Raw genomic sequence first — 57,671 nt, forward strand, 5'->3', positions numbered from 1 at the left:
TTGCCGACGCAACGGGCGAGTGAGATCGACCAACTGCTGCCGCATCAGTGGGTATCTGTCTGACTTACGCAACGTGAGTTGGGCAGACGCTTACGAGCAAGAGGCTGTGAAGGCAGCAAGGAAGAAGTACAGATATGTGGAAGTGGTATCGGTCAAATCGATGTAGACGACACAGTCGAGTAGCGCTCGGTATACGTCGCGTATGGCCCGAAAGAGTAATGTACCCAATGCGGCCCATTAACCCTCATTTTTAGGCTTAATGGCCCTTTTAGGGCTCATTAAGCAGTGCGAGTAATCCGACCAATATTGACGATGGCCATGCTGCGTCCAGGTAATAGATGATGCTGAAGCAAGCCTCTGGGCTTACCAATCGAGAGGAGGACGCCGCATTCCTCAGCAGCTGCGAGATCTGCACGCCATTCGTGCTCAAGTAGCATCTCACTGAACCAAACGACACCTGGCCGAAGCATTACTGCAAGGTGCGCGGTTAGATAGCTCGCATCCAATCTAGAGTGCTTCGGAAAACTGGGTACTCTTGATCAATTATCTCCGGTTGCCAGCTCCGGATATTGTCTTCCTGAGCGATGATGGCTGCCTCTCCCTTTTCTTCAATTTTCAAGGCATCCTCAATGCACCCCATCGGCCAGACCCAGGTTGCGAAACCTTTCATTGCTTCATGGGCTGCATAAGCGAGTGCTTGACCGTCAGTAGTTCTCGCAAAGGCTGCCCAACAGTCAGCTGCTGAACCGCCTGCGGATTTCTGAGGCAATCCATTTTCCCCAATCTGGAACCCTTCAGTTTGGCCGACCACCTGGAGCACAGATCTGACCTTATCCATTTCTTCGCATTCCTTCGGTAGCCATGGCCCCCTGGCATAAGTGAAAGCGAAATCTAAGTCAGCAATCACACCGCACTTGATTCCCATAGCTGTCAGGACAGCAAAGCCTTTAGGAATGGAAGAACAACTACCGAGAGCAACAAAGCAAATCCGTTCGAGCTCAGGTCTGACGCCGTAGAGCTTTTCGTAGATGAGTGGTAGCAGCCTCTGATCGGTTTTGCCCTCGCAGAGGATTACCTTCTCTGCGAAATAGATTTCAGCAATATTTCCGAGCTCGAAAAGGGTTCGAGATTGGGCTTGCGCCTCTGCCATTGCTTGCGCAACCGCCGCGCCCATCGGAATGCGAACCTCGGAGCCATTCTCCCGAGATCTGCGCACTATCACCGTTTCAGGCGCATTATCCCTGCTCACCATCAAGGGCGAATGGGTTGTGAACACGACTTGGTAGCCGGATTTAGAAAGCACATATAGTGCTTCCCTAAGACCTCTTACGCCTTGAGGGTGGAGGAAAATCTCGGGCTCGTCGATCAGCAGGAGACGACGGGCAAGGTCTTGATCGCGGGTTTTGCGGATGTCGGCCAGAAGCCGGATCAAGGCCATTTGTATCGCACGCTGCGCACCGCTACCCAAAGTGTCGAAACGTCTGGTTTGACCGGATATCTCATCGGTGACGTTTAGATCACCGCTCTTGAAAAACTCCTTAATGTCGATTGATGGTACGTCCAGGTTTAACAGCAAACCTGGGAAGAAGCTTGAGAGAGCATTGGTGGCATTGGTGTCGAACTCAGCTAGGAAAGGGGATCGATTCTCACCATCGGCTCCTAGGATATTCCTGACCGCTGTGAGCGCATCCTGAACCTCTCTGTGGGCAGTGAGGATGGGCGCCATGATTTCATCCAGCAGCCCACGAATTGTGCTGCCAGCTTTGCCTTTACCTAAGTCCTCCTGGACATCATCCATGGCGCGGATGTGCAACGCTTCGGGTAACAATGCCGAAATGGCCTGAGGCAGCCCCGTCGGATAAGAGCGCCAGGAAGTAGGGAGACCTTGCTCATCTAAATCAGCATTTCCCCAGACCTCCGTGGTCGGTTTGGTCGAGCCTGAAGCAGAAATCCTTATCCAAAGGTCACCGTTGATGCAGTAGGGAGTAATCGCGGCTTGATGTTTGGCTTCAGGGATTTGTGCAATCAGATCGTCCGTAATCCCTGATACGCAGGCACTGATGATGATTGGTTGATCGGGGTCGTTCGCATCTGTTTTCGCAAATGACTTTGGTGCTAGCACCAACCTGATCGCGTCGAGGACGGTGGATTTTCCCGCGTTGTTTTGACCGACCAGTGGTGTGAAATCACCCAGAGGCAAGAACACTTGCTTGCAGGAGCGGAAGTTCTTGATGTGTATTTTGCTCAATGAGTGCATGGCCGGAATTCCCTGTCTACAGTGGGCATGGATCCTCAGCGTAGCTGGAAAGTGGTGCTGCGCACTGTCCTCCACGAGCATCATGGTTTTTGCCGACATGCACTCCTTGTTTTGTAGCGGGTGGATACCTCAGAGGAAGCTTTGAATGGCCAGCGTTTGCGCCGGCCATCACCAGGTCAGTCTCAGAATTCGTGCTCAACATCGTCGAAAAAGTTCGGGCCTAACTCGTACTCAAGAGAGCCGAATCGCGCAAGCAGATCTGCTCTCAGTTCGCCTTCAGCCTCCGGCTCGAGATTGATCCAGTAGCTGTATACGAGTCCGTCATCCGATTCGTTGGTCGTGATCTCTGCTCCTGACAAAAGCTCGGCGTCGTCGACAGATATCCCGAGTTCAATCGCAAGGGCTTGAGCCATGGACATCCGGTTACTACTCCGGGCTTCTTCCACCGTTGCCCAATACTCCTGCTCAGATCTACGGTCGCGGTCAGCATCAGATTCACCGCTGGAGATCGACACCCCTTCATCAGCAAGCAGCCACTTACCATCGCGTCGCAATAGCTCGACCGTAGCTGTGAGAAAGAACGCAGTGCCGGAGTACATCCGTTCAGGGTCTTGCTCTCCTTGGAAGGTTAGCTTGACCACTAAAGTCAGCACCCCGGTTATGCCGTTGTATTCAGCAGTTCCCACGTACAAATCATTTGTCGTGAATCCGCTAGCGTTGGTGTCCGCGATTGCACCGGATAGCTGCTCCCCCAGCTCTAGATCCAAAGCGGTATAGATATCGTTTTCATAGATAGCTTCGCTGAAGTCTCTGACCCCAAAAACAGCCATCATCAAGCGCGGATCTTCGGGATTCCGCTGAGCGACCACAGCAAGCTCATGGTAATCAGCAAAGCCAGCTTTCCGTGCGAGGGTCTCTTGAGCGACAGAAAGCTTCACGTCCTGATCACGAACGAGCTGCTTAGCTTGGGATTTGAAAATGTTAAGCGGGGAAAAATTGGACATAGCAATGTCTCCAAAACCATTCGACGCTCTGGTGACCGATTGCCTGTTCACCGGGCAGCGTCTGGTTAGGGACATGCCGATGTAAAACGAGGGGGTGTATCTACGATGGGCTATTGCTTCGCGAAACAGGCGCCGGGCGACCATCACCGCCTGACCATGATCATAGGTCGACGAGTCTGGCTGCACAACCCTTGGACGGCTCTGCTTCTCCACCTCCATACCAGCGACTTCTAAAGCTGAACCGTCGAAATTTGACGCTTTTGGCAGTCAAAAAAACGACTAATTAGGAAAAAAATTTTTGCAACAAATATCAGTTGTGGCTGGTTCGATTACTCTGCTAGAAACTGTATCTGCTGGGTGCTACCACCCAGGTGCTCTTTAAACATGACTCAAGATTCGGGCTTGCGGTTGTTGATCAGGAAACTGATCGGCCTTGGGGTTCTCCTTGGCTTTCTTCGCCGCGCAGGTTGGTGCTGCCCATGCTCCTCAGTGCTTAGCGCCTAGGGCAATCCCAAAGGTGATCCAAGGGTTTGTCTCTGATCGTTTGATGCGTTGAGGCGAAATGTGATGTGGCGGTAATGCGGCGGACGGCTTATCAAGGGACTTGATAAGCAGAACTGTGGTTTGTAGTGGCATCTTCAGCGTTCCTTTCGGCCCGGAATGCTTGGCGGCGGGGCAATTTCGCCTGTCGTTGGGAACATCAGTCATGATTAGTTTAAAGAACCTGGCGCGCCGCAAGGCTCGTCAGTCTATGCACAGCAGTGAAGATGCTCGTGTCACCGAGGCAACTACATCTCAAAGCTCTAAATCGGGACGGATTGCGTGGATAAAGGCGAAGGCAGTAATGCTGCTCAAGTGGATCGCACGCGTTCGTCTATGCATCTGGTTATGGGAGAAGGCTGTTGAGGGTTGGGATTTTGTCGAGACTGTGGTAATTCCATTTATTGAGAACCTCCCATGACACAACAAACCACATCATTCGAATTCAGAGGTGCCGGTTCTTCGGAGCCGGCACATCGTCGGAAGCTTGGACATGGATGCCCCGTTCTATCCGCACAGCTCCATCCACAGTATCAAAGCCTTGGCACGTGCTCTGGGAGAGCCTGCTGAAAGACTTCTTGCGCTAGCCCAGCGTAGCTCCCGCCTTTATCGCTACGTGCCCCAAACAAAAAAAGACGGTATAACGCCCCGGCACACTTATGATGCCCATGAGCCGCTGAAGACCATTCAGCGTAAGATCGTGGATCGGGTGCTCAGCAAGGTCACTTACCCTGAATACCTGCACGGTGGCATCAGAGATCCCAAACTCCCTCGCAGCATCTACTCAAACGCTCGGGTTCATACCGGCGCCAAAACAGTTATCCTCCAAGATATCGCTGATTTCTTCCCATCGATCACCACTGAGCACATCCAGCGCTTATTCGTGGGCCTGTTTCGCTTTTCCGCAGACGTAGCCTCCCTGCTTGCGAGCCTGGTTACTCGGAAGGGGCAGGTTCCGCAGGGTGCGAGCACAAGTAGCTACCTGGCAAACCTGATTTTCTGGGACATTGAGCCGGCGCTGGTCACTCGTTTTAAAGCTCAGGGAATGGCGTATTCGCGCTTCGCAGATGACATCACGGTGTCGAGCAAAACTCTTATAGCTTCAGCCGCTACGACCCAAGTTATTGCCTCGGTCACATGGATGCTCGGACAAAAAGGCTGCCTGCAGAAGCGGAGCAAGCTGCATGTTCGTAAGCGTGGGCAAGCATTGATTACCGGAGAGAAAGCCGAGGCCGTCACTGTGACCGGATTGGTGGTGAGCGGGCCGATACCGGCGCTTCCCAAAAAAGTCCGGCTGGCTATCCGTGCTGCCGTAAAACAGCTGGAGGATCGCGTCAGAGGTAATTCAGGTCAGCTATCCGCTGAGGATGATAAGGAAGTGCGTCGAGTGATGGGGCGCATAGGCAGGTTGATTGCTTGCGGGCATCCAGAAGGGCAGCGTCTGAAAGCTCGTGTGCGAGTGCTGCTGGCGCGTACACCACTGTTTAAACGCTATGCGGCTGGTGTCGAGATTCAGCCTCTAGTGGTTGCGGATACCCCCTTAGGGTTGAATGCGGTGGCTAACACCTTGCCACGTGGGCAGCGAGAATTGTCATGGTATACAGAATAAGTAACCAACGACCTTCGGGAGGCGGAAGAAACTGCCCTTCCAAAAGTAAATTAGAACTCACATGGTTCCACCTTTGATTAGAGTAAAGCTACCTACGCTGCCAGGTGGAGTGCGCTCAAAACTTTCTAAGGCATATCTCTAAAGTCATGTGCTTGTCGAATTAGGATCTGTAGTTCATGGTTCAGATTGTCAGTATATCTACTGTCCAAATTCGAAACTCTGGACTCTCGAAAAGAGCAGAAATTGATGTCCTGCAACCAAGTGTAGCGTGCCCACCTCCGTTGATAGAGCAGAGTTGTTAGTCGCTCCATTGTTGCCACCAGCCCGTCTTGACGGTATGCGATGCGCGCGTCATGGGAGCGGTCGGGATGGTTATGTCCCCATTCTCCGAATGAAAATCCGCGAGATCCTCTACAGATATTTTGATAAGCAGATTGCGAAAGGATGCCTTGGCCAAGGAGACGCTGGTGATCCCAGAGAGAGTCGAGAATAATGCCCAAATTCTCGGCAAATTTTCGCCTCACCCTTCTTTCCGTATTGGGATCAAAAAAAGGCACATTTATAGGCTTATTTCGACGCATTCTAGCCATCTCTTCTGCATCGAACTTCCATTCCTGTAGTACCTCTACTGTATACATCTTCCAGTTTTGAGGATGGTCGATCAGCCTGTGGCAAGAGCGACACAAGGGGATACAGTTAGATATGTGGTCGTAATCAAAATCGAGTATGAATTTGTATCTTGGCCCTTTAGAGGCCCCCGAGATTATGTGAGCGGCTTCAAACACGTCGACCTGGTACGGCCCATCATCACCGGGGCCAAGCAGGTAGCAAGAGCAGCGAGGATTAGCACATATACCACCGGTTCTTGCCGCCGCGATGAGACGGACGTCAGCTTTGAAAGGCATGGGTACTCCCTAAGTAAGCGATCAATTCTTAAGCCAGCCCACGCTCAATCATTCTATCCAAAAGTGCTTGAGGATGAATGCGGTAAGAGCCTACACCGACCCGCTGTGTGAAATGGTCATAGGTTGGGCTGCTAACGCCAGTGGTCATCTCCGAATTGGATAGGAAGACGCCTGTATAGGTTTCAGCGACATCGCTGAAAAGCTGGATCACAGCTTGTCTCGTGACAACAAGACCTTTGCCTAGGTGACCGTCGATTACAGCATCCAGCACATTGGTGCGCAGACTCATGTTGTGTTCCTTTTGTCAGGGGAAACTGGCCGGGGGGGGCGCTAGCTATCTTTGCTGGCTAATGGCTATTCTCTCATCATTTCTACAGCAAGGAACGCGCATGAAGCTCAATCCGCTACACCTCAAGATCGCTGGTTTGCTTGAAGGCAGGCTTTTTCGAATTCCAGAATACCAACGCGCCTACTCATGGACATCTCGCCAGCGTAAAGACTTATTCGGCGACATCGAGGAAGCATTTCGATCTGGCCGGGAGCATTTCATGGCTACTTTGGTCGCCCTGGCAAAGGAGAAAGAAACCCGCCTTCTCGGTGTCGACGAGTTCAAGACTGTCGAACTGGTGGATGGCCAACAACGTGTAACGACTCTCATCATCCTTATGAAGGCGATTGAAAAGGCTCTAAACAAGGATGATGTAACGCAAGCCAAGGTGCGGCGGGAGTTGGGTGAGCTGCTTGTAAAAGGAGACGACCATTCTCTGATTCTGCTCCAGACAAATCATGATGCGAGTCAGGTTTTCACCAACTACATCCGTAAGGGGGTGGTGGAGGAAGGCTCCGCAAAAACTGCTGCAGATCAGAACTTGGTTGAAGCCGCCCGTGACTGCGAGCTCTTTGTGAGCAAATGGTTGGCTCGTGGAGACACGATCTTTGAGCTGTTGGTGACCATCAGGAATAAGCTGACGATTATTTACCATGAGATTTCGGACGAGGCTACGGTATACCGAGTCTTCGAGGTTCTTAACAGCCGAGGGCTGGATGTGAAATGGATCGACAAGCTCAAAAGCCAATTAATGGCGCTGATTTTCGAGCATGTTGAGGGTGGTACTCGCGATGAGGCAGTGGCCGAAATGCAAGACGTCTGGCGGGGCATCTATCGCTCGCTGGAAAACAGCACAAGAATTGGAGACGAAGCTCTTCGCTTCGCAGGCGCATGGGCCTCTGACGCGAGACCTAATCGAATTCCCAGTGAAGCAGATTCGACCGCACTGCTAACCGTAAAGGCGGGCACCCAGTTAAGAACAATTGCAGAGGTTGGGCATGAACTCGAAGCGGTAGTGCAAGCGAACCTGCGCCTGTTCCGAGATCCGCGCCTCCGGGCTGTTACGCGCATTGTGCACGCTCGATTTGTTGCCGCAGCGATCCTCCTGCGGAAATTCGACAAGAAGACAGAGCAAGAACTACTCGGCAAATGGGAGCGCGCTACTTTCAGAATCTACGAGCTGGCAAGCCGGGATAGCCGACACAAGGTTGGGGAGTACATTCGTCTTGGCTATGAAATTTACCGGAATAATCTAAGCAAGGATCAAATCCTCAGTGGGTTGGAAAAAATCTCCAAGGGTTATTCGATTGATGAAGTTTTGAACAACATTGAGTGGGTGAGCAGCTACGATGGCTGGCAAAATCAGCTGCGCTATGTGCTGAACCGTTATGACGAACACTTGGCCAAGCTCGCAGGGCAGAAGCTAAATGAGAGCCAATGGGGAAAGATCTGGGAGCAGGATGCCGCTAGCTCAATAGAACATATTGCACCGCAGAGCAGTGGCGTTGAGTGGATGCACCACCTCGGGAATCTGACGATGCTGCCACCTGGAACAAACTCTTCGCTAAAAGCTAGGCCTCCGGTTGAAAAGCTAGACGTTTATCGAAGCTGCGGACTGATTGCCACGATCCATGTCGGCCAACAGATTCATGACGCTGAATCTTGGACTGAAAATATGGTTCTAGCTCGAGCAAAAAGCATCGAAGATTTCATCAGGCTTGAATGGGCCGACTGATTCACAGTTTAAGTAACAGGCCATGATCGCAAGCGGAGCGCGCCGGCCCACGATGGGCCAAAGGCCTGAGGATGGACGCCCGGAGGGCCAAACCCTGGCGAAGCCAAGGTTTGGTTCACGACAGCCGTTCCCGACAGGGGGCTGGCCCAAAGTGGGGATGCTTCAGATCGCCGTCGACCCATAGGGCAGGGAAACCGCTAATGGCCTCGCGAATGAAGCTCTCTACCATTTCCGAGTATGGGCCTACTGAACAGTGCTACTGATTGTAGGTAGTCCGACTGCGTATGCCAATTAGGTGTTGGCTGAGTGGTGCCCCATCTTCTCGCTCATTTGGCGCATCAAGTCCGCATAACCATCTGTGGTCTTGCGCACACTATGAGGTGTGACCAGGGACGCATCAATATCCGCTTTCCGAGCCCACGAGACGCAGATTTTTCTCAGCGCTTCAGACGATAGTGGACGCTCAGGGCCATTAATCGCACGGAACAGATACTCTCCGTCCGACAACTTCGAGGTCTTGATGTACTGCTCGAACACCGACCTGTGCCTATCGGGAATTGCATCGAGTACCTTCTTGGTATCAAGGCTCTTCACGCCATACACCGCACCACCGTGCCGCATTCTTGCCGATAGAAACTCGCCTGCCCGCAGCGCACCCAGCATGCATGCGAACAGCGCCCGATCTCTCAAGCTGCCGGATTCGGACAAGATATTCTCCAGCGTCTGAATGTGTTCTTTGGACAGTCCTGACTGAGCCCGGCTAACCCGTTCAGGTGACGGTCTATGACCAGCACTTGGAGAAACCTGCGCACGTTTGAAGGCTACGAGTTTTTTCAGGGACAGATCGTTTACAAGTCGTTCCAGCTTCTGTTGATCCAGAGGGAGCAATGTTTCCGGCTGCAGGGTAGTCCCGATGGCTGAACGAATTGCCTGCCTGACATCGGCTTCTGGCGGTACAGGTTTACCGGGTTGGCAGACTTTTGAGGCCTCGCTGAGATCGTGAATGCTTTGATAACCCAGTCCCCGTGCGAGCGCTTTCTGAGCATCTGCAAGCGAGATCGGGGTTGAGCCATACCATCGCTCTTGCAACTGTTTGGACAGGCTTTTGAAGCCACGATTACGGATCAGATCGTCTGGATAGACTGGGACGCGCATAGCAATTCTCCGGTAGCGTCAGGGTGTCGGCTGCCCGCTGACTATCGTCGAAATGCGTGCGATTAAGAGGGTGTTGCAACCTGTGGCACTAGAGCCTTCACGAGCCGACCGTTTGATCCAGGAAGATCAGAGGCGGCAAAGCTAGCATGCGAATCTGCAGCGCGTCTACGATAGGCATTAGCCGGGTGAATCGCGGAACCGCGTACTGGACAACTTGAGCCGTATTGGTTGTCAGATTAGCAACGTGATCCTGGAATAGGTTTATGCCTTCAGCGAGCTGAAAAATGAGGACAGGTGTGGCGAATTTCAAATCGACAGAGATGCGATTTCTTGATTCCATCTTCAACATGGGCGGCGGATACGTCCTCGATTTCTCCAACCGCACCATGGACGAGTTCTTCATGGAGGAGCTTGAGATCGACATCTCCCACGAGATGTTCTCCAAGGATGGCACTTCCAAAGCCAGGCGCGTCAGATGCCTCCTCCAGAACGCCGATCACTCCACGGTAACTCGAGTGCTCGAAGCCCTCTGGAAACACCGGCAAACCATTCGGGCGGAGAGCAAAGCCACGGAAGACGTGGTAAACGCCGAAGGCCGCTTTCTATCCCTGCTCGAATCTATCAGATCGCCAGGGCAGCACGCCCAGGTGGTAAAAAATCCTTTCGCTGCGGCAGCGGTGATTGATCAGGGCGCGATCCTTGATGCCCTGAAGCAGCGTTTATATGATCTGCGCGACCTAGCTCCGCAGAAGCGTGGCTACGAATTCGAAGGATTCCTAAAAGAGCTTTTTGACTCCTCTAAGCTTCAGGCGCGTTCGCCGTTCAGCCTGGTTGGCGAGCAAATAGACGGAAGCTTCCAGCTAGGAAACGAAACGTATTTGATCGAGGCCAAATGGGTCAGAGATCCGATTGGAGCAGCTGAGCTTCATACGTTTCAAGGCAAGCTCGATCAGAAGGCTGCTTGGGCGCGTGGCGTTTTCATCAGCTATGGGGGGTTTACACAGGAAGGCCTTCACGCGTTTGGCAGAGGCCGAAAGGTGATCTGCATGTCCGGCGAGGATATCTACAAAGCACTGGGACGGCGGATACCCATTGCGGAGGTGATTGACCGGAAGGTTAGAGCTGCCGCAGAAACTGGCGCTGCGTTCGTGCCGTTGGATGAGTTGTTCAAGCCGTGACCTGACTTAGGCGCAGGATCGGCAGTCTGGTGTCACCTACTACTCATTCGGTGGGCTGCTTTCTGAAAGGACACAGGATAATGGATCTACGGAGGGCGCGGCGATGATCTACTTCTTCATTGAAGACAGTAATGAGCAAGTGAAAATAGGCCGGGCCAAGGACATCGAGAAACGCAAAAAAGGTCTCCAAACCGGGAATCCAAGGAAACTTTTACTTCTGGGGTGGATTCGTACCGATGATGACGTGCGGCTGGAAAAGGAGATTCATCGACATTTCTCGCATCTGCGTGGTTCTGGTGAATGGTTCACCTTGGATCCGGCGGACATTTTGCCGATCCTTAAGCACTTCGACATCGATGGGTTCGTCGGTACTACTGATGACTCGTTTGAGGTCATCGGACATGATCGGGATGGTGTGCCTGAATACCTGGGGGTTTGGAACTGGGGTGATCTGGAATGGGATGAATGCTGCCCTTTCTGCGGAAGCTTTTGCGGCATGCACTTTCAAGACGCATCGAGTATGTACCACTGCCTAAACTGCGACACTCTGACAACCTTTGATTTCCTGAGCCACCAGGAAGAAGAGTGACAGGGTCAGCAGTACGTTGCCGTTTGAGCTTCAGGCGGGATGTATCCAGTGGGATCTCTGAACTAGGCCAGGGTCAAAATCAGAGCGCTCGGCTTGATTCTGACCCTTGCTAAATGGGCCGTGCTAGCTCGCTCTCGAGGAGAACTCGGCTAGCCATTTTTGCAACGCTGTTACGTCTGCCTCAAAGACATCCAGCTCGAGCGCGCTGCTGGGCAACTCGTCCGACTGGGCATGTTCAAACACTGAGTATCGAGTCATCAGGTCATCAATGAATACGCAGTCTTCATTTGTCACCTTGGCAACCTTGTGTAGTTTGCCCTGGGTGTTGATCGCACGCCTGAAACGTCCTACGACATCTGCCAGTAAGATGTACTCCACCGTCTTTTCCACGATGATTCTGAAGTCACTGCAAGCGCTCTTGCCAAGCGACTCATACGCCTCGACCTCAGCCTTCCCCAGATGCTTTTTGAGGCGTGTAATAGTGTTATCTATCAATCCGCGTACCGCGCTTTCCGGCTTTAGGTCTCGAGCGCTTGCAGTCGCGACAATGCCGGCAGTTTTCGCTAACCGTTGAAGTGACGTCAGCGTTGGCTTGATGGTGGGCATACCAGGGGTCTGCTCCCACTTCTTGGTAACCGCTTCTACCTGAGCTACTAGAGAAAGTCGGTGAGTGAAAATGATGACCTGCCTCGTCTGAGATAGGGCCACGAGACGCTCGACTACTTTTTCTTCGAAGTCCTGATCCAGCGAAGAAATCGGGTCATCAAAAATGAACGGGGCCAGTTGGTTTGAGCCTGTGGTGTCCGCAAGGAACGCTGCCAGCGCAGCGATCCTGGTCTCTCCTTCGCTCAAGATGTAGTCCAGGCCATGGGTGCCATTCGCACCCACCAGGTTCAAGCCGAAGGTGATCTTGCCTTTGCCCCCGGATTTACTTTGCGGCGCGATTGGAAGGCGGTGTCCGCCGAGGCGCTTCAACTCATCTAGGAATCGAGATTGATAGCCAGCATCAAGCTCGGTCTTCGCCAGCTCGTTTTTCTTCGTAGTCAGGGCATTGGTGGCGGCTGAGCGCGAAGCTTTATCAATCGCTGCAACGGCGATCAACCTAGCCCTTTCTGCAACAATTGACGCTTTGTTTTGAGAGAGCCACTGCTTGGCTTGGAGTTGCTGAACTCGACTCTGCACGGCTTGGCGATGTTCATCTTTCAACAAGGCTGACAGGCTCAGCTCCTCTTCGATGAGTTTTGCAGACTTGGTCTTTACCGCCTCGTTTATGCCCGACCAGTCGAAAGGTTGCAGGGTGCCTACAGGGCTGCCCAGTGCAATTTGATCAAACCGTGCTTTCAACAGGCCAAGCCAACTGACCCCATCGGCCTCTTCAAAACCTAGAGTGGACATGTGGACAATCCAGTCAGCTTGTCCGGGAAGAATTGGCAGCCGCTTTTTGCGATCAGCAAAACCATTTTCAGCCGTCTTGGCGGTTGTTTCCAGGCCGTCGGTCACGAACTTCTCAAACCCTGTCAGTCGGGCTTTGGCGTCCTCGCTGAGGCTTTGGTGACAAAGTACGCAACGTGAGTCAGCTAAGACGTTAGGGAACGCTATATCGACGTAGGCTGTGCCCGTGGAATAGGCACGTGCTTGCTCCCACATTTTCTGCCAGGTCGCTGAGCCAACACCCTCAAGCTCTGCTTTCCCGAAAATAGCTGCCGCTGCCTCTTCGCAGGTGCTCCTCGCTTTGACGGCGGTATTCTTCAGGTTTTCCAGTTCTCCCGCCGTCGCGTCGTTCAAGCCCAACTGAAGTGTCGACATCGCTGTCTCGATACTTTTCAGGGCAGTTTTTTCTTTGTTGATAGCCAAAAGACGACCGGCGATGTCCTTCTCTGCAAGCAAGGCTTCGCTTTCTATACGCTCCCGATCAAGTTGGTCGGTATACAGACATTCCTTATCAATGCTCGCAGGCGCAGTCGTGCTCTTCAAGGCGGAAAGCCATTTCGCTTCGACTGTTTGACTAAGGCTCTGAGCCATAGCGGGTAGCGCTTTGCTAAGCAACGCCTTTTCTCTTGCCAGCTCCGCGCTCACGGCATCTGCGGTGGCGATCAGCTCGGATACAAACTTCATCCGGCTTGGCTCATAGCAAGCCTCAGTCCTGGTCATGTACTGCTGGGCAGCCTTGGTATCGAACACCTGTGCATGTCGTAGCGCTTTGTGAGGCCCACTGGGAATGTCCCAGTGAACATCAGCCGATTTACCGTCAATCGATACCTTGAACTGTGCACGGCACGGAGTCGGTGCTGGATCGAAGACATTTCCGTGAATGTCGTCCTTGGAACGTGATCCGCAGATCTGCTTGAGCAACCTTGCAAACCCGCTTTTGCCGGTTCCATTCTGTCCGTAGATAACAGACAGGTTACTCTTGCCGAAGGGGAGGTTGGCGCCAGGCTTGATTGCGTTCAACCCATGCACATCCAAGATCTCTTCAATCCGAAGCATGGGTCTATTGGCGACCTGCGATAACGCGCCGGGCGTAACGCTCAGAAATCCTGTATCAGCCTCAACCTTGGCTTCGACCTTGCAAAGCCTGGACAGCTCTTTGATTTCGTCCTGGTTCAGCTGCCGCTTCGAGTCGATAAGCATTCGAGCTGCGGTCTGCAACCATTTGGGGCGCCCATTCAGCCACGTCTCAAAATCATCAGCTACAACTGGCCCTGCCTCAATCTTCGTCATGGTGCGCTCATCTCACAGAGTAATTCCTGAGCGTAGGCAGGGAATGGCTATTTGCCATGTTTTTTGCCTCCAAATTGGTTGCAAGATGTGGAAGGGAACGCCTCGCGAAAGCGTTGGAGAGGATCAAGTTACGTTCACGGATCGCGCATTTTCGGCCCTCCTGAACCGGGTATCGGTAATTGATTTGGCAAAATTGACTTAGAGGTGCTAGGATTTCTCCGCGTTCATTGATTTCCTTGATTTCAATGAAATCTACCACTAAGGGAGTCAGTCCATGGCACGAACTCCAGCGAAGCTGGCTGCTGACGGAAACGCACTTATGGCCACAATCGACGGTTTAGGCATCGACGTGACCCGAGATAAGTTCAAGGTTACCGGGGCAGCTGGTGTGATCGTCGCGCACGTTGCCAAGGCATCTGGTCAGGTGGTTTCTGCACGGATTCGGGGACGCTCGTTCAAGCAGATGACCCAATTCGACCCGAACGAGATTTCCGTTTCGGAGCGTCGTCAGCTTGAGAAGCAGATGTATGACGATGGTCTGACTCAGTCAGAGATAGCTGACTTGCTGGGGGTGTCGCAATCTTTGGTGGCTAAAGATTTGAGCCTGCTTCGGCAAGGCAAATAGGCGTCAATAAACGGCTGAGTCAGAAAAGCAGTGATGAAGGAGCAAGGGAAGTGGCGCAAACGCGGGTAGCCGGACAGGTCAGGATTGGTCACATCTACGAATGTGAATTTGGGCTCTTCAAGAAGGGAGCTGAGGGTGCGGATACCACGGTCGCGCGCGATGAGGCTGATGACACTGCCTACAATTATCGGATTCCCAACGAGCTCATCAAGCGCAGGGCGGTAGTGGTGATCGGGAAACACCGGGGTCTATACTTGGTTGTGCCTGTCAGCAGCACGTTTGAAAATGGCCCGAAACCACACAAGGTGCCAGAAAATTCTGGAATGCATGTCCAGATGGGTGGCGACTTTCCGGTGACAGCTCGCTACGCTGCCGGTAAACCTCGTTGGGCGAAAAGCAATCTTGTGCAAGCCGTTGACGGTGGTCGATTGACTGATGTTTTTGATCCGGAGACTCGAAAAAATATCCCTGCCCACCAGGTGTCCGAGAACACATTGCTAAAAATCCGCTATGGAGTGATGATCTCTATGGGTATGGGAAAAATGGTGCCTGTCGAAGAGCCTGCCCCTGTTGAGGCTGCAGCGGCCAACGTCGAAGAGGTCTTGGCCCAGCCCGCTTGAATGTCAAAGGTATTGACATAGCCTCAGCGTTTTCCGTATTCTTTGTCTGTAGCCGCAAGGCAAGATTCGTTTTTCGCCGCAAGGCAAGATCAAAAAAGCCACCTTAGGGTGGCTTTTTTGTTTTCTAGATTAATTTCAATCATCTGTGACTGCTTGCTGCAGATGATAGAGATCTCCCTCACGGTTCCCCGCACAGTGGGAATGGTCGTTTTTGTTCAGGGTTCATCTGAGCTTCAGTTGGCTTGGATCGCAGTTCTAGTGTCGCCTGCACGCCAACCGCCGTCGAAAGATGAGGGTTCTTTGCTGTACCAACGAGCGCAAGCGGAGCGCGCCGGCCCTCCGGGCCAAAGGCTGGAGGATGGACGCCCGAAGGGCCAAAACACTGCACAGCAGTGGTTTGGTTCACGACAGCCGTACCCCAGCGGGGGCAAGCCTAAAACTGCAACGGCGTCATCGCCATCGAGCTGTAGTCATGAAGACACGCGGCATGCCCCGCGTACGCGTCAGCTTTGTTTACCAGCCCAAAACTTTCTCCACCCCTCCGGTAAGGTCAACCCGATCAGTGACCTTGCTCAAGTCTTTGTGATGAAGGGCGTCTTCTGCAGCGTGCAGCTCGTTAACCTTCGTTTTGTCGTGCTTGTTCAGGAGTTGCTCTAGGAAGTACAGGACTTCATAGCCCTCATCCTTGTCCACCTGGCGGCGATCTTGAATTCCTGCGTAAGGTGAATCGCCTTCATCTCGAGTCCAAGTGTAGGTATAGACATCAGTCTGAAGGTTCGAGCGTTTCAGTGTTACAGCCATGTGAACTCCATTTACGCGTACAGCTGTTGGGAATTGAGCGCTCCGTGCGTTCCAAGGCCCCGCCTCTTAGGGCGAGCACGATGGTGCTTGAGCGCGATAATCCTGCCTCAGCTTTGACGCAGTGTCACGGGGTTGGTGGCTTCTTGCTATCGCATTTGTAAGGAAGTGCTGCCAGGATGCAGGTGGGCCATGCTAAACGCCTACCTGCCTATGAGGGCCTCTGTGATGGAAGAGATAACGCTTAACTACGACCAGAAGATTGCCTCCGACGCCAACACCATTTTTCTCATCGATTGCCTCAGAGAGGATGATAAGCAATCTGCTCGTACTCGCCATGAAGGGATCTGCGACTCATTGATGGCTCTGTCGGCACAAAACATTATCCATGACACATCGCGCGTGTATCACGTGCAATGCAGGCATCGAGATAATTGGTCTGCCGCCATGAAAAAGATCCGGGACTCTTGCAAGGTGGGGCTGCTTCCGCTGGTTTTCATCGATGGCCATGGAGATGCCGAGAAAGGCTTGGCCATGCCCAGTGGCGGCTTCATTTGCTGGCAACAGTATGGTCAGGATCTGCGGGCGATTATGGACGCAGCCCGTGGCGAGTTAACGGTGGTTGCAGGATTCTGCCACTCATTTTCGTTCATCGCGACGGCAGCAAATGAGGATGGGAAACTACCCTTCGGGTTCTACTTTGGTTACAAGGGCGAGGTGCTCACTTCGGTAGTCGAGGATGAAACACAGATCATCTACGAATCGCTGATTAACGATGGAGGCCAAGTTCTAAACTCTCGCTCTCTGGAGATTTCAAGTTTTAACGAATACGACCATGCAGAAAAAATCGTCGGGCAGGTGGCCTTCATGCGGCTTAGACCTGAAGCGCTGGTAGCTGAGCAGCCTCAATTATCTAAAGCGAATTTGCGCAAGGTGCTTGAGAAGTACCTCGCCCAACAGGGCAAGCCATTGGGTGAAATGCGGGAGATAGTGAAGCATGTGCTGAGCAATACTCCCCGGATCGCAGAGAGACTCATCGACACATACATGCACGACACCACACGGCGAAGCCACTTCAAAAAGCAAATTCTCTCGCAAATGGAAGAGGCCGACTTACCACGCTAGGAATTGGCCGCTTATTTTAGGGGCTAGCAAGGTTGCTGGCAGCCTTGAGGTAGGCCGGATTTAGTGGGGGGAGGGCCTAGTTTCAGCCTACCCCTACTGAGCGGTCGGCTACGATTTTACCGGAACATAACGCTCTGAGCTGCCCCTAGCCCAATCATCGCTCCAATGAACCATCTGCGGTTTGCCGTGCTTTTGCCACACTACACCTTCTGAACGTCGCCGGGATGCATGTTCATTATCACCGCCCGGCCATGCGCTTCGCTCCATCACAAAGATCCATACGCAAGCGAGCCCATCTTCCTCCAGGAATGTCTGGAAAAGCTGCTGGTCGATAAGCGCGTGCGAGCCATCACCTGGGCTTCTACCGCAAACGAAGCGCGCTTCCCCTGTTTGATCCACATAGGTGTTTGGATCTTCACGATGGGGCTTTAAGTTAAGCCTCTGCGCAAGCCAGGGCGCCGGTATCAAAGCTTGAGCGCCTTCGGGCATTGAGACATCCAAGTGTGATTCCCAATAGTGCCGGAAGCACGGATAGGCAATCTCTACTTCACCTAAGTCGTGAAATTCGTAGGTTGACCATTGCTCTTGAGCCCATGTCGAGCGCCATGGAGCCTCTCTGAGATAGCCATCGTTGGTGAAATCACGGGAAGTCCATGAGTCCACGTCCAACTTTTGCTTTTTTTGGATGTAATCGAGGAGCTGTTGTTCGTCCTCCTCCCTCACCAACACCGGCAGCAGGAAGCGCCACTGTTGTTGCCTGGAGCCGTGATCCCCGCCTTCCATCTCTGGATACTTTACCGTCACAGAGCGGTGTTCGTGTAGGACTACCCAAGCTGCACGGTTTGAATCAGTACGGGTTACCAGGTTTTCTATGCCGTCGGAGGGTTCCTCCTCGAATGGCCATTTCCCCACGTCGTTTTCGACAGTCTCCCGTATGGATATCCGAAACTCATCGATCACCGGATGGCGTACATCAGGCCGGCTGTGCTCGTCAGTGAGCAGGATGGTTGGATCTATGTCGCGATGAGTGCCGATGTCTAGAGGGCTGGCATAACGACGTGCCCCCTGTTCACTCGTCTCAGATAACCACTTGTTGTCGGCAAGGCTACAGAGAAGCTCATCTAGGGCAAGCCACTGGTATTTTTTCCCGATTCGCTCGATCAATGGTCGATTGCGACTGTAGTCAGACCGACCCGAACGATCATCTGGAAACAGCTTTTTTGTCCAACCCAGCCCATATGCTCGTTTGGCCACCCAACGCTGTGCCGCCTGTATGTCGACGTGAGGTAGCCTTTCAACCCCAGCCGCCGAGGGTTTGAAGCGTTTTTTATACTCCTTTCTATATCTTGCCCGCTCTTCAGGGCTCAAAACATCCAGCAGCAGGTTTTCAGCTCTCGTGAAGTAGGTTGAGCGCTCACTAACATCTTGCTCAGAAAGCTTGAGCCTGAGATCCCTGAAGGCATTAGGCCTGAAATCGTTTATCAATTTGAGGATGTCGATCCGTAGGTCGGAATGATTAATGACCTCATCCTCGAACCGCTCATATACCTGTGTGGCGCTCAGAGGTTCAGGCAAATCCAGTGCTACATTCAAGAATGAGCTGACCCTCGGCTGGATCTCATAACTGGCAAAATCGCCACCCCATCCTGCGCAGGAATCTTGGATCTGCGAGTCTCCAGCCCGCTTCGCCACTTTTTCGAGGGCGTCTTCGGACACTGACAGCCTGATGTTTTTGGAATGATAAGGCGGCATTGCTTTCACGATATCGACCTGTTTGGGCAGGTGATCATTTAGCAGTGCGTGCTCGATGATGCCGAGCGCGCTGTCCCTGAGTAAAATCGAGAGCGGAACGTTCTCTCTGTCGAAGACCTCGTTGTACGCGATCTCCGAATAGGTGCGCAGTCGATGCTGCTCTGGATCTATGCAGCATGCTCCGAAGGCGGCTGTATGTAGGCGCTCGAGGACGTAGAGATCGTCTACCTTGCTGAAGTCCCTGCAAAGCATTCCATACAGGCTGGGATTCCAGATCATGAGTGACGTAAGCGCCTTTGTTGCTCGGTCTCGCAGCTCACGGTGAGAGCAAGTGAAAAACCAGGTCAATGTTATTGCGCAGAGGTACTGGACTTCTGGGTCGGTTTGATTGCTTTGCTCGAAGGCACTCCATTCGATCAATCGTCGACCGGTATTCTCCTCATCCATGGGCAGGAAATTCAGCTGAGCAGTCCATGTAGAGTCCCGTTTGGGCGTGCTCTGAGCAGCAAGTCGGTTGTGCAGGAATTTCGCATTCCACGGGTGACCTACACTTGCACTCACTTGAAGAATGATATCTAAATGTTCTTCGTTTTCAGATAGAAAGTGCTCAAAGAGTTCAAGTGTACGGTTGCTAAACGATTCATTAGCTCGCCACCGCAAACTTTCTATAAACGCATTGGCGCTAGAATCGTCGTTTGCCCATCGATTTGCGCCGCCAGGCATGACATCGAGAAGCTCCTTTTGGAAACGCTCAGGTAACTGTACGGAAAGTGCTTCCGCCAAACCGGCCCACTTGGGATGAAGCCGCTTTCCACTGTGAATGAACTGGAGTGAGCCGTTTATTAAAGCTTCTGCGGGGTCTTTGACCTCGTCTAGAAGCCCCGAAGCCATCAAATAATCCTGAAGTCTCTGGAAGCTAAAGCGGACAATGTCTTCCGACGATTCGAATGGGTCGATACCTTTGCTTTTTGGATCTGGATCAATCCTGAACAAGCCACTTCGCTGAAGTACCTCAAACCAGGTTGTTCCTGACGGAGGTGGAAAGGCGTGAAACTTATCAGCAACGATGCGTATGGCGTGGGAGTAAGGAACGAAGTCTTGCCGCTGTGCGGCCATCTCCCTAGCAATCGACAAAAGGGCTTGATTGGTTGGTTTGACGAGATCATCGCTGCCGTCTCTTCCGGCACCTAAGTGCCGAGCAATACTTCTCAGATAAAAAGAGAAGACCTGCTTAGTACCAGTCAATCCTCTCGGAAACCATTTTTTATTTTCTTTGTTCAGCGCAATACAGGCACTTCTCAAAAATAGCGGATTGACGAATTCCGCAGCTAGCCAGGGAACATTAGGTTGTGAGATTCCTCTTTTACCTAGGTATATGCGAGCAGCGCGGGCCTGTTCTTCAGGGGTCACGAATCCGCGAATTAGAAAAGATGGGACTTTTTCGTCCAGGCTGGAAGGTATGACGTAAGGTGTATATTCACTTCTGCAACTGAACACAGCCAATAGGTTTTTATACTTCTCGATCCTGGCGATGAACGCTGCAAGCTCCTTACGCCACAGGGTTATGCCAGATCCCTCATTTAAAGCATCAATCAGAATCAAGCCGCGCTTGCCCGTAACGTCTGCAGCAGCACTCAATGCTTGAAGGAAAGCGTCAGGATCTATATCACCGAGGCCTAAACGGTCAGTGACTTGGCTCCAGATACCTTCGTTAGTCAAATGTTGGCCGAGTATAAGGACAACGACCCTGCCATCCGAGATGGCTTGCTGAGCAATGTTACCAAGTAAGTGAGATTTGCCGGTGCCGGCTTTTCCGTTAAGAAAAAAACTGCGGCTATGCTCTACAGACAAATATCTGTCTTGAAGTGATGACCTCAGTGCGTATGACGCGTCGCTAAGCTCGCTCAACTGATGTTCTAGGGATTCTAGAGACTCGCTACGGGGCTTTTTAGCATTGCGTCTCTCTTCCTTGGTTGTCCATGCCGTACGTTGGAGATCATGGACGCTGTCCGAGATTTGTTCGATGCATGCAAGGCATTCCGCCAGTGGCCAAGTAAGCCAAGCGTCAGGTGTGATTTTTACTTTAAGCGCATCAAGCTTTTTCACCTGGGATACAACGCTTTCCATGAGAGCGGTAGTGGAACTGCCCAATTCATTTTCGGTGTTGCTTATTTTTGCTAAAGCGCGGACTTTGTCGATCTTAGCTTGGAGCTCTGAAATGATGTCCTGATCGTGCAAAATCACCTTGAATAGCTTTTCAATCCCAACTTCGACATGATCTTGAGGATGAAACCTTTCATCGAGAGACTTTACAGCCCAGTCGACTTTTTCTGACAACCAAGTCGGTGAGAATTCGATGTCCCCAAACCAGTATCTTCTCAGGCCTTCGGCATTTGATACGGAGAGTCGGTGAGTCAGGTCTGAGGCAGTCCAAGGAATAAACTCCACTGTCTGACCCGATGGAACATAGGATGTCCATTTTTCCTTATGGGCTTCCCAATGTTCCCAACCTCTTCTGCCGCCCCCTTGCTTACCGCTCCTATCAGTCAGGTCGCAGGCTAACGCCACAACGTATTTGGTTAACGATGGATGTGACTGCAGGGCGCGCTGAACGGAGTCGTCAATATTGGCCCAATCAATGTCACCTGCTTTTAGATAGTATTTTGCCTGGTAACCGATTTCGCTCCCATCACTGAGCAACCAATAAGCTTCGATACCGCCATCCCCGCCGGCACCTTCTATTCGCCTAAATTCGGCGTCAGCGGCTGGTGCCTCTCGTCGTGCAAGCTGGCAAACGAGTTCTTCAAAGGCGAGGCGCTGTCCTGAATCCATGCCTCTGATGCGTCTGTAATCCATGGAGTATCCGTTGCAAAATCAGGTTGTCGTAATGGTAGATCGCCTGCGCCGAGTGTATACGTTCCAGGCGGCTCGGAGTGACTTGACCATCGACGAGGAGACGTTCCCAGCCGGGAGGTTGGTCGAGCTGAGGTCTTCAGATACCGGCAGCAGGGACGTGGGCAGAGCGACACGTTTTCCTAGACATTCACCCTGGGTAGGGCCTGCACAAGAATGTGCATTCAATGAGCACAAGTGCTTGTTATCTATAGCGTAATGTGCAATTATAATCATGCACTCCGAGATGATCTGGGTATTGCCTAAGATTCTCGTCGTAGTGTGCATAAAATAGGTAGCACGAAATTCCTGGGCACGCCGTTCAACCTCACCGAAGGCGCCGCGCTGCTGAGCCTGATCGGGCGCCTGACCGGCTACACGCCGCGCTGGTTCACCTATTTCATCGGTGATGCGCACGTCTACGAGAACCACCTGGACATGCTCAACGAACAGCTCAAGCGCGAGCCGTTCGCCATGCCGACACTGAAAATCTCCGACCGCGTGCCGGAGTTCGCCAAGACCGGTGTGTACCAGCCGGAGTGGCTGGAGCTGGTGGAACCGAGCGATTTCTCGCTGGAAGGCTATGAGCACCATGCGCCAATGACCGCGCCGATGGCGGTCTGACAAGCAATACGCAGTACCCCTATGTAGGAGCTGCCGAAGGCTGCGATCTTTTGATCTTATAAACAGCAAGATCAAAAGATCGCAGCCTTCGGCAGCTCCTACATTTCGATTTGCGTAACGCTTAGTGGCCGTGGCTGCGGCCTACGTGGGAGTGCTCGACCTCCGTCGCCACAACCCCGCCACTCACCTCCAGCCGCTGCAAGATCCCGCACTGATCCGCCCCCGGCCCTTCGCCGCAACGTTGGCGCAGGTCGAGCAGTTGTGTCTGCAACGCCAGCAACCCGTCAATCCGCGCTTTCACATGCTGGATGTGCTCGTCGATCAGCGTATTGACGCTTGCACACTGATCCTGCGGGCTGTCGCGCATGGCCAGCAGGCTGCGGATTTCTTCGAGGGTCATGTCGAGGGTGCGGCAGTTGCGGATGAAAGTCAGGCGTTCGGCATGCGCCTGGGTGTAGACGCGGTAGTTACCGTCGCTGCGCGCCGGCTCCGGCAACAGGTTTTCGCGCTCGTAATAGCGGATGGTTTCCACGGCGCAATCGGTGAGTTTGGCCAGTTCTCCGATCTTCATGACGGCAATCTCCAAAAGGGTGCTTGACCCTATAGTGGCTACAGGGTCTTTACTTGGCAACAGGCACCTTCATGGACGCGACCAATGAGCGATTCCCAGCACACCCACAAGCCCGGCGACGGGCATGATCATAGCCACAGCCATAAATTGCAGCCTGTGCATAAGCACGTACATGGCGGCGATTCCTGCTGCGCGTCGAAAGCCGCAGCACCGGCACCGGTTCATTCGCACGAAGATTCTTGCTGCTCGTCGACAGCTGCCGCGCCTGCGTTGGTGCAACTGAGCGAGAAAACCAGCGCTGACGCCCGACTGAGCAGTTTCCGCATCGAAGCGATGGACTGCCCGACCGAGCAGACGCTGATCCAGAACAAGCTCGGGAAACTGGCCGGCGTGCAGCAGCTGGAATTCAACCTGATCAACCGCGTGCTCGGCGTGACCCACAATCTGCCGGATACCGCGCCGATCACTGAGGCGATCACCTCGCTGGGCATGCACGCCGAACCGCTGGAGGCGGGCGTCGAAGCCCCGACCCCGGCCCCGGTGAAAAAACACTGGTGGCCCCTGGCGCTGTCCGGTGTCGGCGCGCTGGCGGCGGAAGTGATCCACTTCACCAACGCCGCGCCGACCTGGGTGGTGGCGATCATTGCGCTGGTGTCGATCCTCAGCGGCGGCCTGACCACCTATAAAAAGGGCTGGATCGCCCTGAAGAACCGCAACCTCAACATCAACGCGCTGATGAGCATCGCGGTGACCGGTGCGGTGTTGATCGGGCAGTGGCCGGAAGCGGCGATGGTGATGTTCCTGTTCACCGTGGCCGAGTTGATCGAGGCGCGCTCGCTGGATCGTGCGCGCAACGCCATCAGCGGTCTGATGCAGATGACCCCGGAACAGGCCACGGTGCAGCAGGCTGACGGCAACTGGATCGAACAAGAGGTCAAAAGCGTCGAACTCGGCTCCCGGGTGCGGGTAAAACCCGGCGAGCGCATTGCGCTGGACGGCGAAGTGCTCAGCGGCAGCTCGACCATCGATCAGGCGCCGATCACCGGTGAAAGCCTGCCGGTGGAGAAGGCCGTAGGCGATAAAGTCTTCGCCGGCACCATCAACCAGGCCGGTTCGCTGGAATACACGGTGACTGCGGCGGCGAACAACTCGACCCTGGCGCGGATCATCCACGCCGTCGAGCAGGCTCAGGGTGCGCGGGCGCCGACGCAGCGCTTCGTCGATCAGTTCTCGAAAATCTATACCCCGGTGGTGTTCGCGCTGGCGCTGGCCGTGGCGATCATTCCGCCGCTGTTCATGGGCGCAGTGTGGTTCGACTGGATCTACCGTGCGCTGGTGTTGCTGGTGGTGGCCTGCCCGTGCGCACTGGTGATCTCTACCCCGGTGACCATCGTCAGCGGCCTCGCGGCGGCTGCGCGCAAGGGCATTCTGGTCAAGGGCGGCGTGTACCTGGAGGGCGGTTTCAAGCTCGATTATCTGGCGCTGGACAAGACCGGCACTATCACCCACGGCAAACCGGTGCAGACCGATTACCTGTCGCTGGACCCGACCGCTGACGACACTGCTCCGGCAATCGCCGCCGCTCTGGCCGGGCGTTCCGATCACCCGGTGTCGCTGGCCATCGCCAATGCGGCTGTGGATAAAAATCTTGCCGTGCTGACTGTGGATAACTTTGAAGCACTGGCCGGTCGTGGCGTGAAGGGCCAGGTCAATGGCCAGACCTATCACTTGGGCAACCATCGTCTGGTCGAGGAGCTGGGCCTGTGCTCGCCGCAACTCGAAGAGAAGCTGTTTGCGCTGGAGAAACAGGGCAAATCCGTGGTGTTGCTGCTCGACAGTTCTGGTCCGCTGGCGCTGTTCGCCGTGGCCGACACAGTCAAGGAATCCAGTCGCGAAGCGATCCGCCAGTTGCACGCACTGGGCGTGAAAACCTTGATGCTGACCGGCGACAACGTGCACACCGCGCAGGCGATTGCCGCGCAGGTCGGCATCGATCAGGCCAAGGGCGACTTGCTGCCAACCGACAAGCTGCAAGCCATCGAAGCGCTTTATGCACAGGGTCATCGGGTGGGCATGGTTGGCGACGGCATCAACGACGCCCCGGCACTGGCCCGCGCCGAGATCGGTTTCGCCATGGCGGCCGCCGGCACCGACACCGCGATTGAAACCGCCGATGTCGCCCTGATGGACGACGATCTGCGCAAAATTCCCGCGTTCATCAGTCTGTCGCGCGACACCGCGAGCATCCTGAAACAGAACATCGCCTTGGCCCTGGTGATCAAGGCTATCTTTCTTGGGGTAACCTTCGCCGGACTCGCCACCATGTGGATGGCGGTGTTCGCCGACATGGGCGTGAGCCTGCTGGTGGTGTTCAACGGTTTGCGCCTGCTGCGCAAATAAACGATGAGGGATGGTTGTGCTGAGTGCCGAGCTGAAAGCGTTTTACATGGTCGCCCGCCTGGGCAGCATCACGCTGGCGGCGAAAAAGCTCGGCCTCAGCCAACCCACCGTGACCACGCAGATCCGCAATCTGGAAAGCCAGTATTCGGTGGAGCTGTTCTACCGTGGCGGCCGTCGTTTGAGTGTCAGCGACGAAGGCGCGCGGTTGCTGCCGATGGTCAAGGCGCTGCTGCAGCAGGAGGCCGATATCGAGTTCTTCCTGCGCAACAGCGGTCAGGTGCAGGGCACATTGCGCATCGCTGCCACCGCGCCGTATTACATCCTCGACCTGGTGAAGACCTTCCGCGAGCGTCTGCCGCAGGTGGAGGTGTCGGTGGAAATCGGCAACTCGCAGCAGGTGCTCGAAGCGCTGGAGGATTACCGGGTCGATGTCGCCGCGTCGTCGCAGTTGCTTGAGGATGCACGGTTGATTCGCCGGGTATTGGGTAGCGATCCGCTGGTGCTGGCGGTGCATCGCAATCATCCGCTGGCGGCGCAGGAGCATGTGGCGTTGAGTGCGCTGGCCGGACATACCTTGCTGATGCGCGAGTCCGGTTCGACCACCCGCCGTTTGACCGAAGAGCTGCTGGCCAGCGCCGGGGTCAGTTTCGGCCCGTTGCTGGAGATCGGCAGCCGCGAGTCGATCCGCGAGGCGGTGCTGCGCAATATCGGCATCAGCATCATTGCCCGCCAGGAAGTCCCGCACGATCCGCAGTTGCGGGTGCTGACCATCGAGAATGCGCCGCAGATTCCCGAGTATCTGTATTGCCTCAAGGAGCGCAAGGGTGCGCGGTTGCCGGCGGCGTTTCTTGGCCTGGCCCAGGAAATGTCCCCGGCCTGATTTCTTCACTGTTCACACTGGCCCCATCGCTGGCAAGCCAGCTCCCACAGGTATTTCAGGTGTTCACAAAATCTGCATTCACTGAAGATCCTTGTGGGAGCTGGCTTGCCAGCGATGAGGCCAGACCAGCCAACCCATGACTTGAAATCTGAACCAAAATCCCCGAATACCACTATCGGCCGTTTTTGCCCTACTGCCACATGACGGACGCATTACAACTCTAGGATTGGCCCCATCAGCTTGATGAGGTCTGTCCATGAATCCTGCAATCGCAACTGCCCTGACCAATCCCGGTGCGCCGATGAAAGTGCGCGGGGTGCAGAAGCGCTTCGGCGCGTTCACCGCACTGGATAACGTCTCCCTCGATGTTGCGGCCGGTGAGCTGGTGTGCCTGCTCGGCCCCTCGGGTTGCGGCAAGACCACGCTGCTGCGCTGCATCGCCGGGCTGGAGAAGCAGGACAGCGGCGAGTTGTACCTCGGCGATCGCGATGTCTCGCACCTTGCGCCGCAGGCCCGGGATTACGGCATTCTGTTCCAGTCCTACGCGCTGTTCCCCAATCTGACCGTCGAAGCGAACATTGCCTACGGCCTCGCCGGCAGTGGTCGCGACGAAGTACGCCGTCGCGTCGGGCAGATGCTGGAACTGGTCGGCCTCACCGGCAGTGAGAAAAAGTACCCGGGCCAGTTGTCCGGCGGCCAGCAACAGCGGGTTGCCCTGGCTCGTGCCCTGGCCCCGGCGCCGTCGCTGCTGTTGCTCGATGAACCGATGTCGGCGCTGGACGCCCGGGTACGTGAGCATCTGTGCACCGAACTGCGCCAACTGCAGCGCAACCTCGGCATCACCACCCTGATGGTCACCCACAATCAGGACGAAGCCATGCTGATGGCCGACCGCATCGCCGTGATGAACAACGGCCGGGTCGAGCAGTACGCCACCCCGCAGGAAATCTACAACCGCCCGGCCACGCCGTTTGTCGCCGAGTTTGTCGGGCAGGGCAACTGGCTGCCGTTCCAGCGCAGCAGCGCCAGTCACGCCCGGGTTGGCGGGATGGATGTGCGTCTGGCCGATGGTAGCGTCAGCGGCGCCTCGGGCCGACTGTTCTGCCGTCCGGAAGCAATCAGCGTCAATCCGTTGGTGCACGAAGAAAACCTGTTTCCGGCGAAAGTCCGTGAGATCACCTTTCTCGGCAATCGCTGCCGCATGAGCTTCGAACTCGACCAATTGCCGGGCCACGCGCTGCTTGCTGAACTGGCGCCGGAAGCCATGCCACGCCTTGGCGCCCAGCAGATCATGGTCGCCTTGCCACCGCGCAGCCTGCAGGTGTTTGCCTGATGAGCGCGAACATCGCACTGCCGCTACCGCACAAGCAAGCGCGGCGAGTGTCCGGGGCCGAGGTCGGTGACCGGATCTTCGTCCTCGGCGGCAAACTCCTGCTGCTGTTGCTGCTCGGTATCGCCGTGCTGCTGCCGTTGCTGGCGATCTTCTGGCGTGGCTTCAGCAGTGAGGCCGGGCAGGGCGGTGGCTGGCTCGCCGCTAAGGAGTTGGTGAGCAGCGCGAATTTCCACTGGCTGCTCGGCAACAGCCTGAAAGTTTCCCTCAGCGTCGCGGCCATCGTCGTACCGCTGGCCTACCTGTTTGCCTACGCCCTGCAACGCACACTGATTCCGGCCAAGGGCATTTGGCGCGGGATTTCCCTGCTGCCATTGATGGCGCCGTCGATGCTGCCGGGGATTGCACTGGTCTATCTGTTCGGTAACCAGGGCATGCTGCGTGGATTACTTTCGGACAACATCTACGGCTTCTGGGGCATTGTGCTGGGTGAGGTGATCTACACCTTTCCCCATGCGTTGATGATTTTGTTGTCGGCGCTGTCGCTGGCCGATGCGCGGCTGTTTGATGCGGCGTCGAGCATGGGCGCCAGTCCGGCGAAAGCCTTTCGCAGCATCACATGGCCGGCGACCCGGCAGGCAGTGTTCGCCGCGTTCTGTCTGGTGTTCACCCTGACCATCACCGATTTCGGCGTGCCAGTGGTGGTCGGTGGCGACTATCAAGTGCTGGCGCTGGAGGCTTACAAAGCCGTGGTCGGCCAGCAGCAATTCGGTCGCGGCGCGTTGATCGGCATGGTGCTGTTGCTGCCGGCGCTGTTCAGCTTCGGCGTCGATGCCTGGCTGCGTCGGCGTCACGGTGATTCCATGAGTGGCCGTGCGCAAGTGTTCAAACCGGCGCCGTCGAAATTACGTGATGGCTGCTACATGGCGATTGTTTTGCTGATCAGCGCGGCGCTGCTGCTGGTGTTCGGCATGGCAGTGTTTTCGTCGCTGGTGAAGTTCTGGCCGTACAACCTGTCGCTGTCGCTCAATCACTATCAGTTCAACGAGACTGCCGGCGGTGGCTGGCTGGCCTACGGCAACAGCTTGAAGATGGCGCTGGGCACGGCGCTGATCGGCAGCGTGCTGATCTTCACTGGCGCTTACCTGATGGAGAAAACCCGCAGCCAACGCGGCCTCAACCTGACGTTGCGCATGCTCAGTTTCATCCCGATGGCAGTGCCGGGGCTGGTGCTCGGTCTGGGTTACGTCTTCTTCTTCAACCTCAGCGGCAACCCGCTGCACGTGCTGTACAGCACGATGACCCTGCTGATCGTCTGCACCATTGCTCACTATCTGACCACCGCACAAATGACCGCAACCACCGCGCTGCGCCAGCTCGACGCCGAGTTCGAGGCCGCCGCGCTGTCGCTCAAGGCCCCGCTGTACCGCCACTACCTGCGCGTCACCGTGCCGATCTGCCTGCCGGCGCTGCTGGACATCGTGCGCTACCTGTTCGTCTCGGCGATGACCACGGTGTCGGCGGCGATCTTCCTCTACAGCCCCGACACCATCCTCGCGGCGGTGGCGGTGCTGAACATGGATGACGCCGGCAACGTCGGCGGCGCGGCGGCGATGTCGACCCTGATTCTGTTCACCTCGGCAGGCGTGTCCTTGCTGCTGGCGTGGGCTTCGCGCGGCTTGCTGCGCCGTTCCCAGGCCTGGCGGCAAACCGCGCCCGGTCACTGATTGACGATTTATCCCTACAGCCTCAACTCACCGACAGGAAAACGATCATGTTCAAGCCTATGGCCCTGGCCGCTGCTGTGCTCGCTACTTTCAGCCTGAATGCCTTCGCGGCAAAAACCGAGTTGACGGTGTACACCGCCCTCGAAGCCGAGCAACTGACCGCTTACAAAGCCGCGTTCGAAAAGGCCAACCCGGACGTCGAGATCAAGTGGGTGCGTGATTCCACCGGGATCATCACCGCCAAACTGCTCGCCGAAAAGGCCCGTCCGCAGGCTGACGCGGTGTGGGGCCTGGCCGCGTCGAGCCTGGCGATCCTCGATCAGCAGGGCATGCTGCAAAGCTACGCACCGAAGGATCTGGGCAAGATCGGCGCGAACTACCGCGATGCTGCCAACCCGCCAGCCTGGGTCGGCATGGACGTGTGGGCCGCGACCATTTGCTTCAACACCGTCGAAGCCGAGAAGCAGGGCCTGAGCAAACCGGTGAGCTGGCAGGATCTGACCAAGCCTGAGTACAAGGGCAAGATCGTCATGCCTAACCCGGCGTCCTCCGGCACCGGTTTCCTCGACGTTAGCGCGTGGCTGCAAACCTTCGGCGAGAAGCAGGGCTGGGCCTACATGGACGGTCTGCACCAGAACATCGGCCAGTATGTTCACTCCGGTTCCAAGCCTTGCAAACTGGCCGCTGCGGGCGAATTCCCGATCGGCATTTCCTTCGAATACCCGGCCGTACAGCTGAAACGCCAGGGCGCGCCGCTGGACATCATCCTGCCGAAAGAAGGCCTGGGCTGGGAGATCGAGGCGACTGCCGTGATCAAAGGCACCCCGCATGAAGAGGCGGCGAAGAAACTCGCGGACTTCTCCGCCAGCGCCGAGGCAATGGATCTGTACAAGGAAAACTTCGCCGTCCTCGCCCAGCCGGGTATCGCCAAGCCACAGACCGAACTGCCGGCCGACTACGAGCAGCGCCTGATCAAGAACGACTTTGCCTGGGCCTCGAAGAATCGCGACGAGATCCTGACCGAATGGCGCAAGCGTTATGACGGCAAGTCCGAGAAAGTTGTCGCCAAGTAAGATCTTTATCGACTGACAGGGCCTCTTCGCTGGCAAGCCAGCTCCCACAGGGTTTTGCTGTGACACGAATTTTGTGAACACCTCGATACCTGTGGGAGCTGGCTTGCCAGCGATGACGGTCTCTCATTCAGAGCACCTCTAAATGACCCAACACAAAGACTTGCTGATCGTCGGCGCCGGCATCCTCGGCCTGTCCCACGCCTACGCCGCCGCCAAACGCGGCCTCAAGGTCAGCGTTTTCGAACGCACTGCCACGCCCCTCGGCGCTTCGGTGCGCAACTTTGGTCAGGCGCTGGTCACCGGTCAGCCACCGGGGCCGATGCTTGAACTGGCCAAGGCCAGCCGCGAGATCTGGGGTGGCTGGGCGCAACTCGCCGGTCTGCAGATCAAGCGAAACGGCTCGTACCTGTTCGCCCGCAGCGAAGCCGAAGAACACTTGCTCGAAGCTTTCTGCAACGGCCGCGCCGTGGAGCACGGGTACAACGTCGCCTTGCTGCGTGGCGCTGCCCTGCGTGATCTGTACCACGGTCAATTCAGTCATCACCGCGCGGCGTTGCACGGCCTGGACGATCAACAGCTGTACTCGCGGGAAGCGATTCCGGCGTTGATCGACTATCTGCGCCGCGACCTCGGCGTCGAGTTTCACTTCAATACGCTGGTGCGCGACGTCGAACCGGCGCGCCTGCACAGCACCGCCGGCAGCTTCACGGCGAAGCAGATCATCGTCTGCTCCGGCCACGATTATCAGACCCTGCTAGCCGAGCCGATTGCCGCGCTCGACCCGCAGATCTGCCGCCTGCAAATGCTCCGCGCCAAACCGCAGATCGAGCTGAATCTGCAACACGCCTTGCTCACCGGTTTGAGCTGCGTGCACTACGGCGCCTTCGCCGATTTGCCAGAAGCGGCGGCGGTGCAGGCGCAGATCCTGCGCGAACAACCGCACCTGCACGACAACGGCATTCACCTGCTGATCAGTCCGACGCCGTATGGCGAGCTGATCATCGGCGACTCGCACCATTACGGCAGCGATCCGTCGCCGTTCAACGCCGAGCAAGTGGACAACTGGATGCTCGAACTGGCCGAGCACACGCTGGGCTGCAAGGTGCAAGTGGTCGAGCGCTGGCAGGGCGTCTATGGTTCACGGGGGCCGGGGCCGTTTTCGTTGCTGCGCCCGGCCCCCGGGCTGAGTGTGGCGTTGATGCACACCGGCGTCGGCATGAGCGTCGGCCCGGCACTGGCCGAGCGCAATGTCGCGCAGTGGCTGGAGGAAATGTGATGGCGGGGCATGCGCAAGTCGTTGACCGGGTGTTTGCGCTGTATGAACGCTTTGGTGCTAGTGATTACATCGGCGAGCCGGTGTCGCAGATCGAGCACATGTCCCAAGCTGCTGAACTGGCGATCGCCGAAGGCTTTGATGATGAAGTGGTGCTCGCCGCGTTCTTCCACGACATCGGTCATTTGTGTGCCGACGGCGCCGAAAACATGGGCGGTTATGGCGTGGTCAGCCATGAGCGGCTGGGGGCGAATTATCTGCGTGAGGCGGGATTCAGTGAGCGCCTGGCGCGGCTGGTGGAATATCACGTGCAGGCCAAACGTTATCTGACGCTGCGTGAGCCGGGGTATTTCGAGCGCTTGAGTGAAGCGAGTCGCCGCACGCTGGAGTATCAGGGCGGGGTGATGAGCGAGGCTGAGGCGGATGTGTTTGAGCGGGATCCGTTGTGTGCCGTCAGCTTGCGCATGCGCCAGTGGGACGAGCTGGCCAAGGAGAGGGCGGTGCGGGTGATTGACCTTCAGGTGTTGAAGGAGAAAGCGGCGCGGCTGCTGGCTGCGTAATCCATGTCACCGAGTCGCGCCATTCGCGAGCAGGCTCGCTCCCACAGGGTTTTGTGTTCTGACCAGGATCCAATGTGGGAGCGAGCCTGCTCGCGAAGAGGCCAGATCAGGCGCTACAAATCTGCAGCCAGAAACTCAATCTGCTCCTGCCGCTCCGCCTGATTCAACTTCGCATGCGGATTGAGTGAAGACCACTGCGGATGCGCCCGCGCCTTGCTCAGCGCATCCGGCAACTTGCCTTCGCGCCAGGTCTTGTCCTGCGGGGTGGCGACCTGGACCGCGTCCATCGCCGCATGCCCGCGCTGATCGAGCGCCAGCAACAATTGGCGCTGCCGCAACGCCAACAGCCGCAACACCCCGTCATCCACGGTCAACTCCCGCTGGCCCCTGATCTTGCCGAGCAGGCGGCTGCCATAACTGCGCGCGGTTTGCAGCGCACCACCGGCAATCGCACCGGCCAAAGCCGCCGCACCGAGGGTAATCCCGCCCACCAGCAAATCCACGCCAGCCCCGGCAGCGGCACCGGCAGCAATCCCGCCGCCCACCCGCACCCCGAGTTGCTTCAGGGTTTCCGGGTTGAACAGATCATCGCCCCAACGCCCATCGAGCAACGGCAGATCACAGGCCGCCGCATCTTGCGGGCGAAACGCATAGAGCTTGAGCAATGCTTCGACGCATTTCTGTTCACGCTGGCGCACGGCTTTGCGCAGTTCGCTGATCGCTTGCTGTTCCTGCTCAGCCTCGCTGACCACACTGCGTCGGCACGCGGCGCAGTCGATCAGCAATTCGGCGATCAAACGCGCCGCACTTTGTTGGCGGGCGAGGCGCTGGGCCTGTTGATCGGCGATCAAGCGCTCCAGTTGCGGACGGGCGTTTTCCAGCAACAGCGCAAGGCTTTCGTACAGGCGCCGCTCGCCATCTTCCGGCGGCGCAACGCTGTCGAAGCGCACCAGCGCATGCAGGCCGAGCCGCGCCAACGCTTCGCGCCAGTCCGGTTCGCGATGGTTGGCGCTGCTGACGAAATTCAGCACCGGCAGCAGTGGTTTGCCGCAACTGGCCAGCACTTCGAGTTCGTCACGATACTTGGCCAGCACCGGTTCGCGGGCGTCGATCACATACAGACCGGCGTCGGACGCGAGTAGCTGTCGCAGGACTTTCGCCTCCTGTTCGAAACGCTGACGTGCTTCGCTGCCGTCGAGAAACCGCGCCAGTCGCGCCGGGCCGTCGAGACGTTCGCCGGGGCGCTCCAGACGCTCAAGGAAATCCAGCAGGGCGATGGCGTCTTCCAGCCCCGGCGTGTCGTAGAGATCGAGCAACGGCTCGCCGTCCACCGACAACCGCGCACCCTCGACATGTCGAGTGGTGCTCGGCCGGTGCGAGACTTCGCCGAAGCCGACGTCGCGGGTCAGGGTGCGCAGCAGCGAAGTCTTGCCGACGTTGGTGTGGCCGACCACCGCGAGTTTCAGCGGCGCTTTCCGGGCATCAGTCATGACCGCTCTCCAGCCAGTTCATCGGCGCGCAATCGGCGAACGGCAACTCCAGTTGTTGCAGCGCAACGTGCCAGTCGCCGAGACGGGCACTGTCCAGCGCTTCGCCGGACGGTGCTTGCAGCAGCCAGACCCGGGTGGCGCTGGCGTTGCGCGCCAGTTCGGCGATCAGCGCGAGGCTGCCGCGATCCGGCGAGCGCCGAGGATCGCAGGCGATCAGCAGGCGCGCCGGAGGGAAACGGCTGAGCTGTTCGAGCAGTTTGTGCCGTGATTCGCGGCTGTCGAGAATCCCGGCGTTGCTCACGGTTTTCGGCAGGGCTGGTGGCCACGGGCGATGATCGTCGAGTTCGATGGCGACCAGCAAAGCGCCGTCGCTGGCGTGTTCGCTGACGCTGCTTTCGACCCGATGCAACTGCGCAGGCGCGGCGTCGTTGATGCCGAGGCGTTCGCTGGTCGGCATCAGCCGTTCACGCAACTGGGCGTAACCGGGCAGGTTCAAGTCCAGGGTCAGCGCGGCTTTGCCGTGACTCCAGCGCCAGAAACACAACAGCGCCAGCAGCAGACGCGGCAGTACGCCGTAGACCACCAGCACGCCGACCAGCCAGGTTGCCCAAGCCTGTCGCGCGCTTTCGATATCCAGCGCTGCGCCGCCGCTGGCGCGGATCATCTCCACGGTCGGCACGTTGAAGCCAAGCAGCGCCGGCAGCGCGCCGAGGGCTTGAGTCAGGTTGATGAAGGTGTCGGCGCCGAGAATGGTGGTTTCCCAGACGAAGCCGTAGCGCCGGGTCGCCATCAGTGTCAGCAGCAACAGCAGGGCGCTGAGCATCGCCAGCAACCACAGACCGTTGACCAATGTGCCGAGCGCCCAGCGATTGAGTTTTTTGCGTTGCAGCATCAGCAGCAGGGCCGGCGCGAGTTGCGCGGCTTTGGCATCGCGAGCGAGTTTTTCGCTGAGCCACAGCCACAAGCGCCCGAGGGTGGCGCCGTGTTCTCCGGCAAAGATCAGCCCCAGTGCCCAGCTCAGTAGCAGAATCAGGTTCAATCCGAGCAGGCTGCCCAAGGCCCAGAACACATTCACCGGTGACTGGCTCAGTGCGGCGAAGGCCAGACCGGCGCCGCTCAGCAGCGCGAAAATGATCAGCAGCACCAGTGCCAGACGCGCGCCTTGCAGCCAGTGCCTGAGTGCTGCGCTCAGCCCGTCACGCTCGGCCAGCCACACGGCGCGGCGCTGAATACGGCCCGGCAGATCGCCGCCGGCCGCGCGGGCCAGACGATTGGCTTCCAGATCCTCCAGGGGGCCTGCGTGTTCTTCGCGCAGGCGGATGGTTTCAGTCAGCCAGAGGTTTTGCAGTGGAGTCAGTTCAGTCACGCGCCATTCCGTTGCTCGATTGAGCAGTGAGCATAACCGCTGTGGCGCTGGTCGGGGCAAGTTGCGGGATGCCGAACCTCTGGTATCCTCATCCGAATGAACAATACTCTTCCCTTATCTCTAATCGCTGCGCTCGGTCAAAACCGAGTGATTGGCGTGAACAACGGTATGCCTTGGCATTTACCGGGTGATTTCAAGTATTTCAAGGAAAAAACCCTTGGCAAACCCATCATCATGGGACGCAAGACTTGGGATTCTTTGGGGCGTCCGCTGCCAGGGCGTTTGAACATTGTTGTGAGTAAGCAGGCCGATTTGCATCTTGTAGGTGCGGAGGTTTACTCCTCGCTTGAAGAAGCAGTGGCTCGTGCAGACGAGTGGGCATTAAAGCAGGGCGCAAGCGAGTTGATGTTAATTGGTGGCGCCCAATTGTACGCGCAGGCGCTCCCACATGCGGATCGTTTGTATTTGACTCGCGTATATCTAAGTCCGGAGGGCGATGCCTGGTTCCCAGAATTCAGCCCATATGACTGGGAGCAAAAGGACTTCCAGCAAAACGCTGCTGAGGGCGATAAGCCCGCGTACAACTTCGAAGTCTGGGAAAAAGCTTAAGAGCTTCGCGAGCAAGCCCGCTCCCACATTGGATTTGTGTCGATCACAGATCCAATGTGGGAGCGGGCTTGCTCGCGAAGAGGGCAGGTCAGGCAAAGAAGAATTTAAGCCTGAGCAAGCTCCGCATGCTCATCCGCATCCAGCAGTGCTTTATCGGTCTGCTGCATTACTTGGCTGGTAATCGCACCGGCAGTGATCGAACCACTCACGTTCAACGCCGTACGACCCATGTCGATCAGCGGCTCAACCGAAATCAGCAACGCCACCAGTGACACCGGCAAGCCCATCGCCGGCAGCACGATCAGTGCCGCGAACGTCGCGCCGCCACCGACCCCGGCCACACCGGCCGAGCTCAGAGTGACAATCGCCACCAGTGTCGCGATCCACAGCGGATCCAGCGGGTTGATGCCGACCGTTGGCGCAACCATCACCGCCAACATCGCCGGGTACAGACCGGCGCAACCGTTCTGGCCGATGGTCGCACCGAACGAGGCGGCGAAACTGGCGATCGACTGCGGAATGCCCAGACGACGGGTCTGCGCTTCGATGCTCAACGGAATGCTCGCCGCGCTGGAGCGGCTGGTGAACGCGAACGTCAGCACCGGCCAGATCTTGCGGAAGAAGCGCAGCGGGTTGATCCCGGCCGCCGACACCAGCAGGCCATGCACCACAAACATCAGGCCCAGGCCGAGGTACGAGACCACGACGAAACTGCCGAGCTTGATGATGTCCTGCAGGTTGGAACCGGCGACCACTTTGGTCATCAGCGCCAGCACGCCGTACGGGGTCAGCTTCATCACCAGACGCACCAGACGCATCACCCAGGCTTGCAGGGTGTCGATGGCGTTGATCACTTTCTGACCTTTTTCGACGTCATCCTTGAGCAGTTGCAGCGCCGCGACCCCGAGGAACGCCGCGAAGATCACCACGCTGATGATCGACGTCGGCTTGGCCCGGGCCAGATCAGCAAACGGGTTCTGCGGAATGAACGACAGCAGCAGCTGCGGCACATTCAGGTCGGCGACCTTGCCGGCGTAGTCGGTCTGAATGGTTTGCAGGCGGGCCATTTCCTGCGTGCCGGCGACCAGGCCTTCGGCGGTGAGGCCGAACAGGTTGGTCAGACCGATACCAATCAGCGCCGCAATCGCGGTGGTAAACAGCAGGGTGCCGATGGTCAGGAAGCTGATCTTGCCCAGCGACGAGGCGTTGTGCAGACGCGCAACCGCGCTGAGGATCGAGGCGAACACCAGCGGGATCACGATCATTTGCAGCAGCTGCACGTAGCCGTTGCCGACCAGATCGAACCAGCCGATCGAGGCTTTCAGTACCGGGTTGCCGGCACCGTAAACGGTGTGAAGGGCAACACCGAAGGCTACGCCCAGCACCAGCGCGAGCAGGACTTTTTTCGCCAGGCTCCACGTCGTGTGGCGGGTTTGCGCCAGACCGAAGAGCAGGGCGAGGAACACCAGCAGATTGAGGATCAGCGGCAGATTCATGAAGACTCCGATAAGACTTGTGCCAGTCGCATTCTTGGGCAACTGCGAACCGGCAAGCCTAACAGTTTGATTTCCAATGAATTAATACCGAAATCGCAGGTTGTCCGTCGTTTTTGGAATAAGCGCTTGTCGCTCTCGGCAATGCAACTGGCGTTGAGGAGACGTAAGCGGTCGCTGACAGACGAGGACTGTCACACTTATTTGTTAGCGTCGATGTCTTTCAGTCAGGGAGAAAACGCCGATGAAGTTCGCACCGAAAATGCTCGCTGTGGTTCTTGGATTGGGCTTGGCCGCTCACGCATTCGCCACCGACCTGAAGCACTGGCCGGCGGATCAGGCCAAGGCACTCGACGCGATGATCGCGGCCAACGCCAACAAGGGTAACTACGCGGTGTTCGACATGGACAACACCAGCTACCGATACGACCTTGAAGAGTCTTTGCTGCCGTTCATGGAAAACAAGGGCCTGATCACCCGCGACAAGCTCGACCCCTCGCTGAAACTGATGCCGTTCAAGGACACCGCCGACCATAAGGAAAGCCTGTTCAGTTACTACTATCGCCTGTGCGAAGTCGACGACATGGTCTGCTACCCGTGGGTAGCGCAGGTGTTCTCCGGCTTCACTCTCAAGGAACTCAAGGGCTACGTCGATGAGCTGATGGCGTCGGGCAAACCGGTGCCGGCCACTTACTACGAAGGCGATGTAGTGAAGAACATCGATGTGCAGCCGCCGAAAGTCTTCACCGGCCAGGCCGAGCTGTACAACAAGCTGATGGAGAACGGCATCGAGGTTTACGTGATGACCGCCGCCTCCGAAGAACTGGTGCGCATGGTCGCGGCCGATCCGAAGTACGGTTACAACGTCAAACCGCAGAACGTGATCGGCGTGACCACGTTGCTGAAAAACCGCGAAACTGGCGAGCTGACTACTGCGCGCAAGCAGATCACCGCCGGCAAGTATGACGAGAAGGCCAACCTCGGCCTCGAACTGACCCCGTACCTGTGGACCCCGGCAACCTGGATGGCCGGCAAACACGCGGCGATTCTGACCTATATCGACGAGTGGAAAAAACCGGTGCTGGTGGGCGGCGATACCCCGAGCAGCGACGGTTACATGCTGTTCCACGATGTGGATGTGGCCAAGGGCGGCATTCACTTGTGGGTCAACCGCAAGGACAAATACATGACTCAGTTGAACGGCATGATGGCCAAGCATGCGGCGGTGCAGGCCAAGGAAGGGTTGCCGGTGACGGCGGACAAAAACTGGGTGATCGTCAAGCCTGAAGAAATCCAGTAAGCCCCCAATCCTTGTTGGAACTCAGATTCCAGAATCACTGACAGTCCCTTGTGGGAGCGGGCTTGCTCGCGAAGAGGGAGTGTCAGGCGGGAGATTTTTTGACCGGTAGACCGCTTTCGCGAGCAAGCCCGCTCCCACAGTTTTGATCTTCATTGTTTTTGGATCAGGCAAAAAAATGCCCCGCACTTGGCGGGGCATTTTTATTCGGCGGCTAAAACTTACAGCCCGTCGAGCATCGCCTTGTTACGCACCGCACCCTTGTCGGCGCTGGTCGCCAGCAGGGCGTAGGCCTTCAGGGCGGTGGTCACTTTGCGTGGACGCTGCTCGACCGGTTTCCAGCCTTTCTTGTCCTGTTCGACCCGGCGTGCAGCCAGTTCTTCATCGCTGACCAACAGGTTGATCGAGCGGTTCGGGATGTCGATCAGCACTTTGTCGCCGTCCTGCACCAGACCGATCGCGCCACCGGCCGCAGCCTCTGGCGAAGCGTGGCCGATCGACAGGCCGGAAGTACCGCCAGAGAAACGACCGTCGGTGAGCAACGCACAGGCTTTGCCCAGACCTTTGGACTTCAGGTAGGACGTCGGGTAGAGCATTTCCTGCATGCCCGGGCCACCTTTCGGGCCTTCGTAGCGAATGATGACGATGTCGCCTTCCTTCACTTCGTCGGCGAGGATGCCGCGCACCGCGCTGTCCTGGCTTTCGAAGATCTTCGCGTTGCCTTCGAAGACGTGGATCGACTCGTCGACGCCGGCGGTTTTCACCACGCAGCCGTCGAGAGCGATGTTGCCGTACAGCACGGCCAGGCCGCCTTCTTTCGAATAGGCGTGTTCGAAGCTGCGGATGCAGCCGTTTTCACGGTCGTCGTCGAGGGTTTCCCAACGGGTCGACTGGCTGAACGCGGTCTGGGTCGGGATGCCCGCCGGGCCGGCCTTGAAGAAGTGATGCACGGCTTCATCGGTGGTCTGGGTGATGTCCCACTTGGCGATGGCTTCTTCCATGCTGCGGCTGTGCACGGTCGGCAGGTCGGTGTGCAGCAGGCCGCCACGGGCCAGCGAACCGAGGATGCTGAAGATGCCGCCAGCGCGGTGCACGTCTTCCATGTGGTACTTCTGGATGTTCGGCGCGACCTTGCACAGTTGCGGCACGCTGCGCGAGAGACGGTCGATGTCGCGCAGGTCGAAATCGATCTCGGCTTCCTGGGCGGCAGCCAGCAGGTGCAGGATGGTGTTGGTCGAACCGCCCATGGCGATGTCGAGCATCATTGCGTTCTCGAACGCCTTGAAGTTGGCGATGTTGCGCGGCAGCACGGATTCGTCGTTTTCGCCGTAGTAACGCTTGCACAGCTCGACGATGGTGCGGCCGGCCTGCAGGAACAGTTGTTCGCGGTCGCTGTGGGTGGCGAGGGTCGAACCGTTGCCCGGCAGTGCGAGACCGAGGGCTTCAGTCAGGCAGTTCATCGAGTTGGCGGTGAACATGCCGGAGCACGAACCGCAGGTCGGGCAGGCGCTGCGCTCGTACTCGGCAACCTTCTCGTCAGAAGCGCTGGAGTCGGCGGCGATCACCATGGCGTCGACGAGGTCGAGGCCGTGGGAAGCGAGTTTGGTCTTGCCAGCTTCCATCGGGCCGCCGGAAACGAAGATCACCGGAATGTTCAGGCGCAAAGCGGCCATCAACATGCCCGGGGTGATCTTGTCGCAGTTGGAGATGCAGACGATGGCGTCGGCGCAGTGGGCGTTGACCATGTATTCGACAGAGTCGGCGATGATCTCGCGGCTCGGCAGCGAATAGAGCATGCCGTCGTGACCCATGGCGATGCCGTCATCCACGGCGATGGTGTTGAATTCTTTCGCTACGCCACCGGCGCGTTCGATTTCCCGGGCAACCAGTTGACCGAGGTCTTTGAGGTGCACGTGGCCCGGCACGAACTGGGTGAAGGAGTTGGCAATGGCGATGATCGGCTTCTTGAAGTCGTCATCTTTCATCCCGGTGGCGCGCCACAGTGCGCGGGCGCCGGCCATGTTGCGGCCGTGGGTGGATGTTTTCGAGCGGTAATCTGGCATGGAGCACTCCGGGCGGCTAATCAGGTATCAAAAGGGAGTGAGCTTCTATTGACGTCTGGAACACTCAGAAATGGCCGTGTGTCCTGGATGTTGCCGATGACTTTGCGGGATCGCCGCTTGCCTCAGCCTGAGCTCATAAACCCGCCGGGGGATGAATGGCGATGAATCAGCCGATTCTACACCGCTGGCGTCTGGAGGGAATGGCGCAAAGCGTTGTTCCAGTGCCGACGGTGCGTATGGCATGACGACCGGCAGGCTCAATCGCTGCCAGAGGGCGTGACGGCGCCGTTTTCGATGACGCTGGCGCGATGGCTGATCCGCTTGTTCAGCGCCAGCGCGATGCAACTGAGCAGGACAAAACAGTAGCCGAGAGTGGCCTGCAGGTTGCCTGGACTCAGGCTGATCAGCGCACTGATCAACCCGCCGCAGATGAAGATGATCGTGCTACCGGCCGAGGCCGAAGTACCGGCGTTCTCCGGGAATAGGCCCATGGCGCGTGAGGTGGCGGCCGGGCGTGCAATGGTGGTGCCGGCGGTGCAGATCAGCATAGGGATCAATACCGTGACGGGCGAGAGCGCTAAGTACTGCGACAGGAATAGCATCACCAGCCCTGCCAGCAGAATCAGGCTCAACCCGGCCACGATCTGTTGCGCAGAGCTGATGCGCCGGCTCAACAGCGTGGCGGCAATCCCGCCGGTCACATAGGCCGCACCGTAGATCAGCAGGATCAGTGAGAAGTCATAGGCTGAGAGCTGCAACTGATCCATGAAGATCAACGGCGAAATGACGATGAACGAGAAGTGGCAGGCGAACGCGAAAGCCGAGATCAGCCAGTAGCCGACGAACTCGAAATCCCCCAGCACCCGTCGATAGGCGCTGAGAAAGTTGAGCGGTGTGCCCTTGGCGACTGGCCGACCGCCGTCCAGAAACAGCCAGGCCTTGAGCAACACCACCGCCGCCAGTGCGATGAACAGCCAGAAGCTGCCACGCCAGCCCAGGGTCGCCTGCAGAAAGGTTCCGGCCAGCGGTGATATGGAGATGAAGATCCCGGTGGCGGTCACCATCAGGATCCGCAGGCGATCGCGCTCTGCGCCCTCGAACAGATCCTGCACCAGCGCCTGTGACAGGACGAAACAGCCACAGCCGATGGCCTGCACGATGCGAAAGGCCATGAACAGCGTGTAGTCACTGGTCATTACGCAGCCGATGGCGCCGAGGATCGAGACAGCCATGCCGGCGAGCAGTAACCCCTTGCGCCCGATGATGTCGGACAACGGCCCGATCAACAGTTGGGCAAAGGCAATGCCCACCGCGAACAGGCTGATCGACAGGGCGATGTCGGTCGGAGTGCTGGCGAAGTGTTCGGCCAGCGCCGGGAACGAGGGCAGCAGGACGTCCAGCGGAAACACCCCCAGCAGCACCATGGCCAAAAGCAGGCTGATCGCCCCGCGTCGTTGTCGGGTCGTTACCACCGTTCTTCCTTCAAGCATCGATCAGTCCTGCCTTGGCGAAAAGTTTGCGGTTGTTGGGTAGCGCGAAGAATCCGGCTTTTTCGAGTGCAGCAAGCGTAGCCGTGGCTCCGGATCGGGCACGCTGGCGGCTGGCTTGGTCGTTGGTCAGGCTGTCGAGGATTTCCTTGATTGCGCCTTCGCCAATGCCGGCACGGCGCAGGCTTTGGTGCAGCCATTGCTCGTCGACTTCGAAGAAGGTCGCCAGGGTCTCCAGCAAGGTTCTGGCCGCAAAGGCGCGCTGGCGGCTGTTAAGGGTCAACCAGAGGTAGTGGAAGACCTCGGAAAAAAACCGGCTGTGGCGCGCTTCATCAGCGAGATGGTCGCGCAACATGTCATTCACACTGCTGACCAACGTTTCCCGACACACATCCAGCAGTTCCCGGGCAATGATGGTTTCCGAAACGAAACCGAGCAGAAACCATGCCAGCGGGCGTTTGCTTTCCGGCGTTCGGGCGATCTGACCGGTCAGGCGGGTAATGCGCAGCGGTATCTGCGGACGACCGGTGAAACCATGCAGTTCGGCGATCTGTTCGGCCAGACGATGGGAGAACAGCGCGTGATAACCCTCGTCGGTATAGAGCTGCAGCGCGGCGGTTTTCATCCGTGAAGGAATGTATGCGGGCAACTCGCCGTGGACGATGGTTTCCACGGCGCGGTTGACGATGCGGTGCTCGAGCAGCGTGGTGTAGTCGAGAAAGTGCACCAGGTGACTGGCTGCGAGTCGATGCATGACCCTGCTGCCTGCGGCTTCGATGGCCGGGTGGGACAGGTACGGCAGGAATGCCGGCGGAAACCAGAAGCGCGTTTGCAGTTGCAACGGCAGGTCTGCCGGCAACTGGTAGTCGTGCCGGCTGGTGCGCACCGAAGCGTGGTTGTCCCAATCGCCGAGAGTGAATCGAAGCGCCGAGGACTCTGGCGCGTCGGGCTGATCCGCGGTTGGCGCGTTCATGTCCGCGTCTCCTGTAACAGGTCACGCATTTCCTGACACATCGCCTGACCGTCACTGGCACCGCAGCCGACAAAGAACAACGGTTGTTCAGCGCTGCCTTCGAGTTTGAGCAGGGCTTCGACCTGACGATCGGCAAACGCCCCTGTCAGCCACGTTCCCAGGCCCAACGCCGTGGCCACCAGTTGAAAGGTCTGCGACAAGTGACCGGCCTCGACGAACGCCATGCGATAGGCGCGCGAGTGTTCATACTTCCACCAGAGCTTGTCGAAACGAGCGGTGATGAACAGACCCAGCGGCAGATTGTTGATGAAGTGCTGACCCGCCAGCAAATGGCCGAGCGCGGGTTCGGGCAATGGGTTGACTCGGCTGAGCGCATGTTCTGCCGGGTGATAGGCGTAAATGCCCGGTTCCAGGCCCTCGATATTGCGTGCCAGAAGAAATCCTTCACAGGCATTCAACCCGCCACCTGAAGGACTGCTGCGACGGGCGCCGAGGCCTTCGGCGATGCTCTCGTCGCGGTTATCGTCGCGATGACGGAGAAAACCCAGCGAGAGATACATCAACGTGCCGACGTCATTGAGCGTGATCGCTTCGCCAGTAAAGGAGCGGCAGGTTTTTCTCAGGCGCAGGACATTGCCCAGGCTGGCGACGGTCAGGGCCGCAGAGGCGGGCAGGGTGATCAGTGGTTTGTCTTGATGGATCGGGCGATCTTGCGCGGGTGCCGGCGTGGTCAGCACGGCGCTGCAATGGTTCAGGTATTGCCTGGACCACTCGTGAATATTCTGGGGTGTCTGTTCGCAGGGAATGTTCTGGGTGCCAATATGATAAATCTTCGACAATTCATCCCAGCCCCATGGCGGACTGTCTATTTTTGCAACGGTTAATATGCCCGCGTTCAGAAGTTGTGAGTCTATTATGTTGCGTCTGTCGAACTGTTCCGGGTTATTGATAAGTTGTGCAAGTCGACAAGAGTAAGTCAGGTCAAGTTCATGTTGGGTGTGGTCTTTATAGTTCCAGACTATTTGTCCGGGCGTGCGCGGCAATATGAATAAATAGGGATTGATATGCATGTTGTGTTCATCGCTCTGGAACGGGTCGGAAGAACGCTGGGGTGCCGGCACTCCCCAGCGTTCTGGCTCACTTAGCGGGCTTTAGGTGCAACCAGGAAGGCCAGGTTTGCGATTTGGTTGGTTTCCAGAGTAATTGCTTTCATAAGTATGAACTCCTTGTTCATTGAGAGTGAATGTCACCGTCGTGGTGACAACTTAATAATAGGTTGTAATGAATTATTGGCAAGTGATACTTGGGTAGGAAATTTCTATTAATTTTGTCGGAGTGGGCGTGCTGCAAGGGCAAACTTGTAAGTATTAGATGTTGAAATGTAATTCGCAGGGAAATGTCCTGCATGCATGTAGGAAGTTAGTTGTAGGAAAGAGGAAGAAATTCGACGACATTGCATCGCCGTAAAGCCAACGGGAAGCCCGCAGGCTCCCCGTTTCATGGGCCGATCAGCTGTTAGGCAGCAGGCGGCAGGTGATGCTCTTGATGTAGCGAGTCTCGGCGATGGCCGGGTGTACCGGGTGGTCCGGGCCCTGACCGCCGCGCTCGAGCATCTGGATGTTGCGGTCCAGGTGACGGGCGCTGGTCAGCAGGATGTTTTGCAGATCGTCCTCTGGCAGGTGCATGGAGCACGAAGCGCTGACCAGAATGCCGTCCTTGGTCAGCAGGCGCATGGCTTGCTCGTTCAGACGACGGTAGGCGCCTTCACCGTTCTTCATGTCTTTCTTGCGCTTGATGAACGCTGGCGGGTCGGCAACGATCACGTCGAAACGTTCTTCACTCGCCTTGAGTTCCTTCAACGCTTCGAAGACGTCGCCTTCGATGCAAGTCATCTTGTCGGCGAAGCCGTTCAGCGCGGCGTTACGCTCGACGCCGTCGAGGGCGAAGCCCGACGCGTCGACGCAGAACACTTCGCTGGCACCGAACGCCGCAGCCTGCACGCCCCAGCCACCGATGTAGCTATAGAGGTCGAGGACGCGTTTGCCTTTGGCGTAGGGGGCGAGGCGGGCGCGGTTCATGCGGTGGTCGTAGAACCAGCCGGTTTTCTGGCCGCCGATGACCGGTGCTTCGAATTTCACGCCGTTCTCTTCCAGGGCCACCCACTCCGGCACCAGACCGAACACGGTTTCGACGTAGCGGTTGAGGCCTTCGGCGTCACGGGCGGCGGAGTCGTTCTTGAACAGGATGCCGCTTGGCTTGATCACTTGGGTCAGTGCAGCGATCACGTCATCTTTGTGCGCTTCCATGGTTGCCGAGGCAATCTGCACCACGAGGATGTCGCCGAAACGGTCGACCACCAGACCCGGCAGCAGGTCGGAGTCGCCGTAGACCAGGCGGTAGAACGGCTTGTCGAACAGGCGCTCGCGCAGCGACAGGGCCACGTTCAGGCGGTGTACCAGCAGCGACTTGTCCAGTGCCAGTTTGATGTCACGCGACAGCAGACGCGCGCAGATCAGGTTGTTCGGGCTCATGGCGACGATGCCCAGCGGCTTGCCGCCCGCGGCTTCGAGGATCGCCTGATCGCCGGCCTTGAAGCCGTGCAGTGGCGTGGCAGCCACATCGATTTCGTTGCTGTAGACCCACAAGTGGCCGTTGCGCAGGCGACGGTCGGCGTTGGCTTTGAGGCGCAGGCTAGGCAGGGACATGACGTCGCTCCGGAAAAAAGAGCGGGAGTATACCGTGTTGCTCGGCCTGATTGGCTGGTGAGTGGACATGTGGCAAGTCATTGCCGGTGGAAGACATTACCTGTGGCGAGGGGATTTATCCCCGATCAGCTGCGCAGCAGCCGCAAACCCCCAACGCAGTTTTCTGACTGACCGCGTAAGTCGATTTGGGACAGCTGGGCTGTCCATCGGGGATAAATCCCCTCACCACATAAATTCACTAGCCCACAGATCAGGCTGACAGGGCGCTGATCAACTCCTTGTTGAACGCCGGAATATCATCCGGCTGACGGCTGCTGATCAGGTGACCGTCCTTGACCACTTCCTTGTCGACCCAATTGGCTCCGGCATTCACCAGATCATCCTTGAGCGTTTTGTAGCTGGTCAGGGTCTTGCCGTTGACCAGTCCGGCGGAAATCAGCAGCCAGCTGCCGTGGCAGATCACCGCGATCGGTTTGCCGGCGGAGGCGCCGGTCTTGACCAGATGCTGGGCATCCTGATCGATGCGAATGGTGTCGGAGTTCTGCACGCCACCCGGCAGGACGATCGCGTCGTACTGCTCGCTGCTGGCGCCTTGAAAGGTCTGATCGACCTTGAAGTCATCCGCCGGTTTGTCATGGTTCCAGCCTTTGACCTTGCCGGCCTCGGCCGAAAGGATGTCGACCTGGGCGCCGGCCTGCTCCAGTGCTTGCTTGGGCTCGGTCAGTTCGACCTGTTCGAAACCGTCTGTTACTAAAATGGCGACGCGTTTGCCAGTGAGGGAAGTAGCCATCGATAAGCTCCTGAGTCTGCGGGAAATTACCGCCGAGCCGGTGCTTGATTGTCCGGTCGGCCTTACAAAGTCCGAAGCCTGAGCGTGAATGAAAGTTCCTGACAATTGCCCACTGGTGTGTCGTCCTGCGGTTTTTAGAGGTTAGAATCGCCGCCTGTCCCAGAGTGTGTACTTATGTCCCAAGAGCTGACCACCGAACAGATTCAACAATCCCTGCAAGGCATCAGCGTGCCCGCGCAGCCGCAGATCATGGTGGATCTGCAGATGGAGCAGTACATGCCCGACCCGGACCTGGAGGTGATCGCCAAGCTGATCGCCCAGGACCCAGGCCTGTCCGGTTCTCTGCTGAAAATCGTCAACTCGCCGTATTACGGCCTGAGCAACAAGATCACTTCGATCCAGCGTGCGGTGAATCTGTTGGGCAGCCGTTCGATCATCAACCTGATCAACGCGCAGTCGATCAAGGGCGAGATGAACGATGACACCATCGTCACCCTCAACCGTTTCTGGGACACCGCCCAGGACGTGGCGATGACCTGCCTGACCCTGGCCAAGCGCATCGGCACCCAGGCCGGCGACGAAGCTTATGCCTTGGGGCTGTTCCACGACTGCGGCGTGCCGTTGATGCTGCAGCGCTTCCCCAACTACATGTCGGTACTGGAAAAGGCTTACGCCAATGCCAGCGCCGAATGCCGGGTGGTGGACACCGAGAACGCCGAGTTCAATACCAACCACGCCGTGGTCGGCTACTACACCGCCAAGTCGTGGCGCCTGCCGGAACACGTCAGCACGGCGATCGCCAATCACCACAATGCGCTGGCGATCTTCAGCGACGAATCCTCGCGCAACAGCCAGATGAAGAATCTGCTGGCGATCCTGAAGATGGCCGAGCACATCTGTGCGTCTTATCGGGTGCTGGGCAACCAGACCGAAGACCACGAGTGGAACAGCATCGGCCCGCTGATTCTCGATTACGTGGGCCTGTCGGACTACGATTTCGAAACCCTCAAACAGACGATCCGCGACCTCGGCGCGCATTGATTCGAGAACGCCATGCCTGAATTGCCGGAAGTCGAAACCACCCGCCGGGGCATTGCTCCGCACCTGGAAGGCCAGCGCGTCAGCCGGGTGATCGTGCGGGATCGCCGGCTGCGCTGGCCGATCCCCGAAGACCTCGATGTGCGCCTGTCCGGGCAGCGCATCGTGCTGGTCGAGCGGCGGGCCAAGTATCTGTTGATCAATGCCGAAGTCGGCACGTTGATCAGCCACCTGGGCATGTCGGGCAACTTGCGGCTGGTCGAAGTCGGGTTGCCGGCGCTCAAGCATGAGCACGTCGATATCGAACTGGAATCCGGTCTGGCGTTGCGCTACACCGATCCGCGCCGCTTCGGTGCGATGCTGTGGAGTACCGATCCGCTCAATCACGAACTGCTGATTCGCCTCGGGCCGGAGCCGTTGACCGATCTGTTCGACGGCGAGCGCCTGTTCCAGCTGTCGCGTGGGCGTTCGATGGCGGTCAAGCCGTTCATCATGGACAACGCGGTGGTGGTAGGCGTCGGCAATATTTACGCGACCGAAGCGCTGTTCGCCGCCGGGATCGATCCGCGCCGCGAAGCCAAGAGCATCTCCCGCGCGCGGTATCTGAAGCTGGCGATCGAGATCAAACGCATCCTCGCCGCAGCCATCGAGCGCGGCGGCACTACGTTGCGGGACTTCATCGGCGGTGACGGACAGCCGGGGTACTTCCAGCAGGAGCTGTTCGTTTATGGCCGTGGCGGTGAGCACTGCAAGGTCTGCGGCACCGGTCTGCGGGAAGTGAAGCTGGGGCAACGGGCCAGTGTGTTCTGTCCGCGCTGCCAGACCTGAGGCAAAAAGCTGAAAAAGTCCTACGGTCTATAGTGAGTGGTCTCACTGTTCAGCCCGAAGGATCGTGCCATGAAGTCCTTGCAAGTCCTCTTTGCCACACTGTTGCTGTGTTCCAGCCTGGCCGTTCAGGCCACGGAAAACGGCAGCGGTGATCCGCGCTACACCATCCAGAACCCTCCCGCCTACGCCATGATCGGTGACTTGCTGATTGCCCGACCTTTATTGGTGGTGGCAACGGTGCTGGGTGCGGGGGTGTTTGTGGTGTCATTGCCGTTCACCGCGCTGGGTGGCGGGGTCGGCGATGCGGGGCAGGCGCTGGTGGTGGATCCGGCGAAAGCGGCGTTTGTGCGCTGTTTGGGGTGTACAGGGGAGGGGTTTGAGCAGCGCGAGTGAGCTGATCCGGATTCTGCGGTGTTGCTGATGGTCCTTTCGCGAGCAAGCCCGCTCCCACAGTGAAATGCATTCCAACTGTGGGAGCGGGCTTGCTCGCGAAAGGGCCCGGAAGAGCGCTACAAAACGTTCAGATCAGGCCTTGCCGGTAATCTTGCGGTACTTTTCCATCAACTGTTCTTCAGTCTCAGGATGCGCCTCGTCCAGCGGAATGCAATCCACCGGGCAGACCTGCTGGCACTGCGGCTCGTCGTAGTGGCCGACGCACTGGGTGCACAGGTTCGGGTCGATCACATAGATCTCTTCGCCTTGGGAAATCGCGGCGTTCGGGCACTCGGGTTCGCAGACGTCGCAGTTGATGCAATCGTCGGTGATGATCAGGGACATGCTAACTCCAGCCGGGGCGGCAGGCCCGGGCGCTATAAATCAATGCGCGCAATTGTGCCGCATTGGCGCCCGCAGTGCACGCGGGCGCCGTTTGAACGGTCGTTACTTCTTGAAGCGCAGGGTCAGGGCATCGGCCACGGCCGGGTGCACGAACTTGCTGATATCGCCGCCCAGCGCGGCAATTTCCCGCACCAGCGTCGAGGAAATGAACGAATAACGCTCGGACGGGGTGAGAAACAGGCTCTCGACGTCCGGGGCCAACTGGCGGTTCATGTTGGCCAGCTGGAATTCGTATTCGAAGTCCGACACCGCACGCAGGCCACGAAGGAACACATTGGCGTTCTGTTCCTTGGCGAAATGCGCCAGAAGCGTCGAGAAGCCGACCACTTCGACGTTGGGAAGGTGTTTGGTGACCTCGCGAGCCAGCTCAACCCGTTGTTCCAGCGGGAACAGTGGGTTTTTCTTCGGGCTGGCGGCGACCGCAATGATCACGTGATCGAACAGGCGCGAGGCGCGTTCGACCAGATCGCCATGCCCTTTGGTAATAGGGTCGAAGGTACCTGGGTACAACACTCGGTTCATCGCGTCGTCCTGGCGGGAGTCCGTTGGGGAGTCGGATGGTATCGCAGCCGTCCCGGTCGGCCAAGTCGCCTGTTGGGTAAGAAAGCACTATAGACGACGCGATAAACCGGTTTTTTCACGGATTTCTCAGCCGATCGGCGAGGGCAGTCGCCAATTGTGCTGTCAGCCCATACACCGACAATTGCGGGTTGGCGCCAATGCTGGTGGGGAACAGCGAGCCATCGTGAATCGACAGATTGCTCAGTTGATGATGCCGGCCAAGGCTGTCGGTGACTGCGTTTTTCGGGTCTTCGCCCATTGCGCAACCGCCCATCACGTGGGCACTGCCCAGCCGCGTGCGATACAGCTCAAGGCTCAGACCGTTGATCAGCGTGCGGGCTTCGGCCAGGGTTTTCACGTAGCGCGCATCGGCGTGCATCGGCATCACGGCTTTGGCGCCGCCGGCAAACTGGATCTCGGCCATGCTGTGAAAGGCGCGGCGCAGGCCCTCCCAGGCATAAGGCGAGACTTGATAGTCGAGCACCGGCGAGCCATCACCGCGCAGTTCGACACTGCCGCCGGGGCTGTCCGGGTGGAAACCGTCGCGCAGCAACGCGAGCATCGCGTGGGTGTGCGGCAGGTCGGCCATGTGTTCGGCATTCTGCTGGCCGAAACCGCCGAGCAAGGTCGCGGCCAGTGCCGGTTGCAGCGGTGGCACTTCGAGTTTGTAGCCCATCGGCCCACTGGTGCCGTCCTTCCACTGGAAATGATCCGAGTAGATCGACTGCGGCGCGCCGTAGAACGGGTTGATCACCTCGTCGAAACGCCCGGCGGACATGTTCACCAGATGCAGGAACGTGCGTTTGCCAAGGCGCTGATGCGGATCCGGTGCATCCGAGCGCAACAACAGGGCAGGGCTATTGATGCCACCACCGGCCAGCACGTAATGCCGCGCCTTGATTGTGATTTTGCGTCCGGTCGGCGCGACGCAACGCTCGTCCATCGCCACGCATTGCAGGCCAGTGATCTTGTCGCCACTGATCAGCAGTTTTTTCGCGCGGGCCAGGTACAGCAACTCGCCGCCCTTTTCCAGGGTCGCCGGAATGGTGGTGACCAGCATCGACTGCTTGGCGTTGGTCGGGCAGCCCATGCCGCAGTAGCCGATGTTCCAGCAGCCACGCACGTTGCGCGGGATCACGTGCCAGCTGTAGCCGAGTTGTTCGCAGCCTTTGCGGATCACGTCGTTGTTGGCGTTAGGCGGGACCATCCAGGGTGCGACGCCGAGGCGCTGTTCCATTTTTTCGAACCACGGCGCCATCTCGGCCGGGCTGTGACCTTTGACGTTGTGCTCCCTGGCCCAGTGCTCGAGCGTCGGCTCGGGCGTGCGGAAACTCGACGTCCAGTTGATCAGCGTGGTGCCGCCCACCGCGCGGCCCTGGAGGATGGTGATTGCGCCGTCCTTGCTCATGCGGCCGATGCCTTCCTGATAGAGGCTGCTGTAGGCCTGGTCTTCGAGCATTTTGAAGTCGGAACTGGTCTTGAGCGGGCCTTCTTCGATCAACAGCACTTTGTAACCGGAGGCGCTGAGGATTTCCGCCGTGGTGCCGCCACCGGCGCCGCTGCCGATGATCGCCACGTCGGCTTGCAGCGTCAGGTCATCGGTCAGTTGTGCGCCGTTGTAGGTTTTCCAGCCACGGGCGAGGCCTTCGCGGAACGGGTCGGGTACGGGCATCGATCAGGTTCTCTTGTTCTTGTTGTTCTTGCGGGCCCCTTCGCGAGCAGGCTCGCTCCCACATTTGCACCGCAGCCCCCTGTGGGAGCGAGCCTGCTCGCGAAGGGCGCGACTCGGTTTCAAACAGTAGGCGGGCCGGGGTAGCCGCAATGGCCCCAGGACTCGGCGCGGGTGTACCAGGCCATCATCACCATCTGCTGCAATGAGCTGTGGCCCATGCGCAGCAGGCTCAATGAGCTGTTCTGCCAGCGCTCGAGGAAGTGGCGCATGGCCTCTGGGCTGGCATTTTCCCAGCTGCCCCAGATCCCGGTGAGCGGGCCGCGGGTGATCGCCATGCTCAACACGTCGAACAATTGCCGGGTGAGTTTAAGCATCTCCGGCGACAGGTGATCGAGGCTGTAATCCAGCGACTTGAGGGTGCCATCGATGGCACCGGGCATTTTTTCGGCGGCCACGGCACCGTCGAGCATCACCGGAATCAGCGCGCGCAGAAACAGCAGGTCGCCGTCGCGCAAAGTGACGAAGCCATTGGCCGCGACACTTGATGAACAACCACTGAGGCTGGCGCCGAGGCCGGCGGTGGCGAGAAACGCTGTGGCGCCGAGGCTGAACTTCAGCAGGCCACGGCGCGACAGGGCAGGTGTTTCGGTCAGGCTTGGGTGCATTGTTGTTATTACCCGGCGGTGACGACGATTAGCGGATGAACAGCTTCTGGATCAGTTTCTGGATCGATTTGCCGTAGGGCGGGTAAATCAGCTTCGCGGCGTTGAAGCGCTGTTTGATCAGCACACCCTTGGCCTTGCTGAAGGTCAGGAAGCCTTCGTGGCCGTGGTAATGGCCCATGCCCGACGGGCCGATGCCGCCGAACGGCATGTCGTCCTGCGCCACGTGCAGCAGGGTGTCGTTCAGGCACACGCCGCCGGAGTGGGTTTCGTGCAGCACGCGGTTCTGTTCGCGTTTGTCGTAGCCAAAGTAGTAAAGCGCCAGAGGACGCGGGCGCTGATTGATGTAAGCAAACGCCTGATCCAGATCCTGATAAGGCACGATCGGCAGCAACGGGCCGAAGATTTCGTCCTGCATCACGGTCATCTCGTCAGTGACATTGAGCAGCAGGCTGTGCGGCATGCGCCGGCCCTGGCCCTGTTCGAACAGCGGGATCAGCAGCGCGCCCTTGCTCGTGGCGTCGCTGACATAACCGTTGAGCCGGGCCAGTTGGCGCTCGTTGATGATCGCGGTGTAGTCCGGGTTGTCGGCGAGGGTTGGATAGAAATTGTTCACCACCTGACGATAGGCTTCGACGAACGCGCCGACGCGGTCTTGCGGCACCAGCACGTAATCGGGGGCGACGCAGGTCTGGCCGGCATTTAGGGTTTTACCGAAGGCGATGCGTTCGGCGGCGTCCTTGAGCGGAACGTCGCGGGAAACGATGGCCGGGGACTTGCCGCCCAGTTCGAGAGTCACCGGAGTCAGGTTTTCCGCCGCAGCGCGCATCACGTGTTTGCCGATGCTGGTGGCGCCGGTGAACAGCAGGTGATCAAAGCGCAGACGGGAAAACGCCACGCCGATGTCGGCCTCGCCCAGCACCACGCAGACCAGATCTTCGGGAAAAATCCGTCCCAGCAAGGTCTTGAGCAACTGGCCGGTGGCCGGGGTCGATTCGCTGAGCTTGAGCATCACCCGGTTGCCCGCCGCAAGCGCCCCGACCAGTGGGCCGATGGCCAGATACAACGGGTAGTTCCACGGGACGATGATGCCGACCACGCCAAGCGGCTGGTACACGACTTTCGCCGACGCTGGCTGAAAGGCCATGCCGACTTTGCGTCGCGACGACTTCATCCAGCCCTTGAGGTGGCGGCTGGCGTAATGGATCCCGTGCAGGCTGGGCATCAGTTCGGCGAGCAGGGTTTCATCGGCGCTGCGATGACTGAAATCCGCGCTGATGGCCTCGACCAACGCCTGCCGCTCTTGGCTGAGCAATTCGCGCAACGCCTTGAGCCATTGCTGGCGCTGATCTGCCGGTGGCATCGGGTTGGCGGCATAGGCGGCGCGCTGTGCCGCGAACAGCCGATCCAGCTCTTCCAGGGGCTGTTGCAGTGTTTGCAGATAAGCAATGTCGGCAGTCATCGTCGGCTCCGGATTTATTGTAGTGATGACGTTCTAGAGTCTATGCTCTAGAAAGTCAAATGACTTCCCGACACAGCTTTGTTTTATCAAGTTCCGGTTAGGTCGTAAGATGCCCCTCACCGCACTCTGAATTAAAGCTCAAGCCATGGCCCCACGAATAAAAACCAGCGAGCGCATCGTGCAGAACAGCCTCGAACTGTTCAATCAGCAGGGCGAGCGCAGCATCAGCACCAATCACATTGCCGCGCACATGGAGATTTCTCCGGGCAACCTGTACTACCACTTCCCGAACAAGCAGGCGATCATCTCCGTGCTGTTCAGTGAGTACGAGACGCTTGTGGACAGCTTTCTGCGCCCGCCGCAGGGGCGTGCCGCCACCGTCGAAGACAAGCGCTATTACCTCAAGGAGCTGCTGTCGGCGATGTGGGGTTACCGCTTTCTGCATCGCGATCTCGAACACCTGCTCGACAGCGATCCGGACCTGGCTGCGCGCTACCGGCGCTTTTCCCAGCGCTGCGTGATTCAGGGCATGGCGATCTACGAAGGCTTCGTCGCCGCCGGCATTCTCAAGATGGATCGGGTGCAGATCGAATCCCTGACGATCAATGCCTGGATCATCCTCACCTCGTGGGTGCGCTTTCTGTGCACCACCCGGGAAAACTCCAACCACCTCAGCGAACAGGCCATCAAGCGTGGCGTGTATCAGGTGCTGGTGCTGGAAGCCGGATTCGTCACCGATCAGGCCCGCGAAGAGGTGAATGCCTTGTTCGACGAGTTCTACGTGCCGCTGGCTCAGGCCCTCGAGGAAGGGCGGTAACCCATTTCGAAGTCGCTCACAGGAGTCCGTTATGCCGATTGCGCAACTGCTCAGCCCGAATGCACTGGATGCCCGCAAGGAGCAGCCGGGGCTGGTGATTCTCGATTGCCGTTTTGCCCTCGAAGACCCGGACTACGGGCAGCGCAGCTATGCCGAAGGGCACATCGCCGGCGCCCACTTCGCCGACCTTGAGCGCGACCTCAGTGGCAAGGTGGTCAAAGGCGTCACCGGACGTCACCCGTTGCCTGAGCCTGCGGCGCTGATCGAGCGTCTGCAAGCCTGGGGCATCAATGCCGACAGCGATGTGGTTTTGTACGACGACGGCCCCGGTGCCTATGCGGCCCGCGCCTGGTGGTTGCTGGCGTGGCTGGGCAAGCGCGATGGCGTGTTCATTCTCGACGGCGGGCTCAAGGCCTGGCACGCGGCGGGTCTGCCGCTGAGTCTGGACGCGCCGTCGGTCAGCCGGGGCAACTTCAGCGGTCAGCCGGACATGAAACTGCTGCTGAGCGCCGAGCAATTGCAAAAGCGCCTCGGTCAGCCGTCCCTGACCCTGATCGACGCCCGGGCCTTGCCGCGCTTCAAGGGTGAGGTGGAGCCGATCGACCCGATTGCCGGGCACATTCCCGGCGCGCAATGCGCAGCGTTTACCGAAAACCTCGGCAGCGACGGACGCTTCCTGCCAGCAGAGCAGCTCAAGCAACGCTTTGCGGCGAAACTCGGCGAGCGTTCGCCTTCGGAGCTGGTCGCTTACTGCGGCTCCGGGGTGACGGCGTGTCACAATCTGTTCGCGTTGTGCCTGGCGGGGTATCCGCTGGGTTCGTTGTATGCCGGGTCGTGGAGTGAGTGGATCAACGAGCCTTCCAGAGGTATCGCCACGGGCGAATAAAGTCACCATACCCCCAATGTGGGAGCGGGCTTGCTCGCGAAAGCGCTTTGTCAGTCAACCATGATGTCTGCTGAAACATCGCTTTCGCGAGCAAGCCCGCTCCCACAGGGGTTAATCGTCGCCGATAGATTGTCGGGCACTGCGATACGCCGCCGGCCCCACGCCATACACCTGCTTGAACTGCCGGCTCAGATGACTCTGGTCGGCAAAACCCAACTGCATGGCGACTTCCACCGGCAGACAACCACTCTGCAATAAACCCCGGGCCGTGGCGATGCGTTGCTGCATCAGCCAGGTGTGCGGCGGCATGCCGGTGGCGCGGCGGAACACCCGGGCGAAGTGGAAGGGCGACAGATTCACTGCGGCCGCCAGCTCTTCCAGCGACGGCGGCGCAGCGAGTTGCGCATGCAGCAGTTCCTTGGCCATTACCACCGCACGGTGTTCTTTTCCCGGTTTGCCGTTGATCTGCACCGCCGCATGCCGCTGCAACAGCAGCATCATCATCTCGCGCCATACCGTTTGCTGTTGCAGCGCGGTGGCGGGGCTTTCCAGCAAGCGATGCAACTGACAGAAACCGTTGACCAGATCCGGGTCGCGGTACAGCGTTGCGCCGAAGGCCGGCATCGGCGCGGTGGGCAGTTCCAGTTCTTCGAGCAGTGAAACGATCTGTCCGGTATCGGGATAAAACGCCCGGTACAGCCAACCGTCCTCGGTGCCCTTGTGGCCGGTGTGCAATTCGTCCGGGTTGATCAGCACCAGGGTGCCGCTGCCCGCAAGGTGTTCGGCACCGCGATAGCGATAACGCTGGGCACCGGCCATGATCATGCCGATCACATAACCGTCATGGACGTGCGGGGCGAAGCGATGCTCGATGTAGCGCGCCGACAGCAACTCGACCCCGGCCAGCGGCGCGGTTTGCCAGAATCGGATCGACTCGCCCTGATCGCTCATGACGTCACACGGGCCAGCCATTGCGGGATGCGCCGTTCCAGGTAGTAACCGGGCTGGCGGAACGTGCCATCGACAAAGCCGACATGCCCACCCTTGGCCTGCAGCTCGAACCGGGTGCTGGTGGACAGCTCCTCGGGCGTCGGCAGGCTGTGGGGAAACACGAACGGATCGTCAGCGGCCTGAATGATCAGGGTCGGGGTGCGGATTTCACCGAGAAAGTAGCGACTCGATGCCCGCCGATAGTAATCCTCGGCATCGGTAAAGCCGTGCAGCGGCGCAGTGATCCGGCCATCGAAGTCCCAGAAGGTGCGCATGTTCTCCAGCGAACCGAGCGCCGCCAGAGCCGCCAGGCCATCCTCGCGTCCGTCATGCTGGAACTGGCGTTGCTTGTTTCTGATGTAGGCGACCATCTCGCGCATGAAGTGCGCCTGATAGACCTTGGAGAACCCCTGACCGATCCGATCGGCACACTGATCAAGACGAAACGGCACCGACACCGCCACTGCCCCGAGCACGCCGCTGTCGCTGCCGGTCTCGCCGAGATGCTTGAGCAACACATTGCCGCCGAGGGAATAGCCGACCGCATACAGCGGCGCCAGTGGCCGCTTGGCGCGCAGGTGTCTGATGGTTTCGGCGAGGTCTTCGCTGGCACCGGAGTGGTAACTGCGCGGCAGCAGGTTGGGTTCGCCGGAGCAACCGCGCCAGTTCAGCGCGACGCTGGCCCAGCCTTGTGCGGCGAGGGCGGCCTGAATTCCGGCGACGTAGGGTGAATTGGAAGAACCGGTCAGCCCATGCAGCACCAGCACCAGCGGCGCCTCGGCGCTGTGCGGGCCATGCCAGTCGAGATCGAGGAAATCCCCGTCGTCCAGCCACAGGCGTTCACGCTCGCGATCCAGGTGGACGGTTTTGCGCCACAGCGGCCCCCACAAGGTTTGCAGGTGCGGATTGCCGAGGCCGAAGGCGGGGGTGAAGCGTTCAGTTTCCAGAGGGCACACACCTTTTGTGGCGAGGGAGCTTGCTCCCGCTGGGGCGCGAAGCGGCCCTTTTTGGGGACTGCTGCGCAGCCCAGCGGGAGCAAGCTCCCTCGCCACAGGGTTGTTCAATACGTTCAGTTAACGGCCATACGTTGCCACAACGCGTAGTACACCCGCCCGGATTTCTGCTCGCGGTGCAGGCGCCAGTTGCCCGGCAGACCCAGCGTCGAAGGCGCGGTCTCGCTTTCAGTGTAGATCCACGAATCCGGCGCCAGCCATTGGCGCTCTTCCAGCAGGGTGCAAACGGCCGGCAGCAGGTTCTGGTTGAACGGCGGATCGAGGAACACCAGGTCGAACGGCGTGGCGACCTGGGTTTCCAGATAACGCAGCGCATCGGCGGTCTGCACCTGGCCGTTGGTGCAGCGCAGGGTACCGAGGT

General features: G+C 58.0%; 48 protein-coding genes and 1 pseudogene (1 of these 49 running past the window's edge). 23 read left to right on the forward strand and 26 right to left on the reverse strand.

Going from position 1 to position 57,671, the window contains the following annotated elements; all coding sequences use genetic code 11:
- Window positions 1–487: 487 nt before the first annotated feature.
- Together HDC30_RS21255 and HDC30_RS21260 are read right to left on the reverse strand one after the other, a co-directional pair.
- Window positions 488–2,356: an ATP-dependent endonuclease gene (locus tag HDC30_RS21255; protein WP_260319950.1), complete on the reverse strand. Its 1,869-nt coding sequence runs from the start codon at window positions 2,354–2,356 to the stop codon at window positions 488–490.
- An 83-nt stretch (window positions 2,357–2,439) separates the two neighbouring features.
- A complete protein-coding gene (locus HDC30_RS21260; RefSeq protein ID WP_183784757.1) occupies window positions 2,440–3,261 on the reverse strand; it encodes a hypothetical protein in 822 nt (273 codons plus the stop codon).
- Between the two features lie 706 nt (window positions 3,262–3,967).
- On the opposite strand from HDC30_RS21260, the gene HDC30_RS21265 reads away from it, so the two are divergent.
- The gene (locus tag HDC30_RS21265; protein WP_183784759.1) at window positions 3,968–4,222 is read left to right on the forward strand and encodes a hypothetical protein; all 255 of its coding nucleotides are present in this window, start codon (window positions 3,968–3,970) and stop codon (window positions 4,220–4,222) included.
- Between the two features lie 72 nt (window positions 4,223–4,294).
- A complete protein-coding gene (locus HDC30_RS21270) occupies window positions 4,295–5,410 on the forward strand; it encodes a reverse transcriptase family protein (protein WP_183784761.1) in 1,116 nt (371 codons plus the stop codon).
- A 125-nt stretch (window positions 5,411–5,535) separates the two neighbouring features.
- On the opposite strand, the gene HDC30_RS29635 is transcribed toward HDC30_RS21270, so the two are convergent.
- Window positions 5,536–6,315: an HNH endonuclease signature motif containing protein gene (locus HDC30_RS29635; protein WP_409347921.1), complete on the reverse strand. Its 780-nt coding sequence runs from the start codon at window positions 6,313–6,315 to the stop codon at window positions 5,536–5,538.
- 28 nt (window positions 6,316–6,343) lie between these two features.
- On the reverse strand, window positions 6,344–6,604 hold the full coding sequence (locus HDC30_RS21275) for a hypothetical protein (protein ID WP_057723467.1): 261 nt from the start codon (window positions 6,602–6,604) through the stop codon (window positions 6,344–6,346).
- Between the two features lie 100 nt (window positions 6,605–6,704).
- On the opposite strand from HDC30_RS21275, the gene HDC30_RS21280 reads away from it, so the two are divergent.
- A complete protein-coding gene (locus tag HDC30_RS21280) occupies window positions 6,705–8,378 on the forward strand; it encodes a DUF262 domain-containing protein (RefSeq protein WP_183784763.1) in 1,674 nt (557 codons plus the stop codon).
- Between the two features lie 291 nt (window positions 8,379–8,669).
- Here HDC30_RS21280 and HDC30_RS21285 read toward each other — a convergent pair whose 3' ends face one another.
- Window positions 8,670–9,533 (reverse strand): hypothetical protein, encoded by an 864-nt coding sequence (locus tag HDC30_RS21285; protein ID WP_183784765.1) that lies wholly within the window; start codon window positions 9,531–9,533, stop codon window positions 8,670–8,672.
- Between the two features lie 296 nt (window positions 9,534–9,829).
- On the opposite strand from HDC30_RS21285, the gene HDC30_RS21290 reads away from it, so the two are divergent.
- Window positions 9,830–10,711: a restriction endonuclease gene (locus HDC30_RS21290; RefSeq protein ID WP_311662101.1), complete on the forward strand. Its 882-nt coding sequence runs from the start codon at window positions 9,830–9,832 to the stop codon at window positions 10,709–10,711.
- A 103-nt stretch (window positions 10,712–10,814) separates the two neighbouring features.
- Window positions 10,815–11,300: a GIY-YIG nuclease family protein gene (locus HDC30_RS21295; RefSeq protein WP_179599282.1), complete on the forward strand. Its 486-nt coding sequence runs from the start codon at window positions 10,815–10,817 to the stop codon at window positions 11,298–11,300.
- 123 nt (window positions 11,301–11,423) lie between these two features.
- Here the strand turns inward: HDC30_RS21295 and HDC30_RS21300 are convergent, their stop codons facing one another.
- On the reverse strand, window positions 11,424–14,021 hold the full coding sequence (locus tag HDC30_RS21300; RefSeq protein WP_183784768.1) for a hypothetical protein: 2,598 nt from the start codon (window positions 14,019–14,021) through the stop codon (window positions 11,424–11,426).
- Between the two features lie 274 nt (window positions 14,022–14,295).
- Here HDC30_RS21300 and HDC30_RS21305 point away from each other — a divergent pair, with 274 nt between their 5' ends.
- Window positions 14,296–14,646, forward strand: a complete 351-nt coding sequence (locus HDC30_RS21305) for a hypothetical protein (protein WP_179599286.1) — start codon at window positions 14,296–14,298, stop codon at window positions 14,644–14,646.
- 50 nt (window positions 14,647–14,696) lie between these two features.
- Complete coding sequence (locus HDC30_RS21310) at window positions 14,697–15,266, forward strand: type II toxin-antitoxin system PemK/MazF family toxin (protein ID WP_179599289.1); 570 nt, start codon at window positions 14,697–14,699, stop codon at window positions 15,264–15,266.
- Window positions 15,267–15,779: 513 nt separating this feature from the next.
- Here the strand turns inward: HDC30_RS21310 and HDC30_RS21315 are convergent.
- Window positions 15,780–16,067, reverse strand: a complete 288-nt coding sequence (locus tag HDC30_RS21315; RefSeq protein ID WP_183784770.1) for a hypothetical protein — start codon at window positions 16,065–16,067, stop codon at window positions 15,780–15,782.
- 189 nt (window positions 16,068–16,256) lie between these two features.
- Between HDC30_RS21315 and HDC30_RS21320 the strand changes: the two genes are divergently transcribed.
- A complete protein-coding gene (locus tag HDC30_RS21320) occupies window positions 16,257–17,189 on the forward strand; it encodes a hypothetical protein (RefSeq protein ID WP_183784772.1) in 933 nt (310 codons plus the stop codon).
- A gap of 108 nt (window positions 17,190–17,297) precedes the next feature.
- Here the strand turns inward: HDC30_RS21320 and HDC30_RS21325 are convergent, their stop codons facing one another.
- The gene (locus HDC30_RS21325; protein ID WP_183784774.1) at window positions 17,298–21,797 is read right to left on the reverse strand and encodes an ATP-binding protein; all 4,500 of its coding nucleotides are present in this window, start codon (window positions 21,795–21,797) and stop codon (window positions 17,298–17,300) included.
- Between the two features lie 345 nt (window positions 21,798–22,142).
- Between HDC30_RS21325 and HDC30_RS21330 the strand changes: the two are divergent.
- A pseudogene (locus HDC30_RS21330) lies at window positions 22,143–22,457 on the forward strand (thymidylate synthase); the annotation flags it as partial.
- 121 nt (window positions 22,458–22,578) lie between these two features.
- On the opposite strand, the gene cadR reads toward HDC30_RS21330, so the two are convergent.
- Complete coding sequence (gene cadR, locus HDC30_RS21335; protein ID WP_007964189.1) at window positions 22,579–23,028, reverse strand: Cd(II)/Pb(II)-responsive transcriptional regulator; 450 nt, start codon at window positions 23,026–23,028, stop codon at window positions 22,579–22,581.
- 84 nt (window positions 23,029–23,112) lie between these two features.
- Between cadR and HDC30_RS21340 the strand changes: the two genes are divergently transcribed.
- From HDC30_RS21340 to HDC30_RS21370, 7 genes are all read left to right on the forward strand, one after another.
- Window positions 23,113–25,428, forward strand: a complete 2,316-nt coding sequence (locus HDC30_RS21340; protein WP_183784776.1) for a heavy metal translocating P-type ATPase — start codon at window positions 23,113–23,115, stop codon at window positions 25,426–25,428.
- Between the two features lie 16 nt (window positions 25,429–25,444).
- Window positions 25,445–26,308 (forward strand): LysR family transcriptional regulator, encoded by an 864-nt coding sequence (locus HDC30_RS21345; protein WP_183784902.1) that lies wholly within the window; start codon window positions 25,445–25,447, stop codon window positions 26,306–26,308.
- A gap of 256 nt (window positions 26,309–26,564) precedes the next feature.
- Window positions 26,565–27,641 carry a putative 2-aminoethylphosphonate ABC transporter ATP-binding protein gene (locus tag HDC30_RS21350; RefSeq protein WP_003229183.1) on the forward strand — a complete coding sequence of 359 codons (1,077 nt, stop codon included), beginning with the start codon at window positions 26,565–26,567 and terminating at the stop codon, window positions 27,639–27,641.
- Entirely contained in the window at window positions 27,641–29,365 is a 1,725-nt protein-coding gene (locus HDC30_RS21355) for a putative 2-aminoethylphosphonate ABC transporter permease subunit (RefSeq protein ID WP_183784778.1), read from the forward strand. The genes HDC30_RS21350 and HDC30_RS21355 overlap by 1 nt, the downstream gene beginning before the upstream one ends.
- A 47-nt stretch (window positions 29,366–29,412) precedes the next feature.
- Entirely contained in the window at window positions 29,413–30,438 is a 1,026-nt protein-coding gene (locus HDC30_RS21360) for a putative 2-aminoethylphosphonate ABC transporter substrate-binding protein (RefSeq protein ID WP_103484310.1), read from the forward strand.
- A 142-nt stretch (window positions 30,439–30,580) separates the two neighbouring features.
- Window positions 30,581–31,714, forward strand: coding sequence for a TIGR03364 family FAD-dependent oxidoreductase (locus HDC30_RS21365; protein WP_183784780.1), 1,134 nt, complete (start codon window positions 30,581–30,583; stop codon window positions 31,712–31,714).
- Window positions 31,714–32,271, forward strand: a complete 558-nt coding sequence (locus HDC30_RS21370; protein WP_183784782.1) for a phosphonate degradation HD-domain oxygenase — start codon at window positions 31,714–31,716, stop codon at window positions 32,269–32,271. The genes HDC30_RS21365 and HDC30_RS21370 overlap by 1 nt, the downstream gene beginning before the upstream one ends.
- Before the next feature lie 113 nt (window positions 32,272–32,384).
- On the opposite strand, the gene HDC30_RS21375 is transcribed toward HDC30_RS21370, so the two are convergent.
- Both HDC30_RS21375 and HDC30_RS21380 read right to left on the reverse strand, forming a co-directional pair.
- Window positions 32,385–33,761, reverse strand: a complete 1,377-nt coding sequence (locus HDC30_RS21375; RefSeq protein ID WP_183784784.1) for a GTPase/DUF3482 domain-containing protein — start codon at window positions 33,759–33,761, stop codon at window positions 32,385–32,387.
- Complete coding sequence (locus tag HDC30_RS21380; protein WP_183784785.1) at window positions 33,754–35,127, reverse strand: DUF2868 domain-containing protein; 1,374 nt, start codon at window positions 35,125–35,127, stop codon at window positions 33,754–33,756. Before HDC30_RS21380 ends, HDC30_RS21375 begins: the two co-directional genes overlap by 8 nt.
- Window positions 35,128–35,223: 96 nt before the next feature.
- Between HDC30_RS21380 and HDC30_RS21385 the strand changes: the two genes are divergently transcribed.
- The gene (locus tag HDC30_RS21385) at window positions 35,224–35,736 is read left to right on the forward strand and encodes a dihydrofolate reductase (protein ID WP_183784788.1); all 513 of its coding nucleotides are present in this window, start codon (window positions 35,224–35,226) and stop codon (window positions 35,734–35,736) included.
- 104 nt (window positions 35,737–35,840) lie between these two features.
- Here HDC30_RS21385 and HDC30_RS21390 read toward each other — a convergent pair whose 3' ends face one another.
- Window positions 35,841–37,232 (reverse strand): L-cystine transporter, encoded by a 1,392-nt coding sequence (locus tag HDC30_RS21390; protein ID WP_096795779.1) that lies wholly within the window; start codon window positions 37,230–37,232, stop codon window positions 35,841–35,843.
- Window positions 37,233–37,473: 241 nt separating this feature from the next.
- On the opposite strand from HDC30_RS21390, the gene HDC30_RS21395 reads away from it, so the two are divergent.
- The gene (locus tag HDC30_RS21395) at window positions 37,474–38,529 is read left to right on the forward strand and encodes a haloacid dehalogenase-like hydrolase (protein WP_115988689.1); all 1,056 of its coding nucleotides are present in this window, start codon (window positions 37,474–37,476) and stop codon (window positions 38,527–38,529) included.
- A gap of 218 nt (window positions 38,530–38,747) precedes the next feature.
- Here the strand turns inward: HDC30_RS21395 and ilvD are convergent, their stop codons facing one another.
- The 6 genes from ilvD to HDC30_RS21425 form a co-directional block, all read right to left on the reverse strand.
- Window positions 38,748–40,589, reverse strand: a complete 1,842-nt coding sequence (gene ilvD / locus HDC30_RS21400) for a dihydroxy-acid dehydratase (RefSeq protein WP_007964170.1) — start codon at window positions 40,587–40,589, stop codon at window positions 38,748–38,750.
- Between the two features lie 257 nt (window positions 40,590–40,846).
- Window positions 40,847–42,079, reverse strand: coding sequence for an MFS transporter (locus HDC30_RS21405; RefSeq protein WP_183784790.1), 1,233 nt, complete (start codon window positions 42,077–42,079; stop codon window positions 40,847–40,849).
- A complete protein-coding gene (locus tag HDC30_RS21410; protein WP_183784792.1) occupies window positions 42,072–43,049 on the reverse strand; it encodes a diiron oxygenase in 978 nt (325 codons plus the stop codon). The genes HDC30_RS21405 and HDC30_RS21410 overlap by 8 nt, the downstream gene beginning before the upstream one ends.
- Window positions 43,046–44,119, reverse strand: coding sequence for a SagB family peptide dehydrogenase (locus HDC30_RS21415; protein ID WP_183784794.1), 1,074 nt, complete (start codon window positions 44,117–44,119; stop codon window positions 43,046–43,048). The genes HDC30_RS21410 and HDC30_RS21415 overlap by 4 nt, the downstream gene beginning before the upstream one ends.
- A 438-nt stretch (window positions 44,120–44,557) precedes the next feature.
- The gene (locus tag HDC30_RS21420; protein WP_183784796.1) at window positions 44,558–45,754 is read right to left on the reverse strand and encodes a class I SAM-dependent rRNA methyltransferase; all 1,197 of its coding nucleotides are present in this window, start codon (window positions 45,752–45,754) and stop codon (window positions 44,558–44,560) included.
- A 250-nt stretch (window positions 45,755–46,004) separates the two neighbouring features.
- Complete coding sequence (locus tag HDC30_RS21425; protein ID WP_183784798.1) at window positions 46,005–46,544, reverse strand: type 1 glutamine amidotransferase domain-containing protein; 540 nt, start codon at window positions 46,542–46,544, stop codon at window positions 46,005–46,007.
- 228 nt (window positions 46,545–46,772) lie between these two features.
- Between HDC30_RS21425 and HDC30_RS21430 the strand changes: the two genes are divergently transcribed.
- The 3 genes from HDC30_RS21430 to HDC30_RS21440 all read left to right on the forward strand — a co-directional run bounded on the left by HDC30_RS21430 (window position 46,773) and on the right by HDC30_RS21440 (window position 48,803).
- Window positions 46,773–47,585 carry an HDOD domain-containing protein gene (locus tag HDC30_RS21430; protein ID WP_171061892.1) on the forward strand — a complete coding sequence of 271 codons (813 nt, stop codon included), beginning with the start codon at window positions 46,773–46,775 and terminating at the stop codon, window positions 47,583–47,585.
- Between the two features lie 12 nt (window positions 47,586–47,597).
- The gene (mutM, locus tag HDC30_RS21435) at window positions 47,598–48,410 is read left to right on the forward strand and encodes a bifunctional DNA-formamidopyrimidine glycosylase/DNA-(apurinic or apyrimidinic site) lyase (RefSeq protein ID WP_003229159.1); all 813 of its coding nucleotides are present in this window, start codon (window positions 47,598–47,600) and stop codon (window positions 48,408–48,410) included.
- A 69-nt stretch (window positions 48,411–48,479) separates the two neighbouring features.
- Window positions 48,480–48,803, forward strand: coding sequence for a multidrug transporter (locus tag HDC30_RS21440; RefSeq protein WP_115988693.1), 324 nt, complete (start codon window positions 48,480–48,482; stop codon window positions 48,801–48,803).
- A 132-nt stretch (window positions 48,804–48,935) separates the two neighbouring features.
- Here HDC30_RS21440 and HDC30_RS21445 read toward each other — a convergent pair whose 3' ends face one another.
- The 5 genes from HDC30_RS21445 to HDC30_RS21465 form a co-directional block, all read right to left on the reverse strand.
- The gene (locus tag HDC30_RS21445; protein WP_003195146.1) at window positions 48,936–49,187 is read right to left on the reverse strand and encodes a YfhL family 4Fe-4S dicluster ferredoxin; all 252 of its coding nucleotides are present in this window, start codon (window positions 49,185–49,187) and stop codon (window positions 48,936–48,938) included.
- Window positions 49,188–49,289: 102 nt separating this feature from the next.
- The gene (coaD, locus tag HDC30_RS21450) at window positions 49,290–49,769 is read right to left on the reverse strand and encodes a pantetheine-phosphate adenylyltransferase (protein ID WP_003229157.1); all 480 of its coding nucleotides are present in this window, start codon (window positions 49,767–49,769) and stop codon (window positions 49,290–49,292) included.
- A 115-nt stretch (window positions 49,770–49,884) separates the two neighbouring features.
- On the reverse strand, window positions 49,885–51,480 hold the full coding sequence (locus tag HDC30_RS21455; protein ID WP_183784800.1) for a GMC family oxidoreductase: 1,596 nt from the start codon (window positions 51,478–51,480) through the stop codon (window positions 49,885–49,887).
- A 119-nt stretch (window positions 51,481–51,599) separates the two neighbouring features.
- Window positions 51,600–52,145, reverse strand: coding sequence for a twin-arginine translocation pathway signal protein (locus tag HDC30_RS21460; RefSeq protein ID WP_183784802.1), 546 nt, complete (start codon window positions 52,143–52,145; stop codon window positions 51,600–51,602).
- A gap of 28 nt (window positions 52,146–52,173) precedes the next feature.
- Window positions 52,174–53,604: a coniferyl aldehyde dehydrogenase gene (locus HDC30_RS21465; protein ID WP_183784804.1), complete on the reverse strand. Its 1,431-nt coding sequence runs from the start codon at window positions 53,602–53,604 to the stop codon at window positions 52,174–52,176.
- 145 nt (window positions 53,605–53,749) lie between these two features.
- Between HDC30_RS21465 and HDC30_RS21470 the strand changes: the two genes are divergently transcribed.
- Window positions 53,750–54,421: a TetR/AcrR family transcriptional regulator gene (locus HDC30_RS21470; protein ID WP_183784806.1), complete on the forward strand. Its 672-nt coding sequence runs from the start codon at window positions 53,750–53,752 to the stop codon at window positions 54,419–54,421.
- A gap of 31 nt (window positions 54,422–54,452) precedes the next feature.
- Complete coding sequence (locus tag HDC30_RS21475; RefSeq protein WP_183784808.1) at window positions 54,453–55,307, forward strand: sulfurtransferase; 855 nt, start codon at window positions 54,453–54,455, stop codon at window positions 55,305–55,307.
- 111 nt (window positions 55,308–55,418) lie between these two features.
- Here HDC30_RS21475 and HDC30_RS21480 read toward each other — a convergent pair whose 3' ends face one another.
- The 3 genes from HDC30_RS21480 to rsmD all read right to left on the reverse strand — a co-directional run.
- Window positions 55,419–56,258, reverse strand: coding sequence for an AraC family transcriptional regulator (locus HDC30_RS21480; RefSeq protein WP_183784904.1), 840 nt, complete (start codon window positions 56,256–56,258; stop codon window positions 55,419–55,421).
- Window positions 56,255–57,253: a hydrolase gene (locus HDC30_RS21485; RefSeq protein WP_183784810.1), complete on the reverse strand. Its 999-nt coding sequence runs from the start codon at window positions 57,251–57,253 to the stop codon at window positions 56,255–56,257. Before HDC30_RS21485 ends, HDC30_RS21480 begins: the two co-directional genes overlap by 4 nt.
- A gap of 113 nt (window positions 57,254–57,366) precedes the next feature.
- Window positions 57,367–57,671 carry the 3' portion of a 16S rRNA (guanine(966)-N(2))-methyltransferase RsmD gene (rsmD, locus tag HDC30_RS21490; RefSeq protein ID WP_041063575.1) on the reverse strand. The gene runs 301 nt beyond the window's last position, so only the last 305 of its 606 coding nucleotides appear in the window; the start codon falls outside the window, past its right edge; its stop codon occupies window positions 57,367–57,369.

It is taken from the genome of Pseudomonas sp. JAI115 (assembly GCF_014200835.1).
GTDB classification, from domain to species: Bacteria; Pseudomonadota; Gammaproteobacteria; order Pseudomonadales; family Pseudomonadaceae; genus Aquipseudomonas; species Aquipseudomonas putida_A.

Excerpts from the sequence above, each read along its gene's own strand:
- HDC30_RS21305 (WP_179599286.1), top strand. The coding sequence starts at position 14,296 with ATGGCACGAACTCCAGCGAAGCTGGCTGCTGACGGAAACGCACTTATG.
- HDC30_RS21300 (WP_183784768.1), bottom strand. The coding sequence starts at position 14,021 with ATGACGAAGATTGAGGCAGGGCCAGTTGTAGCTGATGATTTTGAGACG.
- HDC30_RS21355 (WP_183784778.1), top strand. The coding sequence starts at position 27,641 with ATGAGCGCGAACATCGCACTGCCGCTACCGCACAAGCAAGCGCGGCGA.
- HDC30_RS21460 (WP_183784802.1), bottom strand. The coding sequence starts at position 52,145 with ATGCACCCAAGCCTGACCGAAACACCTGCCCTGTCGCGCCGTGGCCTG.
- coaD (WP_003229157.1), bottom strand. The coding sequence starts at position 49,769 with ATGAACCGAGTGTTGTACCCAGGTACCTTCGACCCTATTACCAAAGGG.
- HDC30_RS21480 (WP_183784904.1), bottom strand. The coding sequence starts at position 56,258 with ATGAGCGATCAGGGCGAGTCGATCCGATTCTGGCAAACCGCGCCGCTG.
- HDC30_RS21260 (WP_183784757.1), bottom strand. The coding sequence starts at position 3,261 with ATGTCCAATTTTTCCCCGCTTAACATTTTCAAATCCCAAGCTAAGCAG.
- HDC30_RS21465 (WP_183784804.1), bottom strand. The coding sequence starts at position 53,604 with ATGACTGCCGACATTGCTTATCTGCAAACACTGCAACAGCCCCTGGAA.
- HDC30_RS21395 (WP_115988689.1), top strand. The coding sequence starts at position 37,474 with ATGAAGTTCGCACCGAAAATGCTCGCTGTGGTTCTTGGATTGGGCTTG.
- HDC30_RS21340 (WP_183784776.1), top strand. The coding sequence starts at position 23,113 with ATGAGCGATTCCCAGCACACCCACAAGCCCGGCGACGGGCATGATCAT.
- HDC30_RS29635 (WP_409347921.1), bottom strand. The coding sequence starts at position 6,315 with ATGCCTTTCAAAGCTGACGTCCGTCTCATCGCGGCGGCAAGAACCGGT.
- HDC30_RS21410 (WP_183784792.1), bottom strand. The coding sequence starts at position 43,049 with ATGAACGCGCCAACCGCGGATCAGCCCGACGCGCCAGAGTCCTCGGCG.
- HDC30_RS21375 (WP_183784784.1), bottom strand. The coding sequence starts at position 33,761 with ATGACTGATGCCCGGAAAGCGCCGCTGAAACTCGCGGTGGTCGGCCAC.
- ilvD (WP_007964170.1), bottom strand. The coding sequence starts at position 40,589 with ATGCCAGATTACCGCTCGAAAACATCCACCCACGGCCGCAACATGGCC.
- HDC30_RS21360 (WP_103484310.1), top strand. The coding sequence starts at position 29,413 with ATGTTCAAGCCTATGGCCCTGGCCGCTGCTGTGCTCGCTACTTTCAGC.
- HDC30_RS21475 (WP_183784808.1), top strand. The coding sequence starts at position 54,453 with ATGCCGATTGCGCAACTGCTCAGCCCGAATGCACTGGATGCCCGCAAG.
- HDC30_RS21385 (WP_183784788.1), top strand. The coding sequence starts at position 35,224 with ATGAACAATACTCTTCCCTTATCTCTAATCGCTGCGCTCGGTCAAAAC.
- HDC30_RS21420 (WP_183784796.1), bottom strand. The coding sequence starts at position 45,754 with ATGTCCCTGCCTAGCCTGCGCCTCAAAGCCAACGCCGACCGTCGCCTG.
- HDC30_RS21445 (WP_003195146.1), bottom strand. The coding sequence starts at position 49,187 with ATGTCCCTGATCATCACCGACGATTGCATCAACTGCGACGTCTGCGAA.
- HDC30_RS21255 (WP_260319950.1), bottom strand. The coding sequence starts at position 2,356 with ATGTCGGCAAAAACCATGATGCTCGTGGAGGACAGTGCGCAGCACCAC.
- HDC30_RS21470 (WP_183784806.1), top strand. The coding sequence starts at position 53,750 with ATGGCCCCACGAATAAAAACCAGCGAGCGCATCGTGCAGAACAGCCTC.
- HDC30_RS21295 (WP_179599282.1), top strand. The coding sequence starts at position 10,815 with ATGATCTACTTCTTCATTGAAGACAGTAATGAGCAAGTGAAAATAGGC.
- mutM (WP_003229159.1), top strand. The coding sequence starts at position 47,598 with ATGCCTGAATTGCCGGAAGTCGAAACCACCCGCCGGGGCATTGCTCCG.
- HDC30_RS21370 (WP_183784782.1), top strand. The coding sequence starts at position 31,714 with ATGGCGGGGCATGCGCAAGTCGTTGACCGGGTGTTTGCGCTGTATGAA.
- HDC30_RS21415 (WP_183784794.1), bottom strand. The coding sequence starts at position 44,119 with ATGCATATCAATCCCTATTTATTCATATTGCCGCGCACGCCCGGACAA.
- HDC30_RS21325 (WP_183784774.1), bottom strand. The coding sequence starts at position 21,797 with ATGGATTACAGACGCATCAGAGGCATGGATTCAGGACAGCGCCTCGCC.
- HDC30_RS21455 (WP_183784800.1), bottom strand. The coding sequence starts at position 51,480 with ATGCCCGTACCCGACCCGTTCCGCGAAGGCCTCGCCCGTGGCTGGAAA.
- HDC30_RS21390 (WP_096795779.1), bottom strand. The coding sequence starts at position 37,232 with ATGAATCTGCCGCTGATCCTCAATCTGCTGGTGTTCCTCGCCCTGCTC.
- HDC30_RS21320 (WP_183784772.1), top strand. The coding sequence starts at position 16,257 with ATGCTAAACGCCTACCTGCCTATGAGGGCCTCTGTGATGGAAGAGATA.
- HDC30_RS21315 (WP_183784770.1), bottom strand. The coding sequence starts at position 16,067 with ATGGCTGTAACACTGAAACGCTCGAACCTTCAGACTGATGTCTATACC.
- HDC30_RS21405 (WP_183784790.1), bottom strand. The coding sequence starts at position 42,079 with ATGCTTGAAGGAAGAACGGTGGTAACGACCCGACAACGACGCGGGGCG.
- HDC30_RS21350 (WP_003229183.1), top strand. The coding sequence starts at position 26,565 with ATGAATCCTGCAATCGCAACTGCCCTGACCAATCCCGGTGCGCCGATG.
- HDC30_RS21270 (WP_183784761.1), top strand. The coding sequence starts at position 4,295 with ATGGATGCCCCGTTCTATCCGCACAGCTCCATCCACAGTATCAAAGCC.
- HDC30_RS21440 (WP_115988693.1), top strand. The coding sequence starts at position 48,480 with ATGAAGTCCTTGCAAGTCCTCTTTGCCACACTGTTGCTGTGTTCCAGC.
- HDC30_RS21285 (WP_183784765.1), bottom strand. The coding sequence starts at position 9,533 with ATGCGCGTCCCAGTCTATCCAGACGATCTGATCCGTAATCGTGGCTTC.
- HDC30_RS21425 (WP_183784798.1), bottom strand. The coding sequence starts at position 46,544 with ATGGCTACTTCCCTCACTGGCAAACGCGTCGCCATTTTAGTAACAGAC.
- HDC30_RS21365 (WP_183784780.1), top strand. The coding sequence starts at position 30,581 with ATGACCCAACACAAAGACTTGCTGATCGTCGGCGCCGGCATCCTCGGC.
- cadR (WP_007964189.1), bottom strand. The coding sequence starts at position 23,028 with ATGAAGATCGGAGAACTGGCCAAACTCACCGATTGCGCCGTGGAAACC.
- HDC30_RS21265 (WP_183784759.1), top strand. The coding sequence starts at position 3,968 with ATGATTAGTTTAAAGAACCTGGCGCGCCGCAAGGCTCGTCAGTCTATG.
- HDC30_RS21280 (WP_183784763.1), top strand. The coding sequence starts at position 6,705 with ATGAAGCTCAATCCGCTACACCTCAAGATCGCTGGTTTGCTTGAAGGC.
- HDC30_RS21275 (WP_057723467.1), bottom strand. The coding sequence starts at position 6,604 with ATGAGTCTGCGCACCAATGTGCTGGATGCTGTAATCGACGGTCACCTA.